The 57273-nt window shown below is 52.6% G+C and carries 51 protein-coding genes (2 of these 51 only partly in view); 22 read left to right on the top strand and 29 right to left on the bottom strand.

All coding sequences use genetic code 11. From position 1 onward, the window contains the following. The 4 genes from CFK45_RS05745 to CFK45_RS05730 form a co-directional block, all read right to left on the bottom strand. Positions 1-262, bottom strand: the 5' portion of a protein-coding gene (locus CFK45_RS05745; protein ID WP_096085465.1) for a hypothetical protein. Its footprint begins 20 nt before the window's first position; 262 of the gene's 282 nt are visible here — the first part of the coding sequence; the start codon lies at positions 260-262; its stop codon lies beyond the left edge, outside the window. A gap of 481 nt (positions 263-743) precedes the next feature. Beyond that, a complete protein-coding gene (locus CFK45_RS05740) occupies positions 744-1427 on the bottom strand; it encodes a transporter (RefSeq protein WP_192870738.1) in 684 nt (227 codons plus the stop codon). Positions 1428-1590: 163 nt separating this feature from the next. Beyond that, positions 1591-2694: a linear amide C-N hydrolase gene (locus CFK45_RS05735; protein ID WP_204378424.1), complete on the bottom strand. Its 1104-nt coding sequence runs from the start codon at positions 2692-2694 to the stop codon at positions 1591-1593. A 162-nt stretch (positions 2695-2856) separates the two neighbouring features. Beyond that, a complete protein-coding gene (locus CFK45_RS05730) occupies positions 2857-3978 on the bottom strand; it encodes an OmpA family protein (protein WP_158224612.1) in 1122 nt (373 codons plus the stop codon). 117 nt (positions 3979-4095) lie between these two features. Here CFK45_RS05730 and CFK45_RS05725 point away from each other — a divergent pair, with 117 nt between their 5' ends. Both CFK45_RS05725 and CFK45_RS05720 read left to right on the top strand, forming a co-directional pair. Further along, positions 4096-5145: a hypothetical protein gene (locus tag CFK45_RS05725; protein ID WP_158224611.1), complete on the top strand. Its 1050-nt coding sequence runs from the start codon at positions 4096-4098 to the stop codon at positions 5143-5145. Between the two features lie 49 nt (positions 5146-5194). Next, positions 5195-6427, top strand: coding sequence for a BamA/TamA family outer membrane protein (locus CFK45_RS05720; protein WP_158224610.1), 1233 nt, complete (start codon positions 5195-5197; stop codon positions 6425-6427). A gap of 16 nt (positions 6428-6443) precedes the next feature. Here the strand turns inward: CFK45_RS05720 and CFK45_RS05715 are convergent, their stop codons facing one another. The 3 genes from CFK45_RS05715 to ettA all read right to left on the bottom strand — a co-directional run bounded on the left by CFK45_RS05715 (position 6444) and on the right by ettA (position 9064). Continuing rightward, the gene (locus CFK45_RS05715; RefSeq protein ID WP_096085461.1) at positions 6444-6773 is read right to left on the bottom strand and encodes a PilZ domain-containing protein; all 330 of its coding nucleotides are present in this window, start codon (positions 6771-6773) and stop codon (positions 6444-6446) included. Next, complete coding sequence (locus CFK45_RS05710; protein WP_096085460.1) at positions 6770-7150, bottom strand: PilZ domain-containing protein; 381 nt, start codon at positions 7148-7150, stop codon at positions 6770-6772. Before CFK45_RS05710 ends, CFK45_RS05715 begins: the two co-directional genes overlap by 4 nt. Positions 7151-7399: 249 nt before the next feature. Beyond that, complete coding sequence (ettA, locus tag CFK45_RS05705; protein WP_096085459.1) at positions 7400-9064, bottom strand: energy-dependent translational throttle protein EttA; 1665 nt, start codon at positions 9062-9064, stop codon at positions 7400-7402. Positions 9065-9235: 171 nt separating this feature from the next. Here ettA and nhaA point away from each other — a divergent pair, with 171 nt between their 5' ends. The 8 genes from nhaA (at position 9236) to CFK45_RS05665 (ending at position 18323) form a co-directional block, all read left to right on the top strand. Further along, positions 9236-10444, top strand: coding sequence for a Na+/H+ antiporter NhaA (nhaA, locus tag CFK45_RS05700; protein WP_096085458.1), 1209 nt, complete (start codon positions 9236-9238; stop codon positions 10442-10444). A 303-nt stretch (positions 10445-10747) separates the two neighbouring features. Next, positions 10748-11455 (top strand): hypothetical protein, encoded by a 708-nt coding sequence (locus tag CFK45_RS05695; protein ID WP_143247485.1) that lies wholly within the window; start codon positions 10748-10750, stop codon positions 11453-11455. Between the two features lie 54 nt (positions 11456-11509). Then, complete coding sequence (locus CFK45_RS05690) at positions 11510-12163, top strand: hypothetical protein (protein WP_096085456.1); 654 nt, start codon at positions 11510-11512, stop codon at positions 12161-12163. Positions 12164-12497: 334 nt separating this feature from the next. Beyond that, positions 12498-13046: a DUF6436 domain-containing protein gene (locus CFK45_RS05685; protein WP_096085455.1), complete on the top strand. Its 549-nt coding sequence runs from the start codon at positions 12498-12500 to the stop codon at positions 13044-13046. 10 nt (positions 13047-13056) lie between these two features. Continuing rightward, positions 13057-14553: a methyl-accepting chemotaxis protein gene (locus CFK45_RS05680; RefSeq protein WP_158224609.1), complete on the top strand. Its 1497-nt coding sequence runs from the start codon at positions 13057-13059 to the stop codon at positions 14551-14553. A gap of 158 nt (positions 14554-14711) precedes the next feature. Beyond that, complete coding sequence (gene glyA / locus CFK45_RS05675; protein ID WP_096085453.1) at positions 14712-15977, top strand: serine hydroxymethyltransferase; 1266 nt, start codon at positions 14712-14714, stop codon at positions 15975-15977. A 334-nt stretch (positions 15978-16311) separates the two neighbouring features. Further along, the gene (locus tag CFK45_RS05670) at positions 16312-16623 is read left to right on the top strand and encodes an antibiotic biosynthesis monooxygenase family protein (RefSeq protein WP_096085452.1); all 312 of its coding nucleotides are present in this window, start codon (positions 16312-16314) and stop codon (positions 16621-16623) included. Between the two features lie 176 nt (positions 16624-16799). Next, positions 16800-18323: a DUF1214 domain-containing protein gene (locus CFK45_RS05665; protein WP_096085451.1), complete on the top strand. Its 1524-nt coding sequence runs from the start codon at positions 16800-16802 to the stop codon at positions 18321-18323. Between the two features lie 248 nt (positions 18324-18571). On the opposite strand, the gene CFK45_RS05660 is transcribed toward CFK45_RS05665, so the two are convergent. Continuing rightward, positions 18572-20392, bottom strand: coding sequence for a 1-deoxy-D-xylulose-5-phosphate synthase (locus tag CFK45_RS05660; RefSeq protein ID WP_096085450.1), 1821 nt, complete (start codon positions 20390-20392; stop codon positions 18572-18574). Between the two features lie 23 nt (positions 20393-20415). Continuing rightward, positions 20416-23037: a phosphoenolpyruvate carboxylase gene (ppc, locus tag CFK45_RS05655; RefSeq protein ID WP_096085449.1), complete on the bottom strand. Its 2622-nt coding sequence runs from the start codon at positions 23035-23037 to the stop codon at positions 20416-20418. Positions 23038-23176: 139 nt separating this feature from the next. Here ppc and CFK45_RS05650 point away from each other — a divergent pair, with 139 nt between their 5' ends. After that, positions 23177-25687 carry a PAS domain S-box protein gene (locus CFK45_RS05650; RefSeq protein ID WP_143247484.1) on the top strand — a complete coding sequence of 837 codons (2511 nt, stop codon included), beginning with the start codon at positions 23177-23179 and terminating at the stop codon, positions 25685-25687. Between the two features lies 1 nt (position 25688). After that, entirely contained in the window at positions 25689-27428 is a 1740-nt protein-coding gene (locus tag CFK45_RS05645) for a putative bifunctional diguanylate cyclase/phosphodiesterase (RefSeq protein WP_096085447.1), read from the top strand. On the opposite strand, the gene panB is transcribed toward CFK45_RS05645, so the two are convergent. The 11 genes from panB to CFK45_RS05590 form a co-directional block, all read right to left on the bottom strand. Next, entirely contained in the window at positions 27421-28236 is an 816-nt protein-coding gene (panB, locus tag CFK45_RS05640) for a 3-methyl-2-oxobutanoate hydroxymethyltransferase (protein ID WP_096085446.1), read from the bottom strand. The two genes, CFK45_RS05645 and panB, sit on opposite strands and share 8 nt — an antisense overlap. A gap of 11 nt (positions 28237-28247) precedes the next feature. Continuing rightward, the gene (locus CFK45_RS05635; protein ID WP_096085445.1) at positions 28248-28925 is read right to left on the bottom strand and encodes a deoxynucleoside kinase; all 678 of its coding nucleotides are present in this window, start codon (positions 28923-28925) and stop codon (positions 28248-28250) included. Beyond that, positions 28922-29449, bottom strand: a complete 528-nt coding sequence (gene folK / locus CFK45_RS05630; protein WP_096085444.1) for a 2-amino-4-hydroxy-6-hydroxymethyldihydropteridine diphosphokinase — start codon at positions 29447-29449, stop codon at positions 28922-28924. Before folK ends, CFK45_RS05635 begins: the two co-directional genes overlap by 4 nt. Continuing rightward, entirely contained in the window at positions 29442-30788 is a 1347-nt protein-coding gene (gene pcnB / locus CFK45_RS05625) for a polynucleotide adenylyltransferase PcnB (RefSeq protein WP_096085443.1), read from the bottom strand. The genes folK and pcnB overlap by 8 nt, the downstream gene beginning before the upstream one ends. An 899-nt stretch (positions 30789-31687) precedes the next feature. Continuing rightward, on the bottom strand, positions 31688-33073 hold the full coding sequence (locus tag CFK45_RS05615; protein ID WP_096085441.1) for a sigma-54-dependent transcriptional regulator: 1386 nt from the start codon (positions 33071-33073) through the stop codon (positions 31688-31690). Positions 33074-33206: 133 nt separating this feature from the next. Further along, positions 33207-36185, bottom strand: coding sequence for a sensor histidine kinase (locus CFK45_RS05610; protein WP_096085440.1), 2979 nt, complete (start codon positions 36183-36185; stop codon positions 33207-33209). Further along, positions 36175-36351, bottom strand: a complete 177-nt coding sequence (locus CFK45_RS18550) for a hypothetical protein (protein ID WP_192870737.1) — start codon at positions 36349-36351, stop codon at positions 36175-36177. The genes CFK45_RS05610 and CFK45_RS18550 overlap by 11 nt, the downstream gene beginning before the upstream one ends. Positions 36352-36381: 30 nt before the next feature. Continuing rightward, positions 36382-37290, bottom strand: coding sequence for a tRNA glutamyl-Q(34) synthetase GluQRS (gene gluQRS, locus CFK45_RS05605; protein ID WP_096085439.1), 909 nt, complete (start codon positions 37288-37290; stop codon positions 36382-36384). Positions 37291-37326: 36 nt separating this feature from the next. After that, entirely contained in the window at positions 37327-37761 is a 435-nt protein-coding gene (dksA, locus tag CFK45_RS05600; RefSeq protein WP_096085515.1) for an RNA polymerase-binding protein DksA, read from the bottom strand. A 179-nt stretch (positions 37762-37940) separates the two neighbouring features. After that, positions 37941-38285 carry a Rieske (2Fe-2S) protein gene (locus CFK45_RS05595; RefSeq protein WP_096085438.1) on the bottom strand — a complete coding sequence of 115 codons (345 nt, stop codon included), beginning with the start codon at positions 38283-38285 and terminating at the stop codon, positions 37941-37943. Then, entirely contained in the window at positions 38263-38538 is a 276-nt protein-coding gene (locus CFK45_RS05590) for a TfoX/Sxy family protein (RefSeq protein WP_096085437.1), read from the bottom strand. Before CFK45_RS05590 ends, CFK45_RS05595 begins: the two co-directional genes overlap by 23 nt. A gap of 131 nt (positions 38539-38669) precedes the next feature. Here CFK45_RS05590 and CFK45_RS05585 point away from each other — a divergent pair, with 131 nt between their 5' ends. From CFK45_RS05585 to CFK45_RS05575, 3 genes are read left to right on the top strand one after another with little or no spacing between them, the layout of a single operon-like run. After that, on the top strand, positions 38670-39362 hold the full coding sequence (locus CFK45_RS05585; RefSeq protein ID WP_096085436.1) for a M15 family metallopeptidase: 693 nt from the start codon (positions 38670-38672) through the stop codon (positions 39360-39362). Further along, entirely contained in the window at positions 39346-40053 is a 708-nt protein-coding gene (locus tag CFK45_RS05580; RefSeq protein ID WP_096085435.1) for an HAD family hydrolase, read from the top strand. Before CFK45_RS05585 ends, CFK45_RS05580 begins: the two co-directional genes overlap by 17 nt. Continuing rightward, complete coding sequence (locus CFK45_RS05575; protein WP_096085434.1) at positions 40046-40828, top strand: hypothetical protein; 783 nt, start codon at positions 40046-40048, stop codon at positions 40826-40828. Before CFK45_RS05580 ends, CFK45_RS05575 begins: the two co-directional genes overlap by 8 nt. A gap of 275 nt (positions 40829-41103) precedes the next feature. On the opposite strand, the gene ppa is transcribed toward CFK45_RS05575, so the two are convergent. After that, on the bottom strand, positions 41104-41652 hold the full coding sequence (gene ppa / locus CFK45_RS05570) for an inorganic diphosphatase (protein WP_096085433.1): 549 nt from the start codon (positions 41650-41652) through the stop codon (positions 41104-41106). Between the two features lie 239 nt (positions 41653-41891). Between ppa and CFK45_RS05565 the strand changes: the two genes are divergently transcribed. Continuing rightward, a complete protein-coding gene (locus CFK45_RS05565) occupies positions 41892-43910 on the top strand; it encodes a sodium-translocating pyrophosphatase (protein WP_096085432.1) in 2019 nt (672 codons plus the stop codon). A 74-nt stretch (positions 43911-43984) separates the two neighbouring features. Here CFK45_RS05565 and CFK45_RS05560 read toward each other — a convergent pair whose 3' ends face one another. Further along, complete coding sequence (locus tag CFK45_RS05560) at positions 43985-44233, bottom strand: DUF6316 family protein (RefSeq protein WP_143247483.1); 249 nt, start codon at positions 44231-44233, stop codon at positions 43985-43987. 527 nt (positions 44234-44760) lie between these two features. On the opposite strand from CFK45_RS05560, the gene mpl reads away from it, so the two are divergent. Continuing rightward, positions 44761-46146 carry a UDP-N-acetylmuramate:L-alanyl-gamma-D-glutamyl-meso-diaminopimelate ligase gene (gene mpl, locus CFK45_RS05550; RefSeq protein ID WP_204378423.1) on the top strand — a complete coding sequence of 462 codons (1386 nt, stop codon included), beginning with the start codon at positions 44761-44763 and terminating at the stop codon, positions 46144-46146. After that, entirely contained in the window at positions 46143-46745 is a 603-nt protein-coding gene (locus tag CFK45_RS05545) for a UbiX family flavin prenyltransferase (RefSeq protein WP_096085429.1), read from the top strand. Before mpl ends, CFK45_RS05545 begins: the two co-directional genes overlap by 4 nt. A 92-nt stretch (positions 46746-46837) precedes the next feature. Here CFK45_RS05545 and CFK45_RS05540 read toward each other — a convergent pair whose 3' ends face one another. Further along, positions 46838-47650: an FHA domain-containing protein gene (locus tag CFK45_RS05540; RefSeq protein ID WP_096085428.1), complete on the bottom strand. Its 813-nt coding sequence runs from the start codon at positions 47648-47650 to the stop codon at positions 46838-46840. Positions 47651-47863: 213 nt separating this feature from the next. On the opposite strand from CFK45_RS05540, the gene CFK45_RS05535 reads away from it, so the two are divergent. Then, on the top strand, positions 47864-50428 hold the full coding sequence (locus CFK45_RS05535) for an efflux RND transporter permease subunit (protein WP_096085427.1): 2565 nt from the start codon (positions 47864-47866) through the stop codon (positions 50426-50428). Here CFK45_RS05535 and CFK45_RS05530 read toward each other — a convergent pair. The 6 genes from CFK45_RS05530 to CFK45_RS05505 all read right to left on the bottom strand — a co-directional run bounded on the left by CFK45_RS05530 (position 50381) and on the right by CFK45_RS05505 (position 54656). Then, positions 50381-51253 (bottom strand): CPBP family glutamic-type intramembrane protease, encoded by an 873-nt coding sequence (locus tag CFK45_RS05530; RefSeq protein WP_096085426.1) that lies wholly within the window; start codon positions 51251-51253, stop codon positions 50381-50383. The genes CFK45_RS05535 and CFK45_RS05530 overlap by 48 nt on opposite strands. 42 nt (positions 51254-51295) lie before the next feature. Continuing rightward, positions 51296-51694: a VanZ family protein gene (locus tag CFK45_RS05525; protein ID WP_096085425.1), complete on the bottom strand. Its 399-nt coding sequence runs from the start codon at positions 51692-51694 to the stop codon at positions 51296-51298. A gap of 35 nt (positions 51695-51729) precedes the next feature. Continuing rightward, positions 51730-53091 (bottom strand): ATP-binding protein, encoded by a 1362-nt coding sequence (locus CFK45_RS05520; RefSeq protein ID WP_096085424.1) that lies wholly within the window; start codon positions 53089-53091, stop codon positions 51730-51732. After that, on the bottom strand, positions 53088-53750 hold the full coding sequence (locus CFK45_RS05515) for a response regulator transcription factor (protein WP_096085423.1): 663 nt from the start codon (positions 53748-53750) through the stop codon (positions 53088-53090). Before CFK45_RS05515 ends, CFK45_RS05520 begins: the two co-directional genes overlap by 4 nt. A gap of 9 nt (positions 53751-53759) precedes the next feature. Continuing rightward, positions 53760-53990 (bottom strand): hypothetical protein, encoded by a 231-nt coding sequence (locus CFK45_RS05510; RefSeq protein ID WP_096085422.1) that lies wholly within the window; start codon positions 53988-53990, stop codon positions 53760-53762. 141 nt (positions 53991-54131) lie between these two features. Then, a complete protein-coding gene (locus CFK45_RS05505; protein ID WP_096085421.1) occupies positions 54132-54656 on the bottom strand; it encodes a glycine zipper 2TM domain-containing protein in 525 nt (174 codons plus the stop codon). Between the two features lie 182 nt (positions 54657-54838). Between CFK45_RS05505 and CFK45_RS05500 the strand changes: the two genes are divergently transcribed. The 3 genes in view from CFK45_RS05500 to CFK45_RS05490 are tightly spaced (each overlapping or abutting the next) and all read left to right on the top strand, a layout consistent with a single transcriptional unit that may run on beyond the window. After that, positions 54839-55717 (top strand): putative ATP-dependent zinc protease, encoded by an 879-nt coding sequence (locus CFK45_RS05500; RefSeq protein ID WP_096085420.1) that lies wholly within the window; start codon positions 54839-54841, stop codon positions 55715-55717. After that, positions 55714-57228: an inactive transglutaminase family protein gene (locus tag CFK45_RS05495; protein ID WP_096085419.1), complete on the top strand. Its 1515-nt coding sequence runs from the start codon at positions 55714-55716 to the stop codon at positions 57226-57228. Before CFK45_RS05500 ends, CFK45_RS05495 begins: the two co-directional genes overlap by 4 nt. Then, on the top strand, positions 57225-57273 hold the beginning of the coding sequence (locus tag CFK45_RS05490) for an alpha-L-glutamate ligase-like protein (protein ID WP_239923569.1). It continues 917 nt past the right edge of the window; 49 of the gene's 966 nt are visible here — the first part of the coding sequence; its start codon is at positions 57225-57227; the stop codon falls past the right edge of the window. The genes CFK45_RS05495 and CFK45_RS05490 overlap by 4 nt, the downstream gene beginning before the upstream one ends.

Below are 57273 nucleotides of genomic sequence, written 5' to 3'. Positions count from 1 at the left end.
GATTGCTTTTAGGGCTGATTTCCAGCTGCACTTTTTGGCCATCTTTTAAGCGGCGAACTTGCAGCTCTTTGGTGTAACGCAGAGTGCGGGTCTCACCACTTTCAAGGTTAACAAATGTGATGATGCCGGCGTCTTTATCAATATCTTTGATCTGAGCTTCGATGCTAACTTTCTGCACTGGTGTTTGATCAATGCTGACAGCAGCCATAGCCACACTGCTGAATAGAGCTGTAGATAAAATAAGACCTTTTACGATGTTCATAGCGGATATCTCCAAAAATTTAAGCAAAAAATGAATAAGTAATGCGCTACGCGTATGTTGCTATTGGTAACGCGATTGCTCCACATTGCCTGCTTTTTGTTCGTTATCCGATCAGGCGTAACTAAAGGTAACGCTTTTCCGTGACGCTTTCATTAACTTTGTTGTCATCAAGGCCAAAGAGAGTCTGTGTGTGTGTGAAAGTGTGACTGGTTTCGAATTTTTCTTGGCTAAAGGGCTTGCTAGTTGATGTTTGCTGAGACTTAGCTCGCTAAGTGTTACCGAGCAGATTGAGGCAGTGTGAAGGTGGGGCTTACAGATTAGAGCAGGCGTCGCCGTTGGCTTGGCCTGCTGGGCCTGAATATCCGCCCCGATGCGTTACTTATCGCTTATTTAGCTTGCTAAACTGCGCTCAAAATGCCTTTCTGGTCGAATACTCAGGCTCCAGCAGAGCGTATTTAATTTGTGTTAACAGGGGCCCTAGTTATTTGTCTTTAAGAAATACCCAGGTGACATTAAAGCGAAAGCCGGTGCCTTCCGGGTCGGCCGGTGCGCTATCGGCCCAATAGCGGGCTCCAACTTGAAAGCTAAATATTTGCCCGGCGATAGGCACTACCTGGCTTAGCATTAAGTTCACCGGAACCGACTGAGTGTCGTTTTCCCAGTCGATAATGCTTTCTGAATTTAAGAACAGCGAGGTCGCCGTGTGCCAGGTGTAACCGGCAAAGGGCTGTAAAAATGTTTCGTTCACACTCTCTCTGTCGTCATCGCCGGCGACGTCGAGCAATTGGTTAACCAGCATGCCGTAAGTCCAGCCGTGCTCTTGTTTTAGAACCACCGCTGTTGGGCCGAGGCTCCACTTTTCGCTGCCGAGCTCGGGCTCTGAAGCCACCGGCAGTGACAAGACCGCGCCAAAACCGTAAAGCCAGCCGTGATATGGGTCGTCCGGAGAAAAGAACACACTTTGCAGAATATCGGCGTTGCCGTTAATGCTCTGACCGTGGCCGCTATCGATATTGACGATGGGCAAGATGGTGCGCGAGACAATGCTCCAATCGTCGTTGAGTGTAAACGGTACAACGGGCTGGATATTAGTTAAATCGCGGCTGCTGCCGTCGATGCCGGCTAGTTTCTCATCGTAGTTGTATTGCACCGGCACGCTGATCATATGCGCAACCGGGTTGCTGAGCTTTTTGGCTACTTCAACATTGCGCGCGTGGCTTAAGCTGCTGGTTAGATAAAAGAGTGCAAAAAAAAAAGGGCGTACTGTATTTCATTTTCAATCTCTTTAATAAAGCTCAGAAGGGGCCGGTGACCCCTTCGCTTAGCATTTACATCAATTGAGCGCTCATATCGACAAAACCCTGCTTAGTTTTGCCGGTGCTGAGCTTGATAACTTTGTTGTTGTTTGGGTCAAAACTTTTCAGGTCGACCACTCGTATGGTCTGATCTTCGTAGGTTTTCCAATAGTATTTGAGCTCTTTGGGGTCGCGCGCGACAGTGATCATGGTGTAGTCGCTGAGTATTTTTCCTGCGACTTCTTCGCGGGCAATACCGACAGGAATATCAAAATTATTTAGCAGGTGAAAAACCTGTTTAACGCCATCTTCGCTATTTGCCGATGGGATAGCTGTCAGACTGAAGACAGTGGCGCGTACAAAGCGCGACGGAGGGGTAAAGTCGCCGGGTAGACCAAGCATGCCGCTGCCCTGGCCAAAGGCCGAGAGCTTGGTGCCGTTGATGTTAAGAGCTTCCTGATTGTTGGCATCGAGAGCAATATAGTTATTCAGGTTGGTCAGGTGCCAGTCGTGGGTCGGTGAGTTGGCCATCGAGCCAAAGGGGTTGTCGTAGACAACAAGCTCGCCGTTTAGCGGCTCGACAACAATGCTTTTGCCGCTGGTGTCGTAAAACACGTATTTAAACGGCGGCGCTTCGTCGCCAAAACCTTTAACAATAAAACCCGTGACAACAACTTCGTTGTTTTTTATGGCTTTTTGTAGCTCGTCGATATTCTTAAACTGGCCGAGCGCCCAAGACATAAATTGAGATTGTGACAGGGCTTTGTGTTTATTGCTTGAGTCAGTTTTGGCGTAACCGGCGTAGCCGGGGAAATAAAAGGCGCCGCCGGAAAGGCCTTTTTCATTCATGCCGTCGAGGTAGCCCGGCACACCAAAAGCGATGGTGCCAACGGAGCTGTATTTGGTTTTAAACGGCATGCCCGGGCCGTGGGCAGTATTGCCGGTAACGCTGTAATTGCGCGGGGTAACAACGATATCGGTATCGATAAAATAGCCGAACTCGGCCGTGCGGCCGTGAACAAAGTTGTTGTCTTTGGTTTTTAACATCAGCCCGGTGCAGGCGTAGGTTGTCAGTGCCAGGCCTGTGCCGAAGATGCACAGCAGGGCCACCGCCCAGCGAAATGCGGAAGTATTCATCCCAAGTTCTCCTTGCGTCAAAGCGCTAAAACTAAGTCTGTGTACTGCGGTTTTTATAGGGGCTAAAAGCGCGCCCCGGTTTGGATTCGCCTTGCCACTTACGATAGTGGTAAGCGGGAGTGAGGATAAGTCCGCCTGCCTTGCAGGCGGACTTAATAGCTATTAGTCGAGGGTTTTCTCAACGGTAGCTTTGGCGCGAGCGGTAACACGGCGGTTAGCTGCGCGGCCTTCGGCAGTGGCGTTGCTGGCGACAGGGTTGGCTTCACCGCGACCGATAGAGGTCAGGCGGGTAGCGTCGGCACCGTAGTCGTTAACCAGGCTGTTGACAACTGCATCAGCGCGTTTTTGAGACAGTTTCAGGTTGTACGAGGCGGCACCGCTGCTGTCGGTATAACCTTCAATCACAACTTTAGAGTGAGGGTAGTCGCGCATAAAACCGGCGATCTTCTTCAGCTCTTCGCGGCCGGAAACAATTTCAGCGCTGTTGTTGGCAAAGGTTACTTCAAGCTCAGAAGTAATGTCTTCTTTGATAACTAAGTAGCAGCCTTTGTCGTCAACTTTGGCGCCGGCGTTGCTGCCTGGGCACTGGTCTTGAGCGTCGACAACACCGTCACCATCGCTGTCTTTGTTTTTGTCACAGCCGTAGCTGTCGACCATGGTGCCGGGAGCCGTGCCCGGGCAGTTGTCCATCTTGTCTTCGATGCCGTCGTTGTCACTGTCGATAAATGCAACCGCTGCGGCTTTTTTCGAGCTGCCACCGATTAAAATTTGCAGGCCGAGGTTAGCCGTGTACATTTGGTGGCTGTCGTTCAGGTCGTAGCTTGCGCGAATGTCACCGCGCAGTGCCAGGTGCTGGTTGAAGTTGTATTTCAAACCGAGACCAAGGTCAGTCATATCGTTTTTAATATTGTTGATATCGTCGCCGTTGACTTGCAGTTGGCCCGCACCAAACACGATGTAAGGGTTGAAGGCGCGGTTGTGCATCAGGTCATAGAGCACATCCAGGCGAAACTGCTCAACGTCGAGATCGCTGTCGAGACCGTTTACACTGCTGTCACCGCTCTGCCAAGCGAATTCAAATGACCAAGGGCTGCTGGTTTGGTAACCGAGACCGAGGCCCGCGTGTTGGTCGTCGTCTAGCTTGACCCCATTGAAGTCGTACCAGCTGTAACCGATCATAGGAGTCACAGTTACACCGCTGGCGCGCTCGTAAGCTTGGGCGCTGCTAAGCGTGGTGATAGAAAGGAAGGTAGCAATACCAAGGTTTCGGATCGTGCGCATCATTGTTCTCCATATTAATGTATGCGTAAGGCTTGAGCTGGCATGGTAATCCATTTGTATGTTCTTTTGGTGACAAATCTTTGTCGCTTCATCAGTTTAAACTTGATTTATGAGCATAAAATGACGGTAAAAGGAACTCAGGTGCCAATTATGTTTCGCTTTATTATTTCTTCAGTAGCGCTAACGCTTATTTCGATCTTTTTTTCTTCGTTTTTAAGCGCAGAAGAGACGAGTCGTTTGTCTAGTTCGACTACCGTGCGCGGAGGCGAAACCTATCCGACACTTGAGGAGCGGGCGCTGGGGACGGCGCGAACAGACCGTGACACAGAAGCAGAGCCCTGGCCGTATTCACTGCCATTTATGGCTCAACAGGTGATTGATCTCGGTTTTGACTTACCGCGGCCCTACGGCTTTGCGATTATTCCCAACACCGTGCGCCAGGATTTAATCTTGACCGATCTCAGTGTGCGCATTAATGACGGGCAAGAGTTGCCGATAGACTTTGTCGACTTTGGCACGCCGCGCATTGAAAACCAAAATGTGCAATTAAAAGCCGATGCATGGTTGTTCCCGTTTATGAATGTCTATGTCACTTACGGAAAAATGCAGGGCCAAGGTGAGATACCGATAAGCATTGCCGGTGAGGATTTACTCGGCTTTTTAGGCATAGATTGCAGCGGGCTTTTGGCGCCGAAGGCCTGTGCTAGAAGCTTCAGTGGCCTTGCTGAACCGAGCTATCGCGGCTCAAATGTTAGCCTCGGCACTAATTTGGCAATGGGCTGGCGCCAGTTTTTTGTGACGCTGCCGATGACCTATGCCTGGACCGATGTCGATATTGTCGAAAAAACCGTCACAGCCATTAATATTAGCCCTCGTTTTGGTGTTACCGGTGATGTACAGCAGATGGGCACTCTCGCGGTTTATGCGGGCGCAACGTATTTAGATACCGATGTACTGCTGCCCGGTCGGGTTAGTTTTGATACCTCTGATATTCCCGGTCTCGGCGATCAAACCGATGTCGATTTTAATATTCGTCAAGAAAATAAAGACAAGTGGAATTTACTGCTTGGTTTTAATTGGGATATCAGTAAGGCTTGGTCCGTTCAAAGCGAGCTCGGTACGCTCGGTTCGCGCGACAATTTAATTATGTCTGTGACCTATAGGCCTTAATATGCAAGCGGCTCGTGAGTGTTGTTTACGTTTAAAATGTTTTGCTGGTGTGCATAGTAGAATCGATTTTAGCTCTGCTGCGGCCCGCCGGGCGCTGGTTGTTTTTTTGTTGTTAGCTTTAGCGAGCACTGGCAACAGGGCCTATGCCTCACAGTTTTTTGACCCGCTTGACGGCAAGTTAGATTTTTCAACCTTCCTGTCGCAAAACGCCTACGGATTTTTACCTGTGCCGATCATTATTACCGATCCGTCCGTCGACGGCGGCCTGGGTATGGCGGGTTTGTTTTTTAACGAGAGTGAAGAAAATAAAAATAAGCGCCTGCAGGCGATGAAAAATGCACAGAGCAATGCCGGTAAATATTTATTGCCGCCAAACGTGACGGCTTTGGCCGGCGCCTATACCGGCAATGACAGCTGGTTTGTTGGCGGTGGTCATTTGGGCTTTTTCCGAAACGGTGCGATTCGTTATGCCGGCGGCGGCGGTGGCGGCAGTATTAATCTGGATTTTTATGGTTTTGGTTCACTGCAGTTGCCCAAGCCTATTACGATAAATACCGAAGCCCTGGCGGTGGTGCAAAGCTTGAAGTTTCGCGTCGCTGAAAGCCGTTGGTTTGCCGGGCTGACTCAAAACTATATTAAAGCAGAGCTCGGCCCAAAAAACTTGGGCTCACTCGATAATGTGCTGCCGCCAGAGTGGTCTGATGAGCTGAAACAACTGCTGACGGTTGATGTAACAACCTCTGCGCTCGGCGTGGTGCTTGAATACGATAGCCGCGATAATATTTTTACGCCCTTGCACGGCTATCAGTATCAGCTTAACTGGAAAAAGTTTGACGAAGCGCTCGGCAGTGATCTGAACTACGATCTCAGTAGTTTTCAGGGTTTGAATTTCTGGCCCTTATCTCGGCGTTGGAATCTCGGTTTAAAACTGCAGGCCGAGCAGGCAGCCAATGCCGAGTTTTTACCGCCGTTTGCGCTGCCCTCGATTCAGTTGCGTGGCATTCCTGCGATGCGTTACCAGGGCATGAAGGTGGCGATGGCCGAAACCGAGTTGGGCTATGCGCTTAATTCGCGCTGGAGAACGCTGGTATTTGCCGGCAGTGGCCTCGCTGCTACCAGCGGCGAAGACTTATTTGATACGCCCAAGCGCAATGCCTATGGCCTGGGTTTTCGCTATCGCATAGCGCGCCGCTATGGCATGGATATGGGGATGGATTTCGCTGAAGGGCCCGATGGTTTAGTTTGGTACATTACCGCCGGTTCCGCCTGGACCAGTATTTAATGAGTGTTAACAGGCTCTAGGCAAGTTCATTGAGCAAGTCTTGCAGTGCTTGCTTTTGACTGCTGGAAAGCTCGCCAAAACGCAGGCCGAGGTAGTGTGCTTTTTGGTGGGCAATGCTTGCGTTGAGCTCGAGCTTTGTATGTTTGTTTAAGCTAATGAGCAGCTTAAGCTGCTCGCCGTTTTTTTGCTGCTGCGCTTCGAGCACGGCAATTAAAGCGCCGTGCTCACTGATATTAAGCAGGTGTGCTTCGATGCTTTTGGACTGCGCAGCATCGCCGTCTCGATTAAATACAGTCACGTAAGTTCGCAAACGAAAGCGCGGTTTTTGGCGCAGCTCGTGGCTCACTGGGTGCTCTCATGGCTGAATAAGAGTTCATCGAGCACTCGATCGGCGGCGCCTGCGTCGTCGATATTGAGCTCGATTAAGCGGCGCAAGTGACTGGCGCTTTCGACATCGAGGCTGACACAGTGAAAACCCAGATAGCGGTTGCTGCTGTGCACAAGCTCAACCTTCATCTGTATTTCAGTTTCTTTATTTAAAAAGATGCTGATGTCGACACCCTGGTCGGCGCGCAGCTCGTAGTTAGCTGGCGTTTTAAGCAGCACGCCTTTAAGGCTGATATCGACAAGTTGAGTGTGGCTGACACTCTCGCCCTGGGCGAGGGTCGCGGCGGTATCGAAGTTAACCCTGGTAAAGCGTCGACGTTCGCTTGAGTCTGACATGGCAATTCCCGGCCTGTGTACGCGTGCAGTTTACGCATACAGTGTAGATGGCCGGGAGCGCGCTTCGCAAATAGGGAAATGATTTTTTATGGGTGTTTTTTAAAGCTACTTTTTGCCCGTATCGCCGATTTTTTTTATTCGCAGTCTCAAGCGCAAAATAAAGGCGAGGGGCGATAGCCATTTCCCATTCGTTCCCTCACCTTTGTTTTGTTAACTGCCGTGTTCACTCTGAGTGGCCAACGGCTCGTGTTAAGCCTTAATCGGCTTATATTTCATGCGTTGAGGCTGGGCATTTTCGCCTTTGCGGGCGATAAAGTCGTCGTGGTACTCGCTGTAGTTGCCCTCAAAAAAGACCACTTCAGAATCGCCTTCGTAGGCGAGGATGTGAGTAGCCACACGATCGAGGAACCAGCGGTCGTGCGAGATAATCAAGGCCGAACCGGGGAAGGCTAAGATGGCTTCTTCAAGCGCGCGCAGGGTTTCAACGTCGAGGTCGTTTGACGGTTCATCAAGCAGCAGTACATTGGCGCCTTGTTTTAGGGTATTGGCCAGGTGCAGGCGACCGCGCTCACCACCGGAGAGTTCGCCGACGCGCTTTTGCTGATCAGAGCCTTTGAAGTTAAAACGGCCAACATAGGCGCGGCTTTGAACTTCGTAGTTGCCGATTTGCAAGATATCGGCGCCGCCGCTAATAGCCTGCCAGACACTGTCGTCGTCGTTGAGGCCTTCGCGACCCTGCTCAACGTAGGCAACCTTGACGGTTTCGCCGATGACCAGCTCACCGCTGTCCGGAGTTTCAGTGCCGTTAATCATGCGGAACAGGGTCGATTTACCGGCACCGTTGCCGCCGATAATGCCGACGATGGCACCTTTGGGCACAGTAAAACTTAAGTTTTCAATCAGTTGCCTATCGCCAAAACCTTTGCTGACATTATGAAATTCAATAACCTTGTCGCCGAGGCGCTCACCGGGTGGAATGTAGATCTCGTTGGTTTCGTTGCGAGACTGGAATTCCTGGCTTTGCATTTCTTCAAAACGAGACAGGCGCGCCTTGTTTTTCGCCTGGCGGCCTTTCGGGTTTTTGCGAACCCATTCCAATTCGGCTTTAACCGCTTTTTCACGCGCGGCTTCGCTGCGCTCTTCCTGGGCGAGTCGCGCTTCTTTTTGTTCAAGCCAGCTGCTGTAGTTGCCCTCGTAAGGGATACCGCGGCCGCGGTCGAGCTCGAGGATCCAGCCGGCGGCGTTGTCGAGGAAGTAGCGATCGTGGGTAATGGCAACCACGGTGCCGCTGAAGTCGGCGAGAAAGCGCTCGAGCCAGAAAACGGATTCGGCATCGAGGTGGTTAGTTGGCTCGTCGAGCAGCAGCATATCGGGGCGACTTAATAGCAGGCGGCACAGGGCTACCCGGCGTTTTTCACCGCCGGAGAGTTTGGCAATTTGGGCATCCCACGGCGGTAGGCGCAGGGCGTCGGCGGCAACTTCGAGCTTGTGCTCAAGATTGTGCGCATCCCAGGCTTGAATAACGTCTTCGTGCTTGGCCTGCTCTTTGGCGAGTTTGTCGAAGTCGGCGTCGGGCTCGGCATAGGCGGCGTAAACGGCATTGAGGCCCTCGAGCGCATCGATGGCTTCTTGCATGCCTTCTTCAACGTTGCCGCGCACGTCTTTGTCTTCGTTCAGCTGCGGCTCCTGGGGCAAGTAGCCGACTTTAATGTCGGGCATTGGCCGGGCTTCACCGATAATATCGGTGTCGATACCGGCCATAATACGCAGCAGGGTGGATTTACCTGCGCCGTTTAGGCCCAGTACGCCAATCTTGGCGCCGGGGAAAAAAGATAGGCTGATATCTTTTAAAATTTCGCGTTTGGGCGGTACGATTTTACCGACCCGGTTCATCGTATAAACGTATTGAGCCACGGGCTGTCCTCAGTAGGATCTGCAATAAAAAGAGTTGCGCGCAAGTTAGCGAAACTAGGGGATCAAAGCAAATTTTATGGTAGTTTTGTTGTCCTATGCTGAATTGGGCGCAACACCGCGCCGTGTCCGCGTTAGCGGGCTTAGGGAACTCTTTTAGTTTTGAGGCTTTGAATGAATCTTATTAAGCGTTATGTTCACCACCAATTGGCCGGCCCGGTACTGCTGTTCAGTGCCACGTTTTTGGCCTTGCTTTTTGCCAATGCGCCGCTGTTAAAACCCTATTACAAGCTGCTGCTCGACACCCCTGTGGTGGTGCAAGTCGGCGCGCTTGAAATTGCCAAGCCGCTGCTGCTGTGGGTCAACGATGGTTTGATGGCTTTCTTCTTTTTATTGGTTGGGCTCGAGTTAAAGCGCGAGTTTCTCGATGGCGAGTTAAGTGACAAGCGCAATATCATCTTGCCGGGGCTCGGTGCCATCGGCGGTATGGCCGCGCCGGCGCTTATTTATGTGTTGATCAATAAAGATAGCGAGTCTGCACTTTCGGGCTGGGCCATCCCCGCGGCGACGGATATTGCCTTTGCACTGGGGGTGTTGGCATTGCTCGGTTCGCGCGTGCCGCTAAGCTTAAAAGTGTTTTTAACCTCACTCGCAATTTTTGACGATGTCGGCGCCATCATCATTATTGCGATGTTTTACACCGCCAACATCAGTACCGAAGCACTGATTATTGCCGGCGTATGCACCGGTATTTTACTGGTTTTAAATCGCACAGGGGTTGCCAAGCTCGGGCCCTATACCGCCGTTGGTTTAGTGATGTGGGTGGCCTTGCTTAAATCCGGTGTGCACGCGACTTTAGCTGGCGTGCTGATCGCCATGTTTATCCCGATGCGAGACAGCGATAACCCTGAGCGTTCGCCGTTAAAAGCGCTTGAGCACGACCTGCACTCGACAGTGTTTTTGATCACGCTGCCGGTCTTTGCCTTTTGTAATGCAGGTATTAATTTTGCCAAAGTCGGCATTGATCAAGTTATGCACGGGGTGCCGCTTGGCATTGCTCTGGGCCTGTTTTTTGGTAAACAAATTGGCGTGCTGCTGTTCTGTATGTTGCCGGTGCTGTTTGGCTGGATCAAGTTGCCTCAGGGCATGAGCAAAATGAGCTTGTGGGGGGCGAGCGCCCTTTGCGGTATCGGTTTTACCATGAGTTTATTTATTGGCTCGCTGGCGTTTCAGGAGACCGGCATTAATATGGTTTTTGACGAGCGTCTCGGCATCTTGATGGGCTCGCTGGCCTCCGGCGTACTCGGCTTTATTATTTTGCACCGCTGCTTGCCAAAAGCCGAGCCCGGGGCGGAAAAAACACAGGCCGCCGCTTCGCACTAGCTTTTACTCCACTTATATACCTTGGCTCCCGGCGGGCGTTTTGTTTGCCGCTGGGAGCCTGGCTTGCTTCCGGCCTAAAACATGTCTTGCCCTGCACTCTAAGTCAGCTTGTGACAAAAACTTAAGTTTTTGGGCTTTCAGATTTGATCTATTTGCGTAAAAAATTTTTGAATGTCGTTAACTTTAAACAGCAGCTGGGATAAGCTCTTTGCTGGACATTGGTGTCGCGATACGTTTGACAGTGCCGCGGCCAGCCGCTTGGGGGGCGATGTCGAACTCGAAAACTTGATTAAGGACCGGATCATGAAAAAACCTCTCGCAATTAATACCTGCCTCAAAACGCTTGCTGTGTTCATTTCTGTTGCCGCACTTGCTGCGTGCTCTAAATCGGATGACAGCGAACCCACTGTGGTTGAACAAGAGCTGCTTGTCTCAGAAACACCTGTAGAGGTGGTGGTCGATGAGCGCCCTGAGGCCGAGTCGGCACGCGATGACATGCCGTATGTTTCGGCAACTTACGACTCCATTGTCACGGCGACCGTCAAGGCGGTTGACTATGACACTCGCGTGGTGACTTTGCTTGGTGAAGACGGCGGCGAGTTATCTATTGTGGTTAGCGACGATGCGCGCAATTTAAGTGAAGTTGTGGTCGGCGATGTTGTTACTGCGGAATATGTGACTACTGTTAGTTTTGAGCTGGTTGAAGCGGACGAGGTTGAGCTCGGTCAGGTAGATGCCGCGGCGATGGTGCGTGCAGAAGAAGGCCAGAAACCGGGTGTGGCGATGGTCGAAGAAAGCGCCGAAGCATTTGAAGTCAGTGCCATTAACCTTGAGAACAATACCTTTAAGTTGACCGATGTCGACGGTGTTGAGCAAGAGTACAGCGCGGCTAACCCGGAAAACCTGAAAAAAGCCAAAGTCGGTGACCGCTTAATTGTCTCAGTGTCAGAGGCTGTGGCCATCGATGTGACAGAGAACCCCGCTGTCGAAGTGATGGAAGCTGCTGAATAAGCATCAAAGCCGGGCGCAGCCCGGCGTTTTTTGTTAGAAAAAGGAAATACGTTCATGAATACTACCCGCCTTGTCGCCGTTGCTACTGTTATTGCCGTTATCAGTGCCTGCTCTGAGAAAGCCGCTGAGCCGGCTGCCCAACCACCCGTTGCTGATACCGCCACAGCTGCGCCGGTTGCGAACGATACGTCGGCGCTGGCTGACAAGCCGATGATTTCAACCACCGAGCAGAGTTACAAAAGCGCGACGGTAACGGCGTTAAATACCGCTACTCGCGAGCTTAGTTTTAAAACCGATGACGGTGCTGTTGGCACAGTTAAAGTCAGCTCTGCTTTGGAAAACCTCGGCGATATTAAGGTTGGCGATATTCTCGCAGCGCAGTACGAAACAGTGACCACCTATGAGGTGCGTGCGGGGCAGGGGGTGCGCCTCGATAAGGTTGAATCCGAGGTTATCGTCGGCTCGGAAGATGGTGAAGAGCCGGGTTTAGTTAAAATCGACGAGATGCAGGCAACCTTGTTAATCGCCGCGATCGATAGGGAAGCGGGCAATATCACTCTGAAGAATAAAGATGGTGAGACGGAGCTTGAAGCGGTAAACGATATGTCTAAGTTAAAGCACGTTAAAGCCGGTGATGTGCTGATTGTTACCAAAACAGAAACCATTGTTGCCGATATCGTTCCTCAAGAGGCCCTGAGCCTGCAGTAACTCACACTTTTAGCTGGGGCGGGCGCCCCCAGCTTGCGCAAAGATGCCCACTGAGCTGCAAGGCTTTTGGGGTAAAGCGGACGCGGGCCTTCTCGAGGCGGCGTAAACCTTCCACGAAGGCATCGCCGCCGCATTCGATCATTTTTCGGCGGTGCCCCTAACAAGCCCTTCTATTTTCATTTCTATTTGAGCTTCTAACTAAGCCTTAAGTTCTTCCTTGAGCTGCGGGCTTGTCGCTTGTGTTTCCTGTACAAAAAACGAACTTCGCGCCAAAGCTGAGCTACGCTTTAGATAGTGTTGAATGTGTTAATTCGCTCAGTGCCCCGGAAGAACTGTGTTATCTAATTTATGCGTCAAACAGCGCAAGCAGCTCGCTGCAGCCGTATTTTTGCTGTGGTTTTTGGCCGTATTGTGGGCTTTTTGGTTTTTTCAGTTTCGCCATTTTGGTGTTTTTGCAGCGGACTTAAATACATCTGTTCACGCAAATTTTGAGGCCGGCGCGTGGTTGAGCAGCACTTACGTTGGCGCGGCTCCTGAGGGCAGCATTGTTGTTCAACATTTTATCGATCCGGCTTGCCCTTGCAGCCGTTTCACTCACCGCCATGTGCTTGAGCTTGAACAGCGTTTTGTAGCCAAGCGTGTGTATTTTGAGCGCGCATCACAGTTAGCTCAGAGCTTGCAGCCGGAACAGGCACCAGCGGTTGCGATATGGGATGAACAGGGGCGCTTAGCCTATTTTGGCCCCTATAGTTCTGGGGTGTTTTGCGGCCAGGGGCGCGACTTTGTTGAGGCAACACTGCTGAATTTAGCGAAGGGTAGAAACCCTCGCTGGATTAACCACGATGTACTCGGTTGTTTTTGCCCTTGGGAAAACAAGGCTTAGCGGAGTTTTTATGAATGACTTAAGTGTATTACAGCAACACTACAAGCGCGCAGACAGAATTATGCTCGGTATTAATTACGGGCTTTTTGTTTATGCGCTTATTCTGGCGCCCTGGTTTGGCACCTGGTTTGAAGCGCTATTTATCGGTTTGAGCACGGTGTTGGCGCTGAGTTTTATATATTCCGTTGCCGGTGGCAGTGCGCTCAGTCGCATGGCCATGGCCGCGGCTTTTATGTTGATGACGGCGCTGCACATTCATCAAGCCCACGGCATGATAGAAATGCACTTTGGCGTTTTTGCTCTTTTGGCGATGTTGCTGTTCTACCGCGACTGGCTGCCGATCGTCGTTGCCGCAGCAGTAATTGCGGTGCACCACCTCGTATTTTTTTATATGCAAGCCGCAGGCGCCGACATTTGGGTGCTGCGCAGTACCGACGGCGGTGTCGGTATTATTTTCCTGCACGCGGCTTACGTGGTTGCCGAAACGGCACTGCTGCTGTGGTTCAGTCAGCAATTAAAGCGCGAAGCCATAGAGAGCCTGGAAATTATGGGGCTCAGCGATGCGATTGTCAGCGAGCAGTGCATCGATTTGAGCCTGCGCAGCTCGGGCTCAACCGCGCTGTTGCAGCGCTTTGATCGCTATACCCAGGATGTTGAGGATTTGGCGCGCGAGGTTAAAAAAAGTTCGGCGGCGCTCAGCAACGAAGGCCAGCAGTTAGCGAGTGTCACCGATGAGATAAGTTTGGTCTGCCAGACACAACAGCGTGAAACCGAATTAATTGCAACGGCGGTTGAGCAGATGAGTGCGGCGATAGGCGATGTTGCAAGTCACGCCAATGAGGCGGCAGAGGCTTCGCGCTCTGTTGATCAAAGTGCAACAGAAGCCGCGAGTGTCAGCAAACACACACAAGAGGCGGTTGAACAGCTAGCCACGGAAGTTAGCCACGCGGTTGAATCAATCGAGTCGTTAAATGAGCAGAGCAAACAGATCGGTGGTGTGCTTGATGTGATTCGCGGCATTGCCGAGCAGACTAACCTGCTTGCCTTAAATGCGGCGATCGAAGCTGCGCGCGCGGGGGATCAGGGGCGGGGTTTTGCTGTGGTTGCCGATGAAGTTAGAACCTTGGCTCAGCGCACTCAGCAGAGTACCGAAGAGATCGATAAGATGATTGAGCGCCTGCAGGCGGGCAGTCAGGGCGCCTGTTCGGTTATTGAGTCGAGCCGCTCCCAGGCCGAGCTCTGTGTCGACAATACCCGCAGCTCACAGACCTTAATGGATGAAACTAGCGCGGCAATCAAACATATCAACGATATGAATACCGTTATCGCCAATGCCGCGCACGAGCAAAGCCAGGTGGTTGGTGAAATAAGTAAGAATGTCAGCAATATTCGCGATGCAAGTAATAAGGCTGCGGAGGATTCAGTATCGGCGGCATCAAGCGCATCTGAGCTTAAGCACGTTGCCTCAGAACTCGATCAGGTGTCGAAAAAATTTAAGCTTTCTTAAGTGTTTAAAAACGGTTCTAGCGCTGCATTTGCTTTGGCTTAGCTCGCCTTAATACGGCGCAGGAAGAGGCTGCTAAGCCTGCATGATTGGTGTACAATGCGCGCCTTCTTGGCCCCGTGCCGCGACCCGTTTTCAGCCTTTACCACTTGAGGACAAGCATGTTTGATCCGAACCAAACTCTCGAAGCCTTTGATCCCGAAATCTTTCAAAGCATTCAAGACGAAAGCCGCCGTCAGGAAGAGCATATCGAACTGATTGCATCTGAAAACTACACCAGCCCTCTGGTTATGGTGGCTCAGGGTACTAAGTTGACCAACAAGTACGCTGAAGGTTATCCGAGCAAGCGCTACTACGGCGGCTGTGAGTATGTGGATAAGGCCGAGGCTCTGGCCATCGAGCGCGCCAAAGAACTCTTCGGCGCCGATTACGCCAACGTTCAGCCGCACAGTGGTTCGCAGGCGAACAATGCTGTTTACGCCGCTCTGTGTGAGCCAGGCGATACAGTACTCGGTATGAGCCTGGCCCACGGTGGCCACCTGACCCACGGTGCCAAAGTAAATTTCTCCGGTAAGGTCTATAACGCTGTTCAGTACGGCTTGAACCCAGAGACGGGTGAAGTGGATTACGACGAGATTCGTCAGCTGGCGCTTGAGCACAAACCCAAGATGATTGTTGCCGGTTTCTCCGCTTATTCGCAGATTCTCGACTGGCAGAAATTCCGCGATATCGCCGATGAAGTTGGCGCTTACCTGCTTGTTGATATGGCTCACGTTGCCGGTCTTGTTGCCGCTGGTGAGTACCCGTCTCCGGTGCAAATCGCCGACGTAACCACTTCGACCACACACAAAACCCTGCGCGGTCCTCGCGGCGGCATTATCCTCGCCAAGGCCAACGAAGAGATCGAGAAAAAACTGAACTCTGCAGTTTTCCCCGGTGGTCAGGGCGGCCCATTGATGCACGTTATTGCCGCAAAAGCGATCAGCTTTAAAGAGGCGATGAGCGATGAGTACAAGGCTTACCAGAAGCAGGTTGTTGTTAACGCTAAAGCGATGGCTAAAACCTTCCTTGAGCGCGGCATCAAGATTGTATCTGGCGGTACTGAAAACCATTTGATGCTGGTTGACCTGATCGGCAAAGAGTACTCCGGTAAAGATGCCGATGCCGCTCTGGGTGCAGCAAATATTACAGTGAATAAAAACTCGGTACCGAACGACCCGCGCTCTCCGTTTGTTACTTCTGGCTTACGTGTTGGTACCCCTGCGATCACTACCCGTGGTTTTGGTGAGCAAGAATGTGTGGATCTGGCGAACTGGATCTGCGATGTACTCGAAAGCCTTGAGAACGGTAATAGCGAAGAAGTAATCGCGGCGACTAAAGCTAAGGTGCTTGAAGTTTGTAAGAAGTTCCCTGTTTACGGAAACTAAGATTTTACGAGTTTTAAGTTTAGAAAGCGGCTCCTTCGGGAGCCGTTTTTGTTTGTAGCTCAAAAATGGCTCGATTGATGGCTTCGACTTGGGCCAGCGCTTTCAGCAGAGTCCAGCTGGACACGCCGTAAATATATCCCTATAGGCTCGACGACAGCTTCCATGCTGTCGACGGTCCCGCTGGTCTCTACTGAAATCACTTTCTAGCATTGAATTCTGGTTTAATGCTTTCAATGATTTGGGTGAAGAGAAAAGTATTCACCGCTTGATTAAGTTATTTTGATATCTGATTAATGCTTATCGATAAATTTAAAAGCTTCACGGAGTAGAGCTTATGTTAATCAACACACCAAAGCCCCCATATTACGCAGTAATTTTTAGCTCAGAATTAAGTGAGCAAGTTGAAGGTTATGCCGAAATGGCGGCGAGCATGGTTGAGCTTGCGGCTGAGCAAGACGGCTTTTTAGGCGCTGAATCCGCTCGCCAGGAAATCGGAATTACGGTTTCGTATTGGCGGGATTTGGAGGCGATAAAAGACTGGAAAGCAAATGCTGAGCATCTAGAGGCTCAGCGGCTTGGGCGTGATAAGTGGTATAAGGATTTTCGTGTGAGGATTGCCAAGGTAGAAAGAGACTACAGCTTGTAAGTCTTTGTGATGGGTTTGTCGTTCGAGTTGGTGCGCTTTTGGCGAGCCGAAGCGGGTTTAAAAAACGGCCATCGATCGAACGGTTTTAATGGTTTTACTGTGGTCGCACGATATAAGCTATGATCACTGCAGGTGCTTAAAGCTCTGTTAGCTATAATTCTAATGGAATTAATTAAATGAAAAAGTTACTTGTTGTTACTGTTCTCGCCGCCTTTTTTATATCGGGTAGCCTTATGGCTATAACGCCTACTAAAAATAATTTTAATGATACTGGTGATATCCTGGCTCGCGCTAAGCAGCATGCAGATATCGAGTACCAAATGATGGTGCAGCGTGCGACTCAGGCGGCCATTTACTACATGCCTGCAGTTGCTCAGGTGGACTTTATCAAGGCAAGCAAAAGAGCAGGGGGAGACTACGATACGGTTAATTTTGTAACAAAACCATTCGGCTCCGAAAAAGGCTTCCTGACCGCGAATGATACAACAGCCTATGCTTGGGGATCGATTTCTACCAAGAACGGTGCGATGGTGGTTGAAGTACCGCCAATGACGGATAAGATTGATTATTTCGGGTCTTTTATTTCAGCTTGGCACGTACCAATGATTGATGTGGGGTCAAAAGGTGCAGACGAGGGTAAGGGCGGAAAATACCTATTCCTACCGCCAAATTATGATGATAAATACGGCACCGTATCCCAGCTTGGTGCACAAGGCTTTATTGTTGTTCCTGGCATGGATGGGCACGATGTTTCTTATTCGTTCCGCCCGACTTTATTGAACGGTGCTACTCACGCTGATGCTGGTGAACATGCGAAAGGTATTAAAGTTTATTCACTAAAAGAAGCTGTTGATGGCGATATAAAACCGACAAAATATCTGGATGTGACGGAGCTTCATTATGATTGTCTGCCGTATTACAACATGACATTCATCGAAGATATTAACGATGTGGTACAAAATAACCCGATACGAGAAAAAGATCGCGCGATATACTCCATGCTGCAAAGCATCGGCATCAAAAAAGGTGAACCGTTCAAGCCAACGCCACTGCAGAAGAAAGCTGCATTGGAAGGTTTGGAGCTTGCTTACTCATACATGCAAAAAAAATTCGTGACGGAAGGTGAAACTGTTGCTCCGCTGTGGGTTAAAGATGGGGAGAAAATATCCGAGTGGTCATTTTGGAATTTCGGGCAACAGGCTCAGATGGGGTTCCCGTTTGAAGATGATGAAGAGATTTTGATCGACAAGCGTGCCGCAACGTATTTCTATGTTACATTTTTGCCTAGCAAACTTGGTGGCGCTACTTTTTATCTGACTGGTCTGCGAGACAGCGACGGAAATTTACTTAATGGTGATGATACCTACAAACTGAATGTTCCGGCTGATGTACCTGCAAAGGATTTTTGGTCAGCGATCGTATATAACATGGAAACCAAGAACTTCAACCGAGGTGTGAATCGTGTAGGAGCCTCAACCAAAGACCTAGGAAAGATGGTTAAGAATAAAGATGGGTCTGTTGATATTTATTATGCACCTAATTTAGATGAAGTACCAAAGGGCTTTGAGGCCAATTGGGTGACGACCGAGAGCGCTACCGATGCGAATGATTGGTTCTTCTTGTTTCGCTTATACCGCCCAGAAACTAAGGATTGGTTTAAGACGTGGATGCTCGGGGACGTTGAAAATATTTCCAAATAATGTGCAGTAAAGGGCTCTCTTGGGAGCCCTTATTCTCATGAGCGGCTCGGGGCAATAGACCCTGCGTGTCTTGGAGTTTTGATAGCTACAGTTGTGTCAAAAGCTTATAACAGATTGCTCAAGAGGGGGGGTAAGCACCCATATTACTCATAAAAAGTAGATGCCTTATTACATTAGGTCGAATCTAGATGGCAGGTGAGCTTTTTAAGAGCTTATTAACGAACAGCAACAGCGCTACTAGGCTGTTGTTAGCGGTGATTTAATCGGTCTAGGATTTTTTGTTTAATGCTTGTCTTATCAAGCCCCTGCTGAACAAGCAGTTCTGAGCGTTTACCGTGCTCTATAAAGCGATCTTCATAGCCAAGTGTTAAGAGTTTACAGTGGCTGTTTATAGTGTGAAGAAACTCGCCAACCGCTGAGCCTGCGCCACCGGCCTTGCTGCCGTCTTCAAGGCTCACTATCAGCTCGTAGTCCCGGCTTATATTCTGTATACACTCAGTGTCGAGTGGTTTCAGCCAGCGCATATCAACAAGGCCGTAGTTTTGGTTTTTGGCCAGTTCGATGGTTTCTATTAATAAGCTTCCGAAGTTAAGTATGCACACTTGTTGGCCTTGCCTCAAAATATGGGCTTTGCCTATTTCAGCTGGAGTGGAGCCCAGGTCTAATTCGGCGGCCAAACCTCTCGGGTAGCGAATAGCAGCCGGGCCTTGGTGATTGTAAGTCGCATCGAGTAATAACTGCGCTTCTTGTTTACAGCTTGGCACGGCAATAACAAGGTTTGGTATGCAGCGCAAAAAACTCAAATCAAAACTGCCGTGGTGAGTGGCGCCGTCTTCGCCGACTAAACCGGCCCTATCGATGGCGATAGTGACGTCGAGTTGTTGCAGGGCGACGTCGTGGATTAATTGGTCGTAGGCGCGCTGTAAAAAACTCGAGTACATCGCCAGCACCGGTTTCTGCCCGCGACAGGCGAGGCCGGCGGCGAAGGTCATTGCGTGTTGTTCGGCAATGGCGACATCAAAGTAGCGCTCGGGGAAGGTTTTGGCGAATTGCACAAGGCCGGAGCCCTCTCGCATTGCCGCAGTAATAGCGATTAAGCGCTTATCTTCTTTGGCTTTCTGGCACAGCCACTGGCCAAAAATATCCTGATATTTGATACCTTTCGCTTTGGGTGCAGGCTTGGTTTTGGATTCAATTTTGGTTAATGCATGGTAGGCAACGGGGTCATCAACGGCGGGGGCAAAACCGCGGCCTTTTTGTGTGCGAATATGTAAAAGGCTTGGCCCCTGTTTTTTTAGTAATTTTTTTATGCGGCTAATTAACAGCGTTAGGTTGTGCCCATCAATTGGGCCGCTGTAATTCAGGCCGAGGTCTTCAAATAAATTGGCTGAATTTATTAAAGGCGCTTCACTGCTTTCAACAACCGGGCTTAAGCCGCGCATCTTGCGCTCTAAATACGATGCAAGCCCACCTTCATTAGCGCTGATGCTCATGCTGTTGTCGTTGAGCACAATCAACATATTTGCTTTGCAGTGAGCGGCGTGGTTGATGGCTTCAAAGGCCATGCCTGCGGTCATTGCACCATCGCCGATAACGGCAACACTGTGGCTGGCCTGTTGCTGCTCTGTTTGTTGTTTAACCTGCTGTTTTTTCGCTAGGGCCATACCGAGGGCGGCGCTAATGGATGTAGAGCTGTGGCCGGTACCAAAACTGTCGTAGAGGCTTTCGTCGCGGGCGGGAAACGGCGCGAGGCCGTGCTGTTGGCGGACGGTGTTTAAAGCGTCGCGCCGGCCAGTCAGAATTTTGTGGGGGTAGGCCTGGTGGCCAACGTCCCAGATCAGGTCGTCCTCTGGGCAGTTCAGCACATAGTGCAGGGCGATGGTCAGCTCTATAACGCCAAGGCCGGCGCCAAAGTGGCCGCCGGTCTGGCTAACGCTGTAGATTAAGAAGTGGCGCAGTTCGGTCGCCAGGGTTTCCAGTTCGGCCTCGCTCAGCGCCTTTAGATCAGCTGGCTCGTTTATGCGATCGAGCAGCGGTGTCGGCGGGCGCTGGGCGGGCAGCTCAGTCATCTGGGGGGCTATGCAACACGAGCTTAGCCCGTGTTGCGCATTCCGGCGCTGATGCCGGCCATGGTGACTTTGAGTGCACGTTCGAGCTCTTCGCTCATTTCACCGGCGAGGCGCTCGCGTTTGAGCAGCTCGGCCTGCAAATAGTTGAGCGGATCAACATAGGGTTTGCGCACATTGATTGAGGTTTGCAGCAGCGGGTCGCTGTCGAGGCAGTCGTTCTGCTGTTTGATCTCGTTGAGCTTGTCTTCGAGTGCCTGCAGGTCGCGGCGCAGCTCGTCGCCAAGCTCGTGTAGCTCGCCGTCGACCAGTTGCTGCTCGTAGTGGGCACAAATTGCTGTGTCGGCCTTGCCGACCACCATTTCAAGCAGGTCAATAAAGCTCGAGAAGAAGGTCCAGTTTTCGAGCATGTCTTTAAAGGTTTCAGGCTGCTCTTGTTCTGCGTAAACAATGGCCTGGTACACGCCTAGCCAGCTGGGCAAGTTTAAGCGCACTTGCATCCACGCAAACACCCACGGAATTGCACGCAAGCTTTCAACGCCGCCGCTGGCCTTGCGTTTGGCTGGGCGCGAGCCGATGGCGAGTTTGCCGAGCTCCTGCTCGGGGGTCAGGCTGCGGAAATACGGTACAAAGCTCGGGTGTTCACGCACGATGCCGCGGTAAGCTTTGAGGCTGACCTGGGCCATTTCGGCGATTAAATCGCGCCAGGCTTGCTTGGGCGCCGGGCTTGGTTTGAGGCTGGCGCGCAGCGTCGCACAGACGTAGGTGCGCAGGCTGTTAAAGGCCACCGAAGGCATGCCGAGCTTGTAGCGAATCATTTCACCCTGTTCGGTAACGCGGATGCGGCCGCGCACAGAACCGGGAGGTTGAGAGGCCATGGCTTTTTCAACCGGGCCGCCACCGCGCCCGACCGTACCGCCGCGACCGTGGAAGAGGGTCAGGTTTATTTCATACTGCTCTGCCAGTTCAACCAGCTTTTCCTGGGCTTGGTACTGGGCCCACGTTGCGGCGAGTTTACCGGCGTCTTTGGCGCTGTCGCTGTAACCGATCATGACACATTGGTCACCGGCGGTGTACTGCTGGTACCAGTGCATCTGCCACAGGGTATTCATGACCGAAGCGGCGCGATTTAAGTCGTCGAGGGTTTCAAACAGGGGCACCACTGGCATGTTCCAGCTGACGCCACTTTCTTTTAGCAGCAGGGCAACGGCAAGTACGTCCGAGGCTTGTTCGGCCATTGAAATGACGTAGTGGCTCAGGCATTCACGGGGTTGCTCGGCAATCACTTTGCAGGTGTCGAGCACTTCTTTGCTGTCTTCACTGACGGGCCACTTGGCGGGCAGCAGCGGGCGCTTGCTCTGCAGAGCGTCGAGCAAAAACTGCTGGCGCTGGCTCTCGTCCCACTCGCGGTAGGAGCCGAGCTCGAGATATTGGCACAGCTCGTCGAGTACTTGAACGTGGCGGTCGCCGTCCTGGCGTACATCGACGGGGCTGAGGTTGATGCCAAAGGCGTGCACACGGCGGATGGTGTCCATCATCGGGCCGTTGGCGATGCGGCTTAAGCCCTTGCTACACAGCGAGCTGTGGGCGAGCATCAGGGTATCGAGGATGTCGCTCTTTTTCTCGATCAGGTCGGCCGGGGCCGCGACGGTTTCGCCGTCGATGCTGGCTTTGAGCCAGGCGCGGCTGCGCGCCAGGCGCTCGCGCAACTGATCAATCAGGTCGCGGTACGGCGTGCTCGACTCGGGGTCGTTTAACTGGCTGCGCAGTTCGTCAGTTGCCGCGCTCATACTCAGGCTTGCGACCAGTTCGTCGAGATCCTTGAGGTAGAGGCGGGTGGCGCGGGCGCGGCCGATCAGAATCACCTGGCGGGTGACGTCGTGGGTGACATTGGGGTTGCCGTCGCGGTCGCCGCCCATCCACGAGCAAAAACTAAATGGTGCCGAGTCCATCGCCAGCGGCTCGCCGAGGCGATCTTCGCAGATGCGGTTGAGGTGGCGGATAAAGTCGGGCACAGCCTCCCACAGGCTGAACTCGATAACCGAGAAACCGCCGCGCGCTTCGTCGATCGCGGTCGGCCGCTTAAAGCGAATCTCATCGGTGGTCCAAATTTCGTCGATCAAGCGGGCCAGGCTCTCTTGCAGCTTGTTGCGATCGGAAGCGTGCACCTTCTGGTGATCGAGCTGGTCGAGAATGCTGTGAATATTGTTGTACTTGCGTATCAGGGTGCGGCGGCTGACTTCCGTCGGGTGGGCGGTAAGCACCAGGTTGATATTCAGTTCGCGAATGGCCTTGGCCAGGTTCTGCTGGCTGTGTTCTTCGCTGAGTTCACTGAGGATGCCGCGCAAGCTGTCGGCGGGTTGTACTTTGGTGCTGCAGGTGTACTGTTGGTCGGCGATGTTGCTCAGGTTCAAAAACTGAGTGAAGGCACGTGCCAGCGGCAGGATGTCCGAGTCTTTGAGCTTGGTTAAGGAATCAATCAGTGGTTGATAGTCGACTTCCTGAGCCTCGGCCAGCTGTTTACTAATGTGCCGGATCTCTTCAATCGTGTTGAATAGGCCCTCGCCTTCTTGTTCGCTGATAACTTGGCCAAGTTGCTCACCAAGCATACGCACATTGTCGCGTAGTGATTCAGGCAGCTGCTGCATGCTAACTCCAAAGTTTAACGGGAGCGCAATTGTACGTGAATTAACGCCACCCTGCAGCTTCGTCTGCGGCCCGGGCTGCGCTTGGGGCCCGCTGCTGGCGAGCGCCTGCGGCCTCTTCTATTCTTTGATGTAGCTGCCTGTGCAGCCACTCATTCCAGTTGCCCGGGTCTGCATGCTCAAATCCTTGCGTCTCAGCCAAAAAATTAGCCTGTTGGCACTGGTTTGCGTTTTGCCGCTGATGTCATTGCTCGCTTTGATGCAATTTGAGCAGCGCAGCCAGCAGCGGGCCGAGCGCGACCAGTTATTATTTGATCAGCTTGATTTTAGCCTGAGGGCGGAGCTTGATCGCCAGCTCGACAGCGCCAAGCTTAGCTCGCGCTTGTTAGCCCAGTTGTTAAGCAATAAAAATCACGGCAGTAACGAAGATTGGGTTTATGAGTTAAAAGCTTTGGCCTCAAGGGTTGATTTTGTCTTTGCACCGGAGTCAATTTTTGTTGTTAACGCCATGGGGCGAATTGAGCTCGGTTTAGTCGATGCAAGCTTTGAAGCTGCTTTGCAAAGGGCGCTGACAAAACTGGCAACGCAGTGGGCCGAACAGAGTGTGCTGAGCTTTTCCGGTGACACTTACCTGTTGACCTTGAGCCGTTTTGCTTCAGGTACTCAAACTCGCTGGTTGCTCTATGTCACCAACCTCAGTGAGCCGCTAGCGCAATTTGGCGACGAGTTGAGTTTTATCCCATTTAATTATGTAGAACTAAAAACTGCAGCTGGGGTTGAGTTGCTGCGACGCGGCCACTTGGGTGAAACTGGCGAGTTCGAGACTTACAGGCGTGAATACCAGCTTGCAGGTCAGCAGTTTTATTTGAACTTCAGCCCAGCAGGCGCCGAGGCTTATCAGCGTTCACTGCAGAGAAGCTGGCTGTTGATGTTATTGCTGCTAGTGCTGTTCTGCCTGGCCCTGGCTTTTGGCCTTAAGCGTATTTTATTAAATCGCATTAAACAGCTAAACCGGGTGACCGGGGCGTTTGCCCAAGGCGACTACGAGCAGCGGGCAAATATTAACGGTGCTGATGAGCTCGCCCAGCTCGGCAATGTTATCAACAGCATGTGTGCTGAAATATCTCAGGCTCAACTCTACTTAAAGAAAATGGTTGAGGTGCGAACGCGCCAGGCTAAACAGGCGGCCGAGCGCCTGCAGGCGATTTTATCGTCGGTCAGCGATGCCATTATTTCGATCAGTGAAACGGGCGAGATTCTCTCGTTTAATCGCGCTGCCGAAAAAATGTTTGGATATGCCGAGCAAGATGCCCTGGGGAAAAGTGTCAATATGCTGATGCCGTTTCACTACTCGGTACACCACGATAGATATGTCGCTGAAGCCGGTGTGCAAAAAGATAAAATGAGGAGTATTCGCTCGAAAGAGCGCGAGCTCGAAGGCAAGCGCCAAAGTGGTGAGAGCTTTCCCGTTTCAATAATGGTTGCGCGCGCAAGCTCAGATGGCGAGTGGTTTTTTACCGGGGTTCTCAGAGATCTTACCGAGCAGCGAGCCACCGAGCGCAAGCTAGCGGAAAAAGAACGCCTGCTCAACACGGCTATTCACACCTCATCTCAGGCTTTTGCAATTGTCAGCCCGGAAGGTTATTTGCTGGAAGTAAACGAGGCCATGTGTCACTGGCTAAATTACGACGCTGAAGAACTGTTAAAGATGAGTTTGGTTGATATTGTTGCCCAGCGGCATCGCACGGCAGCGCGCTCAGGGCTTGCCAAAATGCGAGAGGGCGAGCTGCGCAATATTACCCGTGAAGAGCAGTATATTAAACGCGGCGGTGTTTCGATCTGGGGGTTGATGTCGACCACCGCAGTGCTCGATGAAGACGGTGGCGTTTTACTGTTTGTCACTCAAATAAGTGATATCGACCAGAGCAAAGCGCTGGCGCTGGAGTTAGAGCGGCGCAATCTTGAACTTGAGCGAAGCAATGCCGATCTCGACCAGTTTGCTTATATCGCTTCCCACGACCTTAAGTCGCCACTAAATGCTATTAAAAAAATCGCAAGTTGGATAGAAGAAGACAGCGCGGCGCAACTAAATGATTCGAGTCGAGAAAATTTACAATTACTTAAAAGTCGCGCCGACCGAATGATGACGCTGCTAAATGATTTATTACTTTATAGTCGTGTTGCCCGCTTCGAGCGCAAGTCGGAATTTATCGACTTAAACCAACTGTGCCTCGGTATTTTTGACATCCTCGACAAGCCCGATGATTTTGAGCTGCAAGTTGAGAAGGCCGAACTTAACTTACCGCGTGTGCCGCTGGAGCTGGTGCTGCGCAACTTGATGAGCAACGCGATCAAGCACCACGATCAAAACAAGGGCTGGATTAAAGTTAGCCTCGGTCGGGAACGTCGCTATTATGTGATTCGTGTTGCCGATAATGGCCCAGGTATTCAACCGGAGCTGCAAAACAAAGCGCTGGAAATGTTTCAGACACTCAAGCCGCGAGACAGCATAGAAGGTAGCGGCATGGGCCTTGCTTTAGTTAAAAAAACAATAGAGCACTTTGGCGGTCACGTAGAAATTGAGTCGGACGGCAGCCGGGGAACGACGGTTGTACTCTATTGGCCTGTGCAGAACGAGGCATTGGAAGAATAATATGCGCATACTCATTGTCGACGATGACACTGTCGACCGCCAAATTGTCAAGCGGGCCCTACATCTGGGCTCGATGACCTATGAATTGGTCGAGGCCCAAACGGTTGACGAGGGCTTGGCCCTATTCGATAAGAAAGATTTTGACCTTGTCCTGATTGATTTTCGCATGCCGGGCAAAGACGGCATTGAGCTGGTGATTGCTATTCGCGATGGCTATCCCGATTGTCGCTCGGCAATTGTGATGATGAGCAACAGCGAAGACGAGCAAGTTGCGCTCGATGCCATACGCGCAGGCGCGCAGGATTTTATCCTTAAAACTGAAATTACCGCATCGCGGTTAAGGCGCTCGATCTTGCATGCGCAAACGCGCTTCGAGCTCGAAAAGCAGTTGCAGGAGAGCTATGCCAAGGTTAAACAGCTCGCTGAGCGCGACGCCTTGACCGGTTTGGCCAACCGCCATCTTTTTGATGAATCGTTAAAGTTTACCATCGCCAATAACCGCCGAGCAGACTATAAGGTTGCGCTGCTGCTGATTGACCTCGACAATTTTAAGTATGTCAACGACAACTTCGGCCACGATGTCGGCGACTTGTTGCTGCAGAGAGTTGTTAAGCGCATTCACGCCTGTTTGCGCGGCAGTGAGTTATTTGCCCGCCTCGGCGGTGATGAGTTTGCAATCAGCCTCGGCAATTTGAGTTCTGAGCTCGAGGCGAGCCGTGTTGCTCAGCGTATATTGTTGGTGCTGGAAACGCCGTTTGAAATTAAAGGCCGCTCGTTTACATCGGGTGCAAGCATCGGCATCGCGCTGCACCCCGACAATGGCGAAAATGCCGAAGAGCTTGTTAAACACGCCGATATTGCAATGTATCGGGCAAAGAAAAAGGGTAAAAATCAGGCCTGCTTTTTTGAAGAAGAAATGCAGCAACAGTTTGCATCGCGCTACGAAATTGAACAGGAGCTTAGGCAGGCGATCGACAATCACCGCTTTAGCCTGACCTACCAGCCGGTGTATTCGGCACTCAGTCACGAGCTAGGTGGTTACGAGGTTTTTTTGCAGTGGCACGATGCTGGGGGGCTGCGCAGCCCCGAAGAGTTTTTGCCAATTGCTGAGGAGTCGAAGTTAATTTTGCAGCTCGGCCGCTGGTTGATTGAGCGTGCGATGCGCCAGCAGGTTCGCTGGGCCAAAGAGCACAACCACCGAGCATTTATGTCCATTAATTTGAGCCCGGTGCAGCTTTCTGATCGCGGTTTAACACCGCTGCTACAAGAATTGTTGCCGCGTTACGGCGCCGAGGCTTCGCAGTTTATTTTTGAAGTATCCGAGCTTGCGTTAAACGGTTTGCACCCCGAAGTTAGAAAAAATATTGATGCGCTGCGTGCGTTGGGTTGTAAAGTTGCGCTTGGCGATTTTGGTGCCGGCCTTTCTTCGATTGCCAATTTGCGCGATTATCCGTTTGATTTGATAAAAATTGAGCGCAGTTTTTTACCCGGCCCACACAGCAGCGAGCAAGACCGAGCTCTGTTTGCGAGTGTGGTTAAGATGATCCAGGCCTTAAATATTGAAACTGTGGTTGTCGGTACCGAGAGTGTGGAGCAAGTAGAGCTCTGCTGTCAGCTCGGGGTAAATCAGTTGCAAGGGCACTTCTTTGCAAAAGCGGAAACGGCGCAGTACATAGAAAACAACTATTTACTGCGCAACTTTAATCCGGATACGGATAAGCCCCACGAGGGCCTTAGTTAAAGATATGCTCGTCTGCGGGAAACTGAGCGTTTTTTACGTCTTCGACATATTTGCCCAGTGCACCGGGAATATCTTTACTCTCGACTAAGAAATTTTTAGAGAATTTCGGCGGCTGTGGCGTTAAGCCGAGAATATCGTTAATAACCAGTACTTGCGCGTCGCAGTCTTTGCCGGCGCCAATGCCGATGGTCGGAATGCTCATCTGTTCGGTTATTTCTTTGGCCAGCGCCGCCGGTACGCATTCAAGTAACAGAATATCGGCACCGGCCTTTTCCAGCACTTTGGCGTCGTGCATCAGTTTGCGTGCGCCCTGTTCATCGCGACCCTGGACCCGAAAGCCGCCAAACTTGTTTACCGACTGGGGGGTTAGGCCGATGTGAGCGCAGACCGGAATGCCCCGGTCGCTGAGTTTGCTGACGATATCGGCACACCAGCTGCCGCCCTCGAGTTTGACCATGTGCGCGCCGGCCTGCATTAAGCGACTGGCGTTGCGCATGGCGTCGTCGACGGTGGCGTAACTCATAAATGGCAGATCGCCCATAATCAGGCATTTGTCACTGCCGCGGCTCACGGCTTCGACGTGATAGATCATGTGTTCCATGGTAACGGGCACGGTCGAATCGAAGCCGAGTACGGTCATGCCCAAGCTGTCGCCCACTAATAACACTTCAACGCCACTGTGCTGAGCCATTGCGGCCATCGGCGCGTCGTAAAGTGCAACGGTGACAAATTTCTGCCCTTCTTGTTTCATTTTTTGAAGGGTCAGTATGCTGGTTTTTTTATCCAGCGACGTAGAGGCGTAGGCCATAATTGTTCTCGCTAAAACATGGCCGGTCGCGGGTTGTAATAATGGCGGCCGGAGCGGATGGTCAAAAGGTAGTTCACCAGGTTCTGGTAGTCCTGCTCATTATTGATCCAGTCAATTTCGGTTGCATTGACAATCAACAAAGGGCTTTGCTCATAAAAATGAAAAAAGCGCGCGTAGGCGTCGTTGAGCGCGCTTAGGTAATCGTTATTGATCAACTGTTCGTTGGCGACGCCGCGCTGTTCAATACGGGCCTGGAGCACGTCTATCGGAGCTTGCAGATATACGACGAGGTCGGGCCTCGGAGCCTCAATTTGCGTTTGCTGATAGATCTGCCGGTAGAGTTTGAGCTCGTCGTCATCGAGTGTTACTTCGGCAAACAGTGGGTCTTTGTCGATCAGGAAGTCGGCAACTTTAGGTTTTTGAAACAGGTCCTCTGAGCACAGATCATTGAGCTGCTGTGTGCGCTGGAACAAAAAAAACAGCTGGGTCGGCAGGGCGCTGTTGCGCTCGTTTTTATAAAAACGATCGAGAAAGGGGTTGCTGCTGGTCTTTTCGAGAATGGCATCTGCGCTAAAGCTCTCGGCCAGGCGCTGGGCGAGGCTTGTTTTCCCTACGCCGATACAGCCTTCTATGGCAATAAAGCGCGGAAGCTCAGCGGCACTTAAGCCCTGGAGCTGGCTGTCGCTCACGGTGTTTCCCCTTTTTTTTGTTTATCTGCTGCGCGTGTTTGCGCAGGCAGTCGCCAGAGGCCGTCGCCGCTCACGCGTGAAGCGAGGCTGTCGACACGGCCAAGTCCGCAAATGTCCAAATCGGGATTGAGTTCGCGCCAGGGCCATAATACAAAATTTCGCTCGCGAATTCGCGGGTGGGGCAGTAACAAATCAGCGCGCTCACTTTGCTGGTTGTCGTACCAGAGCAAGTCGAGATCCAGGGTTCGCGGCCCCCAGCGAAGCGTGCGCTGGCGCCCGCAGTCCGCTTCGATTTGGTGGAAGCGCTGCAGCAGTTCGGCGGCGCTCAGCTCGCTCGTCAGTTCGGCAACGGCGTTGACGTAGTCGGGCTGCTCTCCGGGGCCGACGGCGGTGCTGCCATAAAAGGATGAGCAGCGCAGAACTTGGATGCCGTCGCTGGTGGCCAGTGCTCGCAGGGCAAAGTTTATTTGCTCAATGGGCTGCTCAAGGTTGGCACCGAGACCGCAGTAGGCCAGTTTAGTCATTATTTTTGGCGGGTTTGCGCCTACGCGGTCGCTTGCGCTTGCGCGGTGCCTGACTATTGCGGGCGGATTCGAGCAGGGCCTGGCGCCGCTCTTCGGAGGCCACCTGAAACTCCGTCCACCAGTGCCCTAGCTGGCCGAGCTCTTCACCGCTTTGTTCGCGCAGCAATAAGAAGTCGTAAGCGGCGCGAAAGCGCGGATGTTCAAGCAGGGTATAGGCGCGGCGACCATCGCGCCGGGGCAGCCGAAGTTGTAAGGTCCAGATCTCTCTCATCGGGATAAGAAAGCGCTTGGGGATGGCGGTGCGCTGCAGCTGTTCAGAAATAACGCCGGTGGCGGCTTTATTCAGCAGTTCTTGCTCGCCGCCGCGGTGCTGGCTGCGCAGCGCCTGCATCTGCTGCTGTAGGCGCGGCCACAGGAATGCAGCGTAAATAAAGGCCGGCGTGACACGCTTGCCCTGAGCTAAGCGCTCATCGGTGTTGGCGGCGGCGCACAGAAGTAAGCGTTTGGCCTGGCTTTCATCGCGGTTAAAAACGTCGGCAGCGGCCGGAAACAGGTGTTCGAGTAGATGGTAGTGGTGCAGTTGCTCGAGTATGGCTTCGGCTCGGCCGCTCATAAACAGCTTGAGTACTTCTTCAAACAAGCGCGCCGGAGGGATTTCAAGCAGGTAGTCACTGTGTTCGCGAATAGGCTGTTCGCTGGCCGCATCGAGGCTGAAGCCCAGCTTGCTCATAAAGCGAATAGCTCTGAGCATGCGCACCGGGTCTTCTTTGTAGCGTGCGTCGGGCTCGCCAATAATGCTCAGGCTTTTTTGCTTGAGTGCGCTAAGGCCGTTGCAGTAGTCAACAATGCTGTCGTCGCTCGGGTCGTAATACAGAGCGTTGATGCTGAAGTCGCGGCGCCAGGCGTCGGAACATAGATCGCCGTAGACATTGTCCCTCAGCAATATGCCCTTGTCGCTCTGTACGGCGTGTTGCTTACCACTGGCTTCTTCGTGTGAGCCGCGAAAAGTTGTCACTTCGATAACTTCTCTGCCCATGCGCACATGAACAATTTTAAAACGGCGACCGATGATGCGCGCGCGGCGAAACACCTTTTGCACTTGTTCGGGGGTGGCGTCAGTCGCAACGTCGAAGTCTTTGGGGTGGCCGCCCAGGAGCAAGTCGCGCACACCGCCGCCAACCAGGTAAGCTTGCCAACCAGCGTCTTGCAGCAGCTCAATGACTTTGAGCGCGTTGTGGCTGATGTCGCGCTTATCTATGCCGTTTTCGCGACCGCTGACTCGCGTGGCGGTAAGCGGCTTTGTATTGGGGCGGAACAGTTTCTTCAGTTTTTTTAGCATAATGACGTGAAACGAGAAGGCATCCTGCTGGCAGGGCTCGAAGGGCTGGATTCTAGCACAGCTTGATACTGTGGCGGCATAGCAATTGCACATACGAAAACGGGAAAGCCAAGGCTTTCCCGTCGAATTCGGTGCTTATTTTTATTCTTATTAAGAATGTCTAACGTCCATGTCCGCGTTTTGCTTGGCAAGCAAGCCCTTCCTAAGGTACGCAAGTTGGTTATACGTTGTGTCTGTTTTTATTATTTGTTGTTGTTAGTCAGTCTTACTTTGTTCTTATTATTTATTGTTGTTATGTCTATGCAGTTTGCTGTTCTTATTATTATTTATTGTTGTTATTCGCTATGTTGTCTTTTGTTCTTATTCTTTATTGTTTTTATTATGTCGGTAATAAGAGCATGGCGCGTGCCAATAGTGAAAAACCTTTAATAAACAAAGGTTTAGCTTTTTTGGTGGGTGGTTTTATTCACTTTGGCTATGGCTGCTCGTTACCATGGGTGGCGTAGTTTGTTACTTGCAGCAAATAGCGGTAACACGACACTTGGGAGGCCGTGGCGGGCTAAAAAATAGTAAAACGTTTAACAGCACTCGCTGTGTTGTCGTTGCTTTTAAGACCGGAGTGTTAAGACTAAGTTCCCGTAATAAATAGGCTAAAGAGTGGTAAGTTTGGAAGCGGGGGCGAAAGCACTGGTTAAACACAGCTGTTTAGCTTGTGTTGGCTGCTTGCCCGCGGTGCGAATTTGGTTCAAAGCTTCGGTACTGAGGCTTGGTGCGAAGCCTCGCCGCTAAGCTTCGCAATAAAGGCGCGGCACAGCTTGTTTTTTGCCGAGCCGGCCTGCTGTTACCGCTGTTGTTAAGGCCAGGTGTTATCGCTGTCGTTAATGAGAGTGCCAGTGCCCTTAGGCTTTTTTGCCCTGGGTCGGCTTGCGGCGGGGAATGCCGAGGCGCTGGCGTCGCTCCCACAGGCATTTGCGGCTGACACCGAGCTTTTTAGCGAGCTCTGTCTCACTCATATGATCCTGGTGTTCCAGTACAAAGCGCTGAAAATAGTCTTCGAGACTAAGGTCTTCGTTGGCTTCGCTAACGTTGGCTTTTGCGGCCTCGGGCTCGGCGCTGGGGCTATCGTCAACTTTGACCAGTTCGTGATCGATGGCGAGGTGAGTGTGATCGATGATCTCATCGTTATCGCAGAGGATGACCGAGCGCTGCATGGCGTTTTCGAGTTCGCGAATATTGCCTGGCCACGGGTAGGTTGTGATGGCCTGAATGGCCTCCGGCGTTAAGGTGAGCGGCGGGCGCAGCATTTCTGTGCAAAAACGTTTAATAAAAGTTTCCGCAAGTAACAGTATGTCTTTGCCGCGTTCGCGCAGTGGCGGCAGGCGCAGTTGCACAACGTTGATGCGGAAATAAAGATCTTCGCGGAACTTGCCCTCTCTGGCCAGAGCTGCGAGATCTCGGTGGGTTGCAGCTACCAGGCGCACATCAACTTTGTGGCTTTCTGTTGAGCCTATCGGCCTGACTTCACCCTCTTGCAAAACCCGCAACAGGCGGGCTTGCGCTTCGAGCGGTAGCTCGCCGATCTCGTCGAGGAAGAGCGTACCGCCATCGGCGGCGGCAACAAGGCCTTCGCGATTGGCGGCGGCGCCGGTAAAAGCGCCTTTTTCGTGGCCAAAGAGTTCGGCCTCAATCAGCGTTTCGGGGATGGCGGCGCAGTTGACGCTAATAAGTGGCTTGTCTTTGCGCGGGCTTTCGCTGTGAATTGCGTTGGCGACTAGCTCTTTGCCGGTGCCGGTCTCACCCAGCACCAAAACCGTCGCCGAGGTTGGCGCGACTTTGTGAATTTTGCTGTAGACCTCGCGCATAATGGCGCTGGTGCCAATCATGCCGTCTATCGGCGTATCTTTATCTTCGGGGCTTTTCTTTATCGCCGCACTTTTGGTGCCTTTGCCTAGTGCGCGCTTGACGGCGGCAATCATCTCTTCGTGGTCAAAGGGTTTGGCGATGTAGTCGACAGCGCCCATACGCATGGAGTCGACGGCCGAGCGGAGGCTGGCGTAGGACGTCATAATCAGCACCGGAACATCGCCGGCTAGTTTGATTAAATCTGTGCCTGGTGCGCCGGGCAGGCGCAAATCACTAACTATGAGATCAAAGGTGTCTATTTTCTGTTTGGTCGCTTCGGCAACAGAACCGGTTTCGACGACTTCGTACTTATTGCGGCTTAGCAGCTTGCGCAGAGCGGTGCGAATAATGACTTCGTCTTCAACGATCAGAATTTTGCTCATAAGTTGTGTTACCTACTTGATTCCGCCTGCGTGTAGCGCTTAACGAGGCGGATATTGCTCGCCACGGATGCTCTGAATTCGCTGTCATCCGTGAGTGCAAAAGAATTATTATTGGGCCACTGCGGAGTTACGTTTAGCTGCTAGTGTTACTTAGGGTTTCAGCAGATGCAAGGGCATTGGGCAATTTTATCACAAACTTTGTGCCGCGCTGTAACACCTTGTCGACGGGGCTAATAAGCTCGAGTTGGCCATTGTGATCTTCGATGATGCTGTACACCATGGCCAGGCCCAGGCCGGTGCCTTCCCCCGGATCCTTTGTTGTAAAGAAGGGTTCGAGGATGCGGTCTTGAATCTCTGGGGCGATGCCGGGGCCTTCGTCGGTGACCGCAAAAGAGACTTCTTTGGCGACCTGCTCGACGATCACACTGACTTTTGTTCCCTCTTCACAGGCGTCGCGCGCGTTGCCGAGCAAATTGACAAAAACTTGAATCAGGCGCTGGCTGTCGCCGAGTACTTGAACGTACTCCGGCACTTCGTTGACAAACAGCATTTGCGCTTTTTCTTTCTGCAGGGCAATCAGGTTCATGCCCTCTTGCACACACTCGCGCAAGTTGCAGGCTTCGTACTCGCTGCCGCGGTTGCGCCCGGCGTGGCTGAAGCTGACCAGCGAGTGCACGATGCGGCTAACGCGTTTGGTTTGGCTCAAGATCTGGTCGGCGGTTTCGATGATTTCCGGGTCGTCGGTTTCGTATTTGAGAATTTGTGCAAGGCTGTCGATGCCGGTAACGGGGTTGCCGATTTCGTGGGCAACGCCGGCGGCGAGCCGGCCGACCGAGGCCAGTCGTTCGCTGTGCAGCAGTTCGTCTTCGAGCATTTGCAGCTCGGTAACGTCTTCGAGCAAGATGACCTGGCCGTCGATTTGATGTTCAAGTGACGAGGGAATACTGGCCTTGTGCAGGTTGAGCCAGCGCTGGCTGTCGGCGATCTCAACCTGCTCTTTGTGAGTGTGGTCGACATCGAGATCAACAAAGCTCGCCAGCAAGGGCCCCCAGGGCTCAAGTACATCATCCAGACGCGAGCCGGTTACCTGCTCGCTGGCGATGCCACTGAGCTGCTGCATGCTGTTGTTCCACATCAGTACTTCTCGGTCTTTTCCGACACTGAGGCCGGCCATCGGCAGTTGCTCGAGGGTGCGGCGGTGGTACAGGCGCAGGCTGTCGAGTTCGGCGGCAAGGCCGCTGAAGTGTTCGCGGTAGTGATTTAGGCGATCTTCGATAAGGTTGATATCGGTGGCACCTTCGGCTTCGGGCACTCGCAGTGGGATGAGTGTGTCCATGATCTCGGTGGCGAGCGAAATACCGAGCAGGCCACTTAGATTGGCTTCGATTTCGTCGCGCAGGCGGCGCAAGGCGTAGGGGCGGCGCTCATTTGGGTTCATGCTGAGCTGAGCCAGGGCGCGGTCGACCTCGATGCGAGCGGTGTTGCGACCGATGCGCTCACCGAGGCGCTCAACCATTTCGTCGGGGTCGCGAATATCGAGCACCATGCGCACTGGGTGACTGAGCTCGTCTTCCGAGCAGAGCTCGGCTGAGTAGCGCTCTTCGTTGCTCTGTTTGCTCAACAGGGAAACAATAATAAAGGCTGATACATTCAGCGACGTGGCCCACAGCGCGATATCGCTCCAGTGGCTGATGCCGAGTTTGAGGCTGAGGCCGGCAAAACCGAGTTCAATTACATGCTCGCCTATGTAGATCGGCAACAGCAAGCCTGCGGCCCAAATCCCCATGCCGATGGCGAGGCCGGTGAGCAGACCCTGGCGATTTGCGCGCGCCCAGTAGGTGACACAGAGAATACCGGGCAGCAACTGCAGCGCGGCAATAAATGAAATCAAGCCGAGCTGGCTTAAGCTAAAACGGTTTTCGAGGCCGCTGTAAAATAGGTAGGCCAAGGCTATCACGGCGATAACCAGCACGCGGCGTATCAGTACGATTTGTCCATAGACTTCGCGCTTGGCGCTTAGGGATGAGGCCGGCAAGATCCACTGGTTCATCACCATGGTCGAGATCGCCAGTGAAATTGATACGATGGCGCCAGTGGCGGCGCTGAGCCCGGCGACAAAACTAATAACGGTAAACGTGGTGTTTTCCGCAAGCAGAGGCACCGCAAGAGAGAAATACTCACTCGGGATGGTGCTGCCAAAGCTCAAGCCGGCCCAGAGTATGGGGAAAATGGGCAGGGCCATCAGCAACAAAAACAGCGGGAAGGCCCAGGTCACGGTATAGGTAGAATGGCGCAACGGGTTTTCAACCACCGCCATATGGAATATGTGCGGCATGGCAACGGCCGTCGATAAAAATACCAGCAGCAGGGTGTGGCTCTCGGTGTGCTTAAGCGGCTCGTAGAGGTATTCGAGGTTGGTCTGGTGGTCGGCGAGCCATTGATCGAGGCCGCCCATACCGCCAAAAATAGCGTAAACACTGAAACCACCCACGGCCAGCATGCCAAAGAGTTTGACCACCGATTCAAAAGCCATGGCGGTGATCAGGCCTTTGTGGTGTTCTCGGTTGGCGCCAAAAACCAGGGCAAAACAGCCGATGACCGCGCAGTAGACCAGAGCCAGCATATCGCGGGTATCAAAGCTGTCGACACCGCGTTCGAGGTCGTGGTTTTGGTTGGTCAGCAGTAAAATGGTATCGGCGACGGCCTGAATTTGCAGGCTCAGAAGTGGCATCACCGCCAGCAACATGCACAGCGTCACCAGGCCGCCAACTTCGTGGCTGTGGTAACGAAAGGTCAGCAGGTCGGCCATCGATGTGATCTGAAAGCGCCGCGCTAATTCCATCAGCGGTTTTAGTGCAACCGGGGCAAATAGAAACAGCATGCCCGTGCCCATGTAGTAGGCGAGTGCGCCGTAGCCGAAGTTTTCAGCCAGTTCAATCACACCGTAATAACTGAGTGCGCTGGCAAAAATACCGAGCGAAAGTATGTAGACCACAGGGTGGGAAGCGACCTTGCTCGGAATAATGCCGCGCTCGGTCGCCAGGGCTATGGCAAACAAGATGCTCAGGTAGATCAGGCAGATCAGGGCAACGTCAAAAAAACTAAAGCTCATGTTTTTTCACCAGTGAACGCTGCACAAAATAGGCAATGATGACGATGGCCAGCCAGATAATATAAGGGCGGTACCAGGCTCCGGTTGTGCTGAGCAACCAGCCAAGCAGGCGCGGCGAAAAAATAAATAGCAGCAGCAAAATCAGCAAAAGGGGGCTTTGGCGCATAAAGTTGGCTTCTTGTATTTGGGGCCTAGTTTAACGTAATTCGCTTAGCAGTAGCTCTCGCTTGTTGCGCAGTTGCTGCCGGCATTTGGGCCATCGTTCGACTGCCCAGTTAAGCAAAGCTGCAAGCTCATTTGGCGCAGAGTTTATTGGCATATGTAGCGCTTTGCAGACTAAAAGTAGATTTTCCAGCGCGCGATCGTTGTCGAGCGCCTCTGCGTGATTTTGCTTGCTGAGCTTAAGCCCGGGTTCGCTGCACAGCACCGGTATATGCATGTAGTTGGGCGCCACCGCTTGCTGCAGTTGCATTAATGCCAGCTGTTTGCAGGTTGTTTCGAGCAGGTCGCTGCCGCGCACAATGTGGTTAATGCTCTGGGCCACATCGTCGCAGCTCACGGCGAGCTGATACGCAAACAGGCCATCTTTGCGGTGAATGATGAAATCGCCACTTAGCTGTAAATCTTCACTCTGGGGGCCCTGGGCCCAGTCGTCAAAGCCGATAGTGCTTTGCTTAAACGCTTTGCTGCAGTTCAGGCGCAGGGCAGCTGCCTGTTCGGCTGGAATACTAAGATTGCGGCAGTGACCGTCGTATCGATTCGCTAAACTTTGCAGGCGTTTTCGATTGCAGTTGCAGCGATAACTAAGCTGCTCGGCTTCGAGTTCAGCTAGGCGCTGTCGGTAACGCTGCTGGTTGTGGCTTTGATAGCTTGGTGTTTCATCCCAGTACAAACCGTGTTTTTGCAGGCTTTCGAGTATTGCCAGGTCCGCTCCGGCTTGCTCACGCGGCGGGTCGATATCTTCAATGCGAACCAGCCACTGCCCCCGGTTGTAGCGGGCATCCAGCCAGGAGGCGAGTGCGCAAAGCAGCGAGCCCAGGTGCAAGGGGCCGGATGGGGATGGGGCAAAACGACCGCGGTAGCTCGAGCTTGTTGGTAGGGACATAAATGAAAACCCCGGCGTTGGCCGGGGTTGGAAGGCTTAACCTAGAATTTGTTTCTCTTTGATTTCATCCAGGGTTTTACAATCGACACAGAGCGTAGCGGTTGGGCGCGCTTCTAAGCGGCGGATGCCAATTTCAACACCGCAGGCTTCACAATAGCCGTAGTCTTCGGTTTCCAGAAGCTCGAGGGTCTTGTCGATCTTTTTGATCAGCTTGCGCTCGCGATCGCGGGTGCGCAGCTCAAGACTAAACTCTTCTTCCTGGCTTGCCCTGTCTGCCGGGTCGGGAAAGTTAGCAGCTTCGTCTTTCATATGGCTAACGGTGCGATCAACTTCTTCCATTAGCTCTTTGCGCCAGTCGAGCAGCAGGCCGCGAAAGTGGGTTTTCTGCTCGGGGCTCATGTATTCTTCGCCGTCTTTCTCCTGGTAGGGAGTAAAGTCACGTAAAGCAAAGCTGTTTTTTGAATCAGGCATTAGTTGGCCCTTCTTGTTTATGATCCGTTGTATAAACAGTGCTTGCATGGCTTATTTACCGAGCTGAATGCAAGCATAGTCGCAGGCCGCGCAGAGGGCCCTGCGAGAAAAGGAGAGCAAGCTACCAGATATGCCTAAAGAGCGCTAGCTCTTTTTAGCACTTGGCTCATCCAATTTTTTCAGTTTAGTTCAACAAATAGCTGGCCTTGTTGCTCGAGCAGTTTAAGCGCTTCTAATTTAGATCCAGCGCAAGGTCCAGCGACGCAGTGGCCGGTGTCTAAACGGAACAGTGCGCCGTGGGTGGCGCATTGAATAAGCTCTCCGTCGTAGTCGAGAAACTGCTCGTTGTCCCAGTCGAGTTTGATGCCCTGGTGCGGGCAGCGGTTGCGGTAGGCAAACCAGCGCTCGCCTTCGCGCACGATAAACAGCGCCTGGCCGTCGATCTCAAAGGCGCGACTTTGCTGTTGGGCCAGCTCTTGAAGGGGGCAGAGAAAGTGTTGCTCAGTTGATGACGGTTTGCTCATCAGCCTCTTTGACAAGTTGCTCTTTAAGCTCTGGGCTCAGGTCATTCCAGTGCACATTCATCAGTGCACCTTGCAGGGCATAGAGCATAACTTTGCTGACGTGAATGCCGCGCTTTTTAATACGGCAGTACGCTTCAACCGCGCCCATGCTATCCAGATCTTGTTGATTGTTGATACCTATGGCTCTGAGGATGTTGACCGAAGCCATGCCGAGGTTTTTTAGTTCGAGTAGTTCACTGTGTTCGGAAGTCATTTTCCGCTCTCCCACGCACTTATTATTATTGGCGTCATGGTGGTATTGTTGTTTTGCTTTCACGAATTCCTCTCGCGAAGGCTTCATAATACATAGATATAGTTCTAGCGCAATATAATCGTTTTTGTGACATGTTAAGTAACAAAATTCTTTATGGTTTGAGTCGTGATGGCCTGGAGCAGCGGCAGCAGCAGTGGCTCGCCCCGGCAACCTGGCGTGCGCTTGCGCTGTTGCAGGCGGCTGCGGCTGAGCGCGGTTTTGATGTGCAGCTGGCGAGCGCTCACCGGGGTTTTGAGCGGCAGCTTGCAATATGGAATGCCAAGGCGCGGGGTTTAAGGCCGGTGCTCGACAGCGATGGGCAAGTTCTCGATATCAGCAAACTCAACGAGCGCGAGTTGGTGTTGGCGATACTGCGCTGGTCTGCGCTGCCGGGCGCTTCGCGTCATCACTGGGGCTGCGACTTTGATATTTACGATAGGGCCGCGCTGGGCGACGGGCAGAGTTTTGAGCTGTTGAGCTCTGAGTGTGAGCGCGGCGGTGTGTTTGCGCCGATGTACCGCTGGTTGGCGGGCTGGCTAAGCAAACAGAGCGACTTTTATCGGCCCTATGCCGAAGACCTCGGCGGCGTCGCCCCGGAGCCCTGGCATCTCAGTTATGTTCCACTTGCCTGCGACTATATGCGTGCCTTTGACAGGCGGCAACTGCGTGAACTGTTACAGCACAGCGAGTTTGAGCTGAAAAATATTGTTGTTGATATGTTTGACGAAATCGTCGAGCGTTTTGTTTTACGCACGGCAGAGGTTCCCTGTGCTGATAATTTTTGATTGCGACGGCGTTTTGGTCGATAGCGAACTGCTCGGCGCAAAAGTATTTAGCGATACCCTCGCCGACTTTGGTTTTGCGATGAGCGCCGAGGCATGTTTTGAGCGCTTTAAAGGCTGGACCCTCAGTGCGTGTTACGAGTGGTTGGCACCCCAGATGGGCGGCAGCCTGCCGCCGGCGTTTGCCGGAGCCTTAAAAGCGAATACCAAGGCGCGCTTTAGCGCAGAGCTAACAGCGGTAGATGGTGTCGAGGCTTTGCTACAGCAGTTGCGTCAGCGGGGCAAAAGTTATTGTGTGGCGTCAAATGGCGGCCACGCCAAAATAGCCAATTCACTTAAGGCCTGCGAGCTGGCACCTTATTTTTCCTCTCGGCAGCGCTTTTCCGCCGAGGATGTGAGCAGCGGCAAGCCCGACCCCGCCCTGTTTTTGTACGCTGCCGAATCTATGGGAGTGCCGGCCGATTTTTGCTGGGTGATCGAAGACAGCTTAACTGGCGCGCGCGCAGCAAAAGCTGCGGGTATGAAGTTGGTATTTTACTGCGAAACTGGCGAGGCGCCGGAAGCGTTAGCAGCGTTAGAGCCTGAATTTGTCGCTCGTTCAATGTCCGAGCTGCAGAACATGCTGGGCTTTTCCAGTACCTATAATAAAAACAGCACAACAGTTCGCGAAGTTAAGGAGCAAAAAGATGTCTGAGCAGCGTTATGATTTAATTTTTCGAGGCGAGCTCGCTCGCGGCGCCGAACTTGCTCAAGCCAAGAAAAACATCGCTCACCTGTTTAAGATTAACGAAAGCAAAGTCGAGCAGTTGTTTTCTGGCAAAGAGATAGCGTTAAAAAAGGGTGTGGATTTTGCCACAGGTAATAAGTATCGCGTTGCGATAAAAAAAGCCGGCTGCGTTGTGGAGCTCAGGGAGCAAAAGCCCGCAGCGAATACCGCGGGCAAAGCGGTATTTAATGTGCCTGGACAGGCGCCTGAAAAAACAGCGAAAACAGCTAGCGCTGCAGCCGCTACCGGTACAAAACCAGTTGCCAAGCCGGCACAGGCCGCGGCTCAACAACCAGTGGCTCAACAACCTGCGCCAGAACCCGCACTGCAGGGCTCGAGCGCAGATAGCGGCGAAACAAAGATTAGCCTGGCGCCAGCCGGCGGAGATTTATTAAAAGACAACGAAAAGACGAAGTTTGAGGCGCGCGATGTTGATGTCAGTGCTCTGAGTGTCAAAGACGCCGGAGGCGACTTGCTCAACGATGCAGAGAAAGACAGCTTTGTCGCGCGAGATATTGCACTGGAGGCGAGCTTGGCCCCGGCCGGGGAGCAGTTGTTAAACGACGATGAGCGCGAAAGCCAGGATCCTGTCGAGGTCGACACCAGTGCTTTAAGTGTCGCCGAGGCCGGCGCAGACCTGGGCCAGGAAAAAACGCAAAAAAAAGAGCTGCAGCCCGATACCAGTCATTTGAGCTTGCAGTAGCGTCTGGGCCATTTGTTCCAGAGCTTGTGAACAATGCAAAAAAAGCCGGGTATTTAGCCCCAATGTTGTTCACTTAAGTGCAAGCTTCCCGGAACGAAGCTGATGCGGGCTTTCTTGGGGCGCCGTAAACCCGTCCATGGGGGCTTCGCCGCCGCATCCTTGCGGCAGAGACCCAATCAAACCCACCTCAGCTTCGCTCCTACCATCTCGTTACATCATTAAGTGAACAGTGTTGGGGTATTTAACCCGGCTTTTTGCTTGCGAGTGACAAAAAACTAGAAGCGCGGCGCTTCGGGTTCTTTGTTGTAGTTTTCAATTGAGTCGCGAATCTCTTGCTTGGCGGCAGCTGCGTCCGTCCAGCCCTCAATTTTTACCCACTTGCCTTCTTCAAGATCTTTATAGTGCTCAAAGAAGTGAGTGATCTGCTTGAGTTTGATCTCTGGCAGGTCGGCCGCTTCTTGCACATTGTCGTAATACGGTGTGATTTTACTAACGGGGACAGCCAAGATTTTTGCGTCTTCACCGCCGTCGTCAGTCATTTTTAGCATGCCGATTGGGCGGCAGCGAACAACAGAGCCCGGTTGCAGAGGGCGGCTCATAAACACCAGTACATCGGCAGGGTCACCGTCGCCGCAGAGTGTGTGGGGGATATACCCATAGTTGCAAGGGTAGCGCATAGAGGTGCCGAGGATGCGGTCAACAAACAGGGCGCCGCTGTCCTTGTCGATCTCGTATTTGATCGGCTCGCCACCCATTGGAATCTCGATGATGACGTTGACTTCTTCCGGAGCTTTATCACCGGTAGGAACCAGATGCAGGCTCATAAATTCTTCCTATAAAAACAGTTGAATCACGATCCGCAGCCCAAGCGGGAGCGCCGGGTAACGCGGGGTGCGCGCGGATTGTAGCACAGGACTTAAGCGAGTTTGGGCTTTGATCTGGCGCAGCCTGCGGAAGAATAACTCTGGTCAGGCTATGTTTAAGGCATTAGTCTGCTTGGGCTAGGTTTTAAGCGAAGCTGGCAGTAGCGCTTAAGGATATATCGCTAATATTTGGGGGACCTATGGATTTGTTTTTATTTCCACCACTACTCGGCCTTGGCGGCCTTGCCATCGCTTTATTGATTTATTTTTCAATTGTAAAAATTCCCGGCGGCGAGGGCCGCATTGCCGATATTGCCGGTGAGATCCACCGCGGTGCGATGGTTTTTATGCGTCGCGAATACAGCATACTCGGGCTGTTTGTTTTGTTTGTCACTGTGGCTTTGTTTGTCGGTTTTCAAAGCTGGCAAACCCCGGTTGCGTTTATCACCGGTGCTCTGTGCTCGGCTTTTGCCGGATATGTGGGCATGTTTAGCGCAACCAAAGCCAATGTGCGCACGACACTTGCCGCGCACGAGCAAGGGGCCGCAAGTGCCTTAAGTGTCGCTTTTTCCGGCGGCTCGATTATGGGTTTGTGTGTTGCATCGATGGGTTTACTCGGCCTCGGTGTGCTCTATCTGTGGTTTGGTTCCGACCCTGCTCACGCTGAGGCCATTCACGGTTTTGGCATGGGGGCCTCAAGTGTGGCTTTGTTCAGCCGTGTTGGCGGCGGCATTTATACCAAAAGTGCCGACGTTGGCGCCGATTTAGTTGGCAAGGTTGAGGCGGGTATTCCCGAAGATGACCCGCGTAATCCGGGGGTGATTGCCGACAATGTCGGCGATAACGTCGGAGATATTGCCGGCATGGGCTCAGATATTTTTGAGAGTTACTGCGGCTCGATGATCGCCTCAATCGCCATTGCATCAACACTCAGTGCAGCGACGGTGGCGCAGTTGGCGGCAGATAAAGGCAGTTTAATGTTTGTGCCGCTGGCTTTACCTAGCTTGGGCCTAATTTGCTCAGTGCTTGGCATTTTGCTGGTGCGTTTTATGAATAAAAAGGCCCCCGATGTCGCCCTGCGTTTTGGCACCATCGGTGCAACCTTGCTCTTTATTGCTGCCGCCTACCTATTGTTAGCAGCAATGAACATCGACATCAGCCTGTGGTTCTGCGTTATTTCTGGCGCAGTCGGCGGTATTGTTATTGGTTTGGTCACCGAGTATTACACCGGTAGCAAGCCCGTGCAGAAAATTGCAAAAGATGGGGAAACCGGCCCGGCAACAGTCATTATCAGTGGTTTGGCAACGGGCATGGAAAGTGTGGTGATACCGGTGTTAACGATTGCCGGCATTATTTTATTTGCCAGCATGGTTCTGCCTGAGGGCGCCGGTGTGCTCGGGGTCGGCCTAGGAGCGGTGGGCATGTTGAGCACTGTGGGTATTACCATGGCCATCGACGCCTACGGTCCAATTGCCGATAACGCCGGTGGCATTGCAGAGATGGCAGAAATGGGCGAGGAGACCAGGAAGATCACCGATGGTCTCGACGAGGTTGGCAATACCACGGCGGCCATCGGCAAGGGTTTTGCGATTGGCGCAGCCGGTCTTGCCGCGCTGGCGATTATTGCCGCTTATGTTGAGACTGTGCAGGTCGATGGCGCCGAGCTCATTCTTGATATTGGCAACCCCCACGTATTGATGGGCATGTTTCTCGGTGCTCTGTTCCCGTTTTTTGTCAGTGCTTTGACGATGAGAGCGGTGGGCGATGCTGCGTTTGATATGATCAAAGAAATTCGCCGGCAATTTAAAGAAATTCCAGGTTTGTTAGAGGGAAAAGCCAAACCCGATACCGAACGCTGTGTTGAAATTGCCACAACCGCGGCACTTAGGCGCATGATTGCCCCGGGGGTTTTGGCGGTGGCAGCGCCTGTTGTGGTTGGTTTTGGCCTCGGTGCCGAAGCGCTGGGCGGCATGCTTGGCGGCGCGTTAATTTGCTGTGTACTAATGGCTCTGATGATGGCCAATGCCGGCGGCGCCTGGGACAACGCTAAAAAATATGTAGAAAAAGGTAACTTTGGCGGCAAGGGCAGCGATGTTCATGCGGCCGCAGTGGTTGGGGATACCGTCGGTGATCCGTTTAAAGATACCTCGGGGCCGTCAATGAATATTCTTATCAATGTTATGGCAATTGTCAGCCTGGTGATCGCCCCGTTGCTTTAACACAAAAAGCCCGAGTAACTTAGCTGGCGCGGGGCTCAGTTAAGCTGCTCGGGCTTTGTATTTAACCGTGAAACTTAGCGGAAGTTCGAGCTGGCCCACAAACCTTGCATGGCGACTTTCTGGGCATAGATATCGGATTCGCCGTCTTTGTTCAGGCAGCGTATATAGAGATCTACACCGCGCTGGGCCGCTTGACTGCTCGGGTAGGGGCCTACCGTATCGCCTTCGCGCGTGTTGAAAAAGTACTCACGACCGACACTGAAGATTCGGTCCGCTCGAAAATACGTGCGTTCTTCCGCGTCATCCTTGCGCAAAACTAACATTAGTTTTCTTCCTCTGCTTTGTATTTAAGTGGTATTTATTGCTGGCTAGGCGTTTACTTTTGTTATTACGTTCACTTGCGTCGCCGTATTTTTTGCCGCTGTGCTGAGCGTATCTACATTCTGGCTGGCGATCGCGTGAAAAATAAGCAAACAGCAGGCCATTTAACCAGGTGCTTTGCTTACGCCTGCGGCGATGCCGGGCTTGTTTTATTGTTTTTTGTGAAGCAGGTCTCGTATTTTAAGGCTTTAGACGAAAATGAGAAAGCGGCCTGCCATTGAAATTTGTTAGCTGCTTATTTTGCTGCTGTCGCATAATTCCTTATGTGGGCATTTGGTGTTCATGTACTTTGGTGCTTATGTAAAAAATATCGACGCTTGCATTGAGCTCTTCAGTGCCAGTTTGCGCTAAGTTCTGCATGTGCCTGCGTAGGCGGTTATGATGGGCGCGCTTGTGCGGCAGCGCCGGGATGTTTGTTGCTGTTGCCGCAGGAATATACGAATCGCTCAGGCTTCTTTAAGGAAAAACGGTGACACAACACATACATATTGTCGGAATTTGCGGCACTTTTATGGGCTCTTTGGCGCGCTTAGCTAAGGAGGCTGGCTTTAAAGTGAGCGGCTGTGACAGTGCTGTCTACCCGCCAATGAGTACTCAGCTCGAGCAGGCTGGTATTGATGTGATCGAAGGCTATTCGGCCGACCAGCTTAAGCTCGAGCCGGATATTTGGGTGATCGGCAACGTCGTGAGCCGTGGCAATGAGCTGATGGAGGCGATCTTAAACAGAGCTCTGCCCTATACCAGCGGCCCGCAGTGGCTTGCCGACAATATTCTCAGGGGCCGCTGGGTGCTCGCTGTTGCCGGAACACACGGCAAAACCACAACCAGTTCCATGCTGGCGTGGATACTTGATTACGCAGGTTTTGCGCCGGGTTTCTTAATTGGTGGCGTACCGCAAAACTTTTCTCAGTCGGCCAGGCTGGGTACAAGCGACTTTTTTGTGATTGAAGCCGATGAGTACGACACCGCGTTTTTTGATAAGCGCAGCAAGTTTGTGCACTACCGCCCGCAGACTTTAATTCTGAACAACCTGGAATACGATCACGCCGATATTTTTGAAGACCTGGCGGCTATTCAAAAGCAGTTTCATCACTTGCTTCGCACTGTCAGTGGCAATGGCCTGATTATTAGCCCAAAAGCTGAAACGGCGATTCAACAAGTGCTGGCCCAGGGCTGCTGGACTGAAACGCAAGACAGTGGCGAGTCGGCTCTATGGGATTATAAACTGCTTGAGCACTCGGCAAACGACGCCGAAATCTATTTTTGCGGGCGAGCCGTTGCGACTTTGAGCTGGCAACTAGACGGCCGGCACAACCTGCAAAATGCCGTGCACGCCATTGCCGCTGCGCGACACATTGGTATTGAGCCGGCACTCGCGTGTGAGGCGCTCGGCGAGTTTGGCAGTGTCGCCAGGCGCATGCAGCTGCTCTACGACGACAAGGGGCTTTGTGTGTACGACGATTTTGCTCACCACCCAACGGCAATTGCGCTGACCTTGGAGGGTTTGAAAAGGCGCGTTGGCGACGAAAAAATACTTGCGGTAATCGAGCCGAGATCCAACACCATGAAGTTGGGCGTACATGCCGAGCGCTTAAAAAACTCGGCGGAACTTGCCGACCTGTGTTTTTGGATCGACGATCAGAGCATGCCCTGGTCTTTGAGTGATTATGTGGTGCGCAGCGATGCCGGCGCAGAAGTGTTTGGCGACTATCAAAGTGTGCTTGAGGCCTGCCTCGATGTAGCAAAAGAGCAGCTTAAGAAGCGCCAGCGCCTGCACATCGTAATGATGAGCAATGGCGGTTTTGGCGGTTTGCCCAAGCGCTTGGCTGAGGCTCTTAAAGAGGTAAAAATATGACCCGCAAAATAACTCTGGCAATGAGCGGCGCCTCCGGCGCGCAATATGGCTTGCGCCTGCTGCAGGCTCTGGTTGCTGCAGATTGTGAAATTGCCTTGCTGATTTCACAGGCCGCGCGTGTTGTGATCAATACCGAGACCCACTTGCAGCTCGCCGAAGATACCCAGGGTTTGCAACACCAGCTGCAACACTTTAGTTCAGCCGAGCCCGAACAGTTGACTTTGTACTCTCGCGATGACTGGTTTTCACCGGTGGCCTCGGGCTCTTCTGCGCCGAGATCCATGGTCATTTGCCCGGCCAGTGGCGGTTGTTTGAGTGCGATAGCCTGCGGGGCAAGCAATAACTTAATCGAGCGCGCCGCCGATGTTGCACTGAAAGAGCGGCGCCAGTTGATTATTGTGCCGCGAGAAACGCCGCTGTCGAGCATACACTTACGCAATATGCTGACCCTAAGTGAGCTCGGTGCGGTTATCCTGCCGGCCAGCCCCGGTTTTTATCAACAGCCTAAAAGCATCGAAGATCTGATTGATTTTGTGGTTGCGCGCATACTTGATCAGCTCGGTTTGGAGCAGCAGTTGTTGCCTCGCTGGGGCGAATAAGCCGCTGTGGCCTTTGCGTAACAATCTGTTACAGAGCAAGATGTAGACGTGTGTTTTACTTAAGGCTATTGACGCGAATTAATTGCAGCTAACTAGCTTAAGAAGAGGTAGGCGAGCCAGACGGCAAAGCAGCAAATTAGAAAAAGTGCTGCGATACTGGCGCTCCAGCGCTTTTTGTAGAGATCTTCCTGAACCCGGTTGCCCGGTGAGGTTGAGCGTGTTTGCCACAGAGGGATTTCGTGTTGTGCGGTAATGCTCTTGTCAAAACTCGCTTCGTTATTTGAATGCGTTTTTATGCGCTTGTTTTCAGCGCCGGGGCCGATGACTTGAAAACTGAAAACGTCGATCTTGATTTGATCGCCGGCGTATAATTCACATTCGAGTATGCGTTCGTCATTGACCCAGGTGCCGTTAGACGAGTCGAGGTCGCGGAGAAAAAGCCGGTCGTTTTTGAGCTCAAGCACAGCGTGTAGACGGCTTAAGTGCTTGCTTGGGATAACAATGTCGCAGTCGGTTGCGCGGCCAATGGTCCAGCGGCGCTCGCTTTGGGCATCGCCAAGTGGATAATCCTGGCCAATTAGCCAGCTGTTGCTGGCACTTAAGGTCCAGCGGCTCGCGGTTGAGCTGGGGTCGATGACTTCGAGTTCAACCTCGCCCATGCGCACGATGTCGCCGCGCTGCAGATAGTGTTGTTTGATTGCGCGGCCGTTGACATAGGTGCCGGTGGTTGAAGCGAGATCTTTGAGTAAAAAGCGGCCTTTGCGCAACTGAATGACTGCGTGTCTTTCGTTCAGGCTTAGATCGTCAATACGCAATTGGTCGCTCTGTGAGCGGCCAATATAATACTGGTCGTCGGTGAGCCAAAAGTCTGCTTGACGATGATCACAAAAATGTAGTTTTAGCATGTTGCTATAAGCAGCTTCCGGCCATAAAAAGGCTCATCTATATTTACACCATAGCGCTTTTTGTGGAAAATTTTTAGAATAGGCGCCCACTGGAAGGGTGCAGAAGCATAGCGCTTGCGCCGGCCGTTGCCAATAATGGAGTAAACGAAAATTAGTCTCAGCGCCCGCCTTTCTCGGTTCTATTTTAAGGCCGTACTCGATTATCCCAAGAGCGTGCTTATTTGTTTGCTGGCTCTGGCGCTGTTTCTTGCGGCCGGCCTGCCTAATTTTAAGCTCGATGCCTCGGCCGACTCTCTAACGCTTGAAAACGACAGCGACCTCGAGTTTTTTCGGGAGGTCTCCAAGCGTTTTGACAGTGGCGATTTTCTTGTTGTGACTTTTAAGCCGGAACACGAGCTATTTTCTGACGCATCACTGGCGCTGTTGGCACAGCTGCAGCAGGAGCTCAGCACCGTTGAAGGCGTACAAAGTATCAACAGTATATTAAATGTACCGCTGCTGTTTAGTCCGCGCCAGAGTCTGGCCGAATTGGCAATGAACCCTCGTACGCTCGGTAAAAGCAAGGTTGATTACCAGCTGGCGCGCAAAGAGTTTTGGACCAGCCCCATCTACAAAAAGCTGATACTCGGGCCGCAGGGGCAGACCACGGCTTTGCAATTAAACTTAAAAGTTGATCACGAATTATTAGAGCTGGTTCGTCGGCGCGACCGCTTGCGCGCTGACTATGCTCAAAATCCAGAGCATGCCTCAGCCCTGGCCGATGTTGAACAGGCCTATTTACAGGCCCGCACCCGCGCCGATGCCGAGGCCCGTTTACGAGTTAAACAGGTGCGTGAAATTGTCGCCCGTTATCAGGATAGGGCGCAGATTTTTGTCGGTGGGGTGAGCATGATCGCCGCCGATATGATTGCTTTTATTCAAAGCGATTTACTTGTTTTTGGCATTGCGGTTGTACTGTTTATGATCGCTGTGCTTGCGTTAATCTTTCGCGCCTGGAAATTTGTTTTTGTTCCTATGCTCTGCTGCTTGACGGCCGTGTTGATGATGCTCGGTTACGTCAGTTGGCTCGACTGGCGCCTGACGGTGATCTCGTCAAACTTTGTTGCGCTGCTATTAATTATTTCGCTGTCGATCATTATTCACTTGGTGGTTCGCTACCGCGAACTGGAGCAGCAGCACCCGCTGTGGCCCAACCGAAAACTTGTTAAAGCAACCGTTATGTTTATGGCGCGGCCGTGTTTTTATACGGCGGTGACAACAATTGTTGCGTTTGCATCACTGGTGGTCAGTGGTATACGGCCAGTTATTGATTTTGGCTGGATGATGACCCTCGGCCTGGGCGTTGCGCTGAGCTTGGCTTTTTTAATACTGCCAGCAGCGTTGACCTTGTTCCCGCGTCAGCATCGGGCGGGTATCGTTGAAACTTCGCCGAGCTCGCCGCCGTTTACCTATTATTTTGCCTGTATTGTCGAGCGCCACGGCCGACTCATCGTGGTAAGTTTTGCCGCGCTGTTTTTGTTGGCGCTTTGGGGAATAAAACAGCTGCAAGTTGAAAACCGTTTTGTTGATTATTTCCACGAGAAAACAGAGATTTATCAGGGCTTGACGGTGATTGACAATAAGCTCGGCGGCACCATTAGTCTCGACTTGGTGATCAACGCCGCTGAGCAGAGCCTGCGCATAGACGAAGACCTGGCCTTTGCCGACGATGACTTTGCCGATGAAAGTTGGGCTGAGCAGGGCGACGGTTTTGACGATGCCTTTGCCGACGAAAGTTTTGCCGGTGATGACTTTGACGAGTTTGCCGAAGATGACCCTTTTTCTGAAACTGGCGATAATATGTCCAGCTACTGGATGACAGTCGGCGGCCTAAAGCAGGTAGAGTGGCTGCACGATTATTTAGAAAGTTTGCCCGAGGTCGGCAAAGTACAGAGCCTTGCAACACTTTATAAAGTTGGGCGGGATATTAACGGCAGCTTAAACGATTTTGAGCTGGCCCTAATGCAGCGCGTGTTAAGTGACGACGTGCGCAGTGTGTTAATTTCCCCCTACCTTTCTGAAGATGGCATGCAGACGCGGTTGACGCTGAGGGTGATTGATACCTATCCCGGACTTAGTCGCTCGGAATTTGTTCAGCGCATTCAAAAACATATCGCGGATTCAGCCCCCTTTGCGAAAGAGCAAAGCCGTATGACCGGCCTGTTAGTGCTCTACAACAATATGTTGCAAAGTTTATTTAGCTCGCAGATTTTAACTTTGGCGGTTGTATTTCTGGCAATTTATTTAATGTTGGCGCTGCTGTTTAAATCGTTTGTTCTGGCCACGATTGCAATTATTCCAAACATCGCTGCTGCGTTTTATGTGCTCGGCGGCATGGGCTGGCTGGGCATACCGCTGGATATGATGACCATTACGGTTGCGGCGATTACCGTCGGCATTGGTGTCGACCACACAATTCACTATATTCACCGCTATCGCGGCGAACTGGCCTTGGACGGGGATGCTTTAGCGGCGATGCGTCGCTCGCACTTGTCCATAGGTCGGGCGATGTATTACACCGCGGTTATTATCATTTTTGGTTTTGGCATTATGGTGCTGAGCCGCTTTATCCCGACCATTTATTTTGGTTTGTTAACGGGTTTTGCGATGTTTGTTTCGCTGCTCGGTTCGCTTTTGCTGCTTCCGCGCTTATTGATGTTGCCGTGGTTGCGGCGCTATCTGGTACCCAAATCAAACAATGGGGTAGCTCAGCAGCAGAAAGTGCAGGCTGTTCACTAAGCCGTGCACCGCGATGGCTGTGAAGATATTTTTACTCAAGCTATAAAGCAGGCCGTAGAGCAGGCCGGCCCCTAGAAAAACAGCGCTCAACTGCCAGCTGATAATCGGGTGCACGGCTGCAAACACCAAGGTGGTGAGCGCCAGCGGCACAAGTTCAACCAACAAGTATTTGCTTTTATTCAGATGCAGCCACAGGCTTAGTTTTTCGCTCACGCGCCCGAGCTGGCGCTGTATTACTAAGCGAATAAAACTTTCTTCAGCGATGCAGGTGCACAGTACATTGATAATTGTAAAACTGAGCCAAAGGCCTGCGTGTTTGATGTGCAGCTCTAGCTTAAGCAGATAACTTGCGGCAAATAAAATTACAGCACTTAAACCAAGGCCAAGTAAAAGCATATGTATACTTTGGGCGCGCAGCCATATCCGCCCGTAGCTGGCTGCAGGGCCTAGTTGAACTAACAGAATAAAACCTGCAAGCAGTTGAGCCGTATTAAAGTACAGTGAAAATACTTTGCCGTCCTTGTGCAGTACTTGCTCATTTATCACTACCGGGTAATCAAAACCCTCTGGTCTATAGAGGCCGATAAACAGTGCGGTGACAACAGTGCCTAGCCAGGATAGGCCGGCGATAGCCCAGCCTTGAGCGCGCGGCGCTTTGCGATAGAGTTCGCTGCACAGCAATAACAAAAATAAGGCTGCAAGCTGCTGCCACGGCAGCAGTGAGAATACCGTTAAGCCTGCAGCAGCACTTAGCAGTATTGCCAGGCTTACGCGGTGGTATTTATTTGTTTTTGGCTTAAGTGCTTCGCTCGCTAAATTTTGCATATCCGTTTGCGCACTGGCAGGCCGCCGCAAGCGGCGGGCAGTTTACAGCCTGTGATTTCGCCTGTCCCAATAGTCAAAGAGCAAGTCGAGCAAGGCGCAGAATAAAAAAGCAACGAAGGCGCCGCCGCTGTTTGCGGCCAAATCGCTCCACGAGCCACTGCGGCTGCCCAAACTCTGTACCAGCTCCATCAACGCTGAGAAACTAATGGTAAACAGCAGTAAATAAATACGTCGCGGCTTGTCGTCAAAAGCGAGCCACAAAGAGCAAAACAGCAAAAAATTCCCCACGCCGTGCAGCCATAGGTCGTTAAAGCTGGCCCCTTGCAACTTCTGTTGAGGAAGCAGCAGTAATACACAATAAATAAGCATGGCCAAGGCCAGCTGGGCGCGGCGTAAAAATTTAAATACGGGGCTGTGTAACAGGGCTAGTTTGCTGTGCATTGACTCGGGCTTAGTTTACTTAGCCTGTGCGCGAATTAGCTTGCGCTGGGCAGGCGGATTTCAAAGCAAGCGCCACCTAGGCCGCTTTGCTTAATGCTGAGGCTACCGTTATAAGCGCTGACGATGTCGATTGCAATCGCAAGTCCCAGGCCCTGGCCCTGTTTGCCGGTGTCGGCGCGGGCGCCGCGCTCGAGTACCGCTTGGCTAACACTGTCATCGATGCCGGGGCCATTGTCTTCGATACAAAGCAGTACCTGTTGCTCTGCGCAGCGTTGAGCGCTGATTTTGACCTGGCCGCGGCCGTACTTGCAGGCGTTTTCAAGTAGGTTGCCGAGCAGCTCGAGTAGGTCGTTCTCCTGCATATTTAAGCTAAGGCCCGCTTCAATGCTTATATCAAAGTCTGTTTGCTGCTGTGCATAGACCTTGCCTAGTGCAGCGCAGATACGCCGGCTGATGGTTTCGATATCGCAGCGCTGATTAAACAAGGTTTTTACTTCGGCGCTGGCTCGCTTTAGCTGGTGCTCGATAATGCTGCTCATACGCTGCACTTGTTCGTCGACCAGCTTGTCTTTTTGGCTGTTGTGCTCAAGTTGGGCGCGAATCACCGACAGTGGCGTCTTTAAACTGTGGGCAAGATCGCCGAGGGCATTTTTATAGCGCTCGCGCTGCTGTTCTTCACTGCTGATTAATTTGTTTAAGCTCAAGGTAACCGGTTGAATTTCGTCGGGGTAGCGCTCGCTTAGCCGCTGTATTTGCCCGGACTCGATGGCTTCAATTTCGCCGGCGAGACGTTTAAGCGGTTTCAGGCTCCAGCGCGCAATAACGATTTGCAGGGCGATAAGCAGCAAGGTCATGCCGCCGAGCCAGCGCAGCATATGTTGCTGGTAGTTGTATATCTCGGCGAGCTTTTCCCGCTGGGAGTGAATCACGTCAAACTGGAAGCTGTATTCTTGATTGTCGAGTTCCCACAATGTGGTGAAACTCAGCGCGCGCCAGTTGCTATCGTTGTAATAGAAGTGGCGCGGCAGCGCCTGGCCAGGTTCCCCCAGCGGCGGGCGGAAAAAATGCAGCTCGCTGATCTCGAGCGAATTGCTCTGCCATATGACCTGCCCCCGGTGGTTGAGCACGCGCGCGTAGAGACCGGACTCGGGGGTTTCAAAGCGGGGGTTGGCAAGCGCTGCGGGCAGGGCGAGTTTAACCTGGTGTTTGTCGGCATCGAGCTCGAGGTCGGCAACCGCAATCAGTGCGTAAATCTGTGCCAGCAGCGCTTCGCGCTCGCTGTTGTGCAGGCTGTCGACGTAGATGCGGTTCAGCGTCCAGGCGCTGATGCCGACAAACAGCGGCAAAACGGCGGCGGAGGCGAGCCAGAGTCGGCGGACCAGCGAGCTGTTTTTCATTGAGGTGAAAAGCGGTAACCCTGGCCGCGCACGGTTTTTATTACATCGAGCGGGGCGAGTTTTTTGCGCAGGCGGCCGATAAATACCTCAATAACGTTGCTGTCGCGCTCGTAGTCTTGGTGGTAGAGGTGCTCGGTCAGCTCGCTTTTGCTAACGGCTTTGTCTTTATTTAATGCGAGATATTCAAGCGTATTAAATTCGTAAGATGTCAGCTCGATTTGTGTGCCGGCGATACGCGCGAGTTTGGCGCTGCGATCTATGCTCAGCTCGCCAAATTCCATCACGTTGTGGGCGTGCCCGGCAGCGCGTCGAATCAGTGCATTGGCGCGCGCGCGCAGCTCTTCGATATGAAAGGGTTTGACAAGGTAGTCGTCGGCGCCGGCTTCAAGGCCTTCAACCTTGTCTTGCCAATCCCCGCGCGCGGTGAGGATGAGCACCGGGCAGCTGCGCCCGAGTTTGCGCATATCGCGGATAATGCTCATGCCGTCCTGGCCGGGTAGCCCGAGGTCGATGATGGCCAGCTCGTACTCGTACTCTCGGCTAAAGTACGCGCCGTCTGTGCCATTTTGAGCCCAGTCGACAACCATGCCTTCGCCTTCAAAGAAGTCTTGGATTTGCTTGCCGATGGCGTGCTCGTCTTCAACAATTAACAGCCGCATATTCTTCTCTTAGCCACTGATGGTGACGGTTTTCACTTTGCCGTTTTTAAGAAGCAACTTAACCTGGTAGTGGTTTTTACCGTTGCTACTGCCGGTCGCTTTGACATTGAGCACCTTGCCGCCGTACTTGGCTTTAGCTTCAGCGGCGGCCTCGGCCTTGCTCATCTGCGCCAAAGCCACGGGGCTTAGTGCACTTAAAGATATAGCCAGAAGTAGACTTAGAGCGAGGCGACAAGACATAGTTGTTTCCAGTTCAGTTTAGGCTTCAATTCTACGCCAGAAGCTCGCTCCGAGCTAAGTTTGTTTGTATTCAGTACCTTGCGCTTGCGGCCTTGTTGAGAACTTAGCGGCGTGCTCGGCACTAAGTTTTTCTGGCGGCCACTAGTGCAGGGCCGGGCGAACATCGACAGCAACGCGGATTTTTTTACCGGGGTGTTTGCGGCTAAACGTTGAATAGTGACGGCCGTGGTAGCGGTAATCGACGTCATAACCTTTTAAGCGCTCTTCACTTTCTATATGGTGCGTTGTTTCACAGCGTTCAAGGTACTGATAACCAGCTTTGTGCTGGCGCGAGCGCCGGCTGACATCGTTGGCAATGCTTGCACCGAGCAGGGAGCCGACGACGGCACCGATTTTTTTATTATCGCCACCGCGGCCGACTTCGTTGCCAATCACGCCGCCGATAATGCCGCCAACAAGGGTTGGTGTGGCCGAGCGCGAGTCGCGGCGCTCAAGAGCGACACGCTCCGTCCAGCAGTGTTCGCTCGGTACTCGGCGTTCGACGGTTTCATATACGGGGCTGACACGAGTCACGGTGGCCAGGTCGTTGTAGTGTTTTGCCTGGGCATCGATACTCGGGCTGAGGCCTGCTCCGAGCAGGCAGAGGGTGGCGACAAGGTTTTTCATGTGATGGCTCCTGAGGCTGTTCAAGCGTTAAAGCCAGTTTGGGGCTTGAAACCTGAACTAGGTCTGAATTTAGTGGCCCGGGGCTTGAGCTGAAAGAAAAAGCTCACAGTGTTCGTTGCCATGGCGACACACATTAGGTACAAAGGTGGCCCGTTATTAGGCTTAGATTTTTTGCGTGCTCAATGCGTTTTTTTTGTTCGATACTGCATCTCTCTTCGCAGCGCGTTTGGCGCTTTATTGCAAGCCCTGCCCGCAGGGCACTGTGTGTCACTAGTTTTTGTCGCGCCGGCTTTTGGGGGCTGGTGATCTCTGCGCTGAGTGCCTGCTCGTGGCTCGGCTTAAAACCTGAGCCGGCTGACAACAGCGCTCATGAACAAACCCTGCGCCTTATCCAGCAGCACCAGGATGGCAGCCACGAACAGTTGAGTCGGGAGCTGGCCGACTTGCGCTCCGGCCAGGCCCAGCTGGCTGAGGCCCTTGTCTCGTTAAACCAGAGTGTCAAGGCACTGCAGCAAGTCGCTGAGCCCAAACCGAGCCCTGAGCAGGTGCAATCGCCGTCGGCTGCGCCCGAGCCTGCCGGCGTTGAGCTACAGAAGCCGATATTCGGTCGAGTTGAGTGGCTCTGGCTAAAGCCCGCCGCCAGTTATTTTTCGGCCCAGCTCGATACCGCCCTAGAGATGAGTTTGATCTACGCCGATGACATTACCCACTTTGAGCGGGACGGCGAGCCCTGGCTGCGCTTTTTCCTGCTTAATAAGCAGTTGGAGAGCCCCGTGCTCGGTTCTGAAAAAGTGCGCTACTTAGGCGCCAGTGCCAAAGGCGCGGTTGTCAGCTTGCCCATTGAGTTGGCGAGCATTGATGAAAGCATCAAGTTTATGGTGCTGGCGCGCAAGCGCGACAACCCCCATGTTGTGCTCGGTCGCAATTTTTTAACCGATATGGCTTTGGTTGATGTCAGCCTGAAATACACCGTTGAGCGCAACAGTGACTATCTGAGTCTCAGCGCCGGCGACACCCAAGTGCAGGCCGGGTCTGCTGAAGCCGCTGGCGAGCTCAAATGAGACACAGCAAAACGCCACTGTATATCCTTGTGCTGATATTGCTGATTAGCGGTATCAGTTTAACTTGGCAGCGCCATCACAACTTCCAGGTTCCGTGGTTGCCCGGTGAACAGCAGCAAGTGTGGTCGGTCGAGGCCATGGTTGAGTTTAATGGCACCGGCGAGCCGGCTCTGGTTTCCCTGGCCCTGCCCGATGCGCAGACCGGCAAAGAGCTTATTTCAGAATTTACCGCAAGCCCCGGCTACGGTTTGGCTTTTGCCCACAAAGACGGGGTGCGCCGCGCCGAGTGGTCGGTCAGGCAGGCCAGCGGCGCTCAGGTGCTATATTACCGAGCCGAATTTGTCAGCGACGCAGACCTCAGCGTTAAACAGACGGCACCGCTACTCGAGCGCAGCCCGCTGTTAACGGGCAGCGGCCCGCAGATTACCGTCGCGCGCGAATTGTTAGCCGAAGCTCGCCAGCGCAGTGCCGATGCCGCCACCTTGAGCCGCGAGCTGGTGCGCGAGTTTAATCAGCAGGGGGAAGCTGCGGCCTTGCTAAAGCAGGGCGCAAGCCGTGAGCAGTGGCTGGTGGCGCTGCTCAGTGAGGCCGGTGTGCCGGCGCGAATAGTCGAGGCGCTGGAGCTGGAAGACGGCCGCCGCCGCTCGCAGTTGTCGAAGTACCTGCAAGTCTTTAGCGACGACGAGTATCTGCTGATAGACCCTTATGCGGGCCTGCCTGTAAGTGAACAGTCACTTCTCTTGTGGGAGTACCGCTCTGAGCCGGTGTTGGATGTGATCGGTGGGCGCTATTCGCGCGTATCGTTTTCTGTGCTCGAGCAAAAGTTGCCAGTGCGGGATATTATCAATCAGCGCCGCGATCACAGTTCGGGGCTTAGAGACTTTTCCATTCACCTGTTGCCGCTGTCTGAGCAGGCGCTGTTTAAGGGCATTTTGTTGATCCCGATTGGCGTGCTGGTGGTTTGCTTGCTGCGCATCTTAATAGGCATTAAGACCGCTGGTACTTTTATGCCAGTGCTGATTGCTATCGCCTTTATTCAGACCTCGCTAATTACTGGCCTGATCGGTTTTGTATTGATTGTCGGTGTTGGCTTACTTATTCGCGGTTATCTCAGTCAGTTAAACCTGTTGCTTGTTGCGCGCATATCTACGGTGATTATTTCGGTGATTATCTTGATTGCCGTGCTCGCGGTGCTCAGTTACCAGCTCGGTTGGACCGAAGGTCTTAAAATCAGCTTCTTCCCGATGATTATTTTGAGCTGGACCATCGAGCGCATGAGTATCTTGTGGGAAGAAGAGGGCGGGCGCGAAGTGTTGACGCAGGTTGGCGGATCGCTTTTTACCGCGGTCATCACTTACGCTTTAATGATGAATCACTACGTGCAGCACCTGACCTTTAACTTCCTCGGTTTGCAGTTGGTGATTATGGCTTTGGTGCTGCTGCTTGGCACTTACACCGGCTATCGCCTGTTTGAATTACACCGCTTCTATGCACTGGTGAAGCGCAAGTGATTGCTCTGTGGTGGCGGCGCTGGCTCAGCTTAAAATCTCAGGGTG

Origin of the sequence: Agaribacterium haliotis, from assembly GCF_002312815.1 — a bacterium.
GTDB classification, from domain to species: domain Bacteria; phylum Pseudomonadota; class Gammaproteobacteria; order Pseudomonadales; family Cellvibrionaceae; genus Agaribacterium; species Agaribacterium haliotis.
This window is presented reverse-complemented; position numbering and strand designations above follow the sequence as displayed.

Coding starts and splice junctions, on each gene's coding strand:
- CFK45_RS05740 (WP_192870738.1), bottom strand. CDS start 1,427: ATGATCAGCGTGCCGGTGCAATACAACTACGATGAGAAACTAGCCGGC.
- CFK45_RS05735 (WP_204378424.1), bottom strand. CDS start 2,694: ATGAATACTTCCGCATTTCGCTGGGCGGTGGCCCTGCTGTGCATCTTC.
- CFK45_RS05730 (WP_158224612.1), bottom strand. CDS start 3,978: ATGATGCGCACGATCCGAAACCTTGGTATTGCTACCTTCCTTTCTATC.
- CFK45_RS05725 (WP_158224611.1), top strand. CDS start 4,096: ATGACGGTAAAAGGAACTCAGGTGCCAATTATGTTTCGCTTTATTATT.
- CFK45_RS05710 (WP_096085460.1), bottom strand. CDS start 7,150: ATGTCAGACTCAAGCGAACGTCGACGCTTTACCAGGGTTAACTTCGAT.
- nhaA (WP_096085458.1), top strand. CDS start 9,236: ATGAATCTTATTAAGCGTTATGTTCACCACCAATTGGCCGGCCCGGTA.
- CFK45_RS05695 (WP_143247485.1), top strand. CDS start 10,748: ATGAAAAAACCTCTCGCAATTAATACCTGCCTCAAAACGCTTGCTGTG.
- CFK45_RS05690 (WP_096085456.1), top strand. CDS start 11,510: ATGAATACTACCCGCCTTGTCGCCGTTGCTACTGTTATTGCCGTTATC.
- CFK45_RS05680 (WP_158224609.1), top strand. CDS start 13,057: ATGAATGACTTAAGTGTATTACAGCAACACTACAAGCGCGCAGACAGA.
- glyA (WP_096085453.1), top strand. CDS start 14,712: ATGTTTGATCCGAACCAAACTCTCGAAGCCTTTGATCCCGAAATCTTT.
- CFK45_RS05670 (WP_096085452.1), top strand. CDS start 16,312: ATGTTAATCAACACACCAAAGCCCCCATATTACGCAGTAATTTTTAGC.
- CFK45_RS05665 (WP_096085451.1), top strand. CDS start 16,800: ATGAAAAAGTTACTTGTTGTTACTGTTCTCGCCGCCTTTTTTATATCG.
- CFK45_RS05660 (WP_096085450.1), bottom strand. CDS start 20,392: ATGACTGAGCTGCCCGCCCAGCGCCCGCCGACACCGCTGCTCGATCGC.
- ppc (WP_096085449.1), bottom strand. CDS start 23,037: ATGCAGCAGCTGCCTGAATCACTACGCGACAATGTGCGTATGCTTGGT.
- CFK45_RS05645 (WP_096085447.1), top strand. CDS start 25,689: ATGCGCATACTCATTGTCGACGATGACACTGTCGACCGCCAAATTGTC.
- panB (WP_096085446.1), bottom strand. CDS start 28,236: ATGGCCTACGCCTCTACGTCGCTGGATAAAAAAACCAGCATACTGACC.
- folK (WP_096085444.1), bottom strand. CDS start 29,449: ATGACTAAACTGGCCTACTGCGGTCTCGGTGCCAACCTTGAGCAGCCC.
- pcnB (WP_096085443.1), bottom strand. CDS start 30,788: ATGCTAAAAAAACTGAAGAAACTGTTCCGCCCCAATACAAAGCCGCTT.
- CFK45_RS05615 (WP_096085441.1), bottom strand. CDS start 33,073: ATGAGCAAAATTCTGATCGTTGAAGACGAAGTCATTATTCGCACCGCT.
- CFK45_RS05610 (WP_096085440.1), bottom strand. CDS start 36,185: ATGAGCTTTAGTTTTTTTGACGTTGCCCTGATCTGCCTGATCTACCTG.
- CFK45_RS18550 (WP_192870737.1), bottom strand. CDS start 36,351: ATGCGCCAAAGCCCCCTTTTGCTGATTTTGCTGCTGCTATTTATTTTT.
- gluQRS (WP_096085439.1), bottom strand. CDS start 37,290: ATGTCCCTACCAACAAGCTCGAGCTACCGCGGTCGTTTTGCCCCATCC.
- dksA (WP_096085515.1), bottom strand. CDS start 37,761: ATGCCTGATTCAAAAAACAGCTTTGCTTTACGTGACTTTACTCCCTAC.
- CFK45_RS05595 (WP_096085438.1), bottom strand. CDS start 38,285: ATGAGCAAACCGTCATCAACTGAGCAACACTTTCTCTGCCCCCTTCAA.
- CFK45_RS05590 (WP_096085437.1), bottom strand. CDS start 38,538: ATGACTTCCGAACACAGTGAACTACTCGAACTAAAAAACCTCGGCATG.
- CFK45_RS05585 (WP_096085436.1), top strand. CDS start 38,670: ATGTTAAGTAACAAAATTCTTTATGGTTTGAGTCGTGATGGCCTGGAG.
- CFK45_RS05575 (WP_096085434.1), top strand. CDS start 40,046: ATGTCTGAGCAGCGTTATGATTTAATTTTTCGAGGCGAGCTCGCTCGC.
- ppa (WP_096085433.1), bottom strand. CDS start 41,652: ATGAGCCTGCATCTGGTTCCTACCGGTGATAAAGCTCCGGAAGAAGTC.
- CFK45_RS05565 (WP_096085432.1), top strand. CDS start 41,892: ATGGATTTGTTTTTATTTCCACCACTACTCGGCCTTGGCGGCCTTGCC.
- CFK45_RS05560 (WP_143247483.1), bottom strand. CDS start 44,233: ATGTTAGTTTTGCGCAAGGATGACGCGGAAGAACGCACGTATTTTCGA.
- CFK45_RS05545 (WP_096085429.1), top strand. CDS start 46,143: ATGACCCGCAAAATAACTCTGGCAATGAGCGGCGCCTCCGGCGCGCAA.
- CFK45_RS05540 (WP_096085428.1), bottom strand. CDS start 47,650: ATGCTAAAACTACATTTTTGTGATCATCGTCAAGCAGACTTTTGGCTC.
- CFK45_RS05530 (WP_096085426.1), bottom strand. CDS start 51,253: ATGCAAAATTTAGCGAGCGAAGCACTTAAGCCAAAAACAAATAAATAC.
- CFK45_RS05525 (WP_096085425.1), bottom strand. CDS start 51,694: ATGCACAGCAAACTAGCCCTGTTACACAGCCCCGTATTTAAATTTTTA.
- CFK45_RS05520 (WP_096085424.1), bottom strand. CDS start 53,091: ATGAAAAACAGCTCGCTGGTCCGCCGACTCTGGCTCGCCTCCGCCGCC.
- CFK45_RS05515 (WP_096085423.1), bottom strand. CDS start 53,750: ATGCGGCTGTTAATTGTTGAAGACGAGCACGCCATCGGCAAGCAAATC.
- CFK45_RS05510 (WP_096085422.1), bottom strand. CDS start 53,990: ATGTCTTGTCGCCTCGCTCTAAGTCTACTTCTGGCTATATCTTTAAGT.
- CFK45_RS05505 (WP_096085421.1), bottom strand. CDS start 54,656: ATGAAAAACCTTGTCGCCACCCTCTGCCTGCTCGGAGCAGGCCTCAGC.
- CFK45_RS05500 (WP_096085420.1), top strand. CDS start 54,839: ATGCGTTTTTTTTGTTCGATACTGCATCTCTCTTCGCAGCGCGTTTGG.
- CFK45_RS05495 (WP_096085419.1), top strand. CDS start 55,714: ATGAGACACAGCAAAACGCCACTGTATATCCTTGTGCTGATATTGCTG.